The 56320-nt window shown below is 64.8% G+C and carries 52 protein-coding genes (1 of these 52 cut by a window edge); 29 read left to right on the top strand and 23 right to left on the bottom strand.

Features of this window, described 5'->3' with window-relative positions; translation table 11 throughout:
• Together AABA84_RS27025 and AABA84_RS27020 are read right to left on the bottom strand one after the other, a co-directional pair.
• Nucleotides 1–2750, bottom strand: the 5' portion of a protein-coding gene (locus AABA84_RS27025) for an efflux RND transporter permease subunit (RefSeq protein WP_338313690.1). 418 nt of this gene lie to the left of the window's left edge; the window shows 2750 of its 3168 coding nt (coding positions 1–2750); it begins with the start codon at nucleotides 2748–2750; its stop codon lies off the left edge, out of view.
• Nucleotides 2751–2761: 11 nt separating this feature from the next.
• A complete protein-coding gene (locus AABA84_RS27020; protein WP_338313689.1) occupies nucleotides 2762–3955 on the bottom strand; it encodes an efflux RND transporter periplasmic adaptor subunit in 1194 nt (397 codons plus the stop codon).
• A gap of 257 nt (nucleotides 3956–4212) precedes the next feature.
• Here AABA84_RS27020 and AABA84_RS27015 point away from each other — a divergent pair, with 257 nt between their 5' ends.
• A complete protein-coding gene (locus AABA84_RS27015) occupies nucleotides 4213–5004 on the top strand; it encodes a transporter substrate-binding domain-containing protein (protein ID WP_338305364.1) in 792 nt (263 codons plus the stop codon).
• 30 nt (nucleotides 5005–5034) lie between these two features.
• Here the strand turns inward: AABA84_RS27015 and AABA84_RS27010 are convergent, their stop codons facing one another.
• From AABA84_RS27010 to AABA84_RS26995, 4 genes are all read right to left on the bottom strand, one after another.
• Complete coding sequence (locus tag AABA84_RS27010) at nucleotides 5035–6030, bottom strand: NAD-dependent epimerase/dehydratase family protein (protein WP_338313688.1); 996 nt, start codon at nucleotides 6028–6030, stop codon at nucleotides 5035–5037.
• A gap of 66 nt (nucleotides 6031–6096) precedes the next feature.
• A complete protein-coding gene (locus AABA84_RS27005) occupies nucleotides 6097–7161 on the bottom strand; it encodes a hypothetical protein (RefSeq protein ID WP_338313687.1) in 1065 nt (354 codons plus the stop codon).
• Nucleotides 7162–7254: 93 nt separating this feature from the next.
• On the bottom strand, nucleotides 7255–8745 hold the full coding sequence (locus tag AABA84_RS27000) for a flavin-containing monooxygenase (protein WP_338313686.1): 1491 nt from the start codon (nucleotides 8743–8745) through the stop codon (nucleotides 7255–7257).
• 105 nt (nucleotides 8746–8850) lie between these two features.
• Entirely contained in the window at nucleotides 8851–9300 is a 450-nt protein-coding gene (locus AABA84_RS26995; RefSeq protein ID WP_338313685.1) for a cupin domain-containing protein, read from the bottom strand.
• Nucleotides 9301–9488: 188 nt separating this feature from the next.
• Here AABA84_RS26995 and AABA84_RS26990 point away from each other — a divergent pair, with 188 nt between their 5' ends.
• Nucleotides 9489–10514: an AraC family transcriptional regulator gene (locus AABA84_RS26990; protein WP_338313684.1), complete on the top strand. Its 1026-nt coding sequence runs from the start codon at nucleotides 9489–9491 to the stop codon at nucleotides 10512–10514.
• 10 nt (nucleotides 10515–10524) lie between these two features.
• On the opposite strand, the gene AABA84_RS26985 is transcribed toward AABA84_RS26990, so the two are convergent.
• Entirely contained in the window at nucleotides 10525–12390 is a 1866-nt protein-coding gene (locus AABA84_RS26985) for an ATP-binding protein (RefSeq protein ID WP_338313683.1), read from the bottom strand.
• Between the two features lie 234 nt (nucleotides 12391–12624).
• On the opposite strand from AABA84_RS26985, the gene AABA84_RS26980 reads away from it, so the two are divergent.
• From AABA84_RS26980 to AABA84_RS26950, 7 genes are all read left to right on the top strand, one after another.
• Nucleotides 12625–13953: an NAD(P)/FAD-dependent oxidoreductase gene (locus AABA84_RS26980; protein ID WP_338313682.1), complete on the top strand. Its 1329-nt coding sequence runs from the start codon at nucleotides 12625–12627 to the stop codon at nucleotides 13951–13953.
• An 8-nt stretch (nucleotides 13954–13961) separates the two neighbouring features.
• Complete coding sequence (locus AABA84_RS26975; RefSeq protein WP_338313681.1) at nucleotides 13962–14888, top strand: 2-hydroxyacid dehydrogenase; 927 nt, start codon at nucleotides 13962–13964, stop codon at nucleotides 14886–14888.
• A gap of 433 nt (nucleotides 14889–15321) precedes the next feature.
• Nucleotides 15322–15840, top strand: a complete 519-nt coding sequence (locus AABA84_RS26970) for a hypothetical protein (RefSeq protein ID WP_338313680.1) — start codon at nucleotides 15322–15324, stop codon at nucleotides 15838–15840.
• 321 nt (nucleotides 15841–16161) lie between these two features.
• On the top strand, nucleotides 16162–19491 hold the full coding sequence (locus tag AABA84_RS26965) for an adenylate/guanylate cyclase domain-containing protein (RefSeq protein WP_338313679.1): 3330 nt from the start codon (nucleotides 16162–16164) through the stop codon (nucleotides 19489–19491).
• A 317-nt stretch (nucleotides 19492–19808) separates the two neighbouring features.
• A complete protein-coding gene (locus tag AABA84_RS26960) occupies nucleotides 19809–21089 on the top strand; it encodes an HlyD family efflux transporter periplasmic adaptor subunit (protein WP_338305353.1) in 1281 nt (426 codons plus the stop codon).
• A 12-nt stretch (nucleotides 21090–21101) separates the two neighbouring features.
• Nucleotides 21102–23258 carry a glycosyltransferase gene (locus AABA84_RS26955; protein ID WP_338313678.1) on the top strand — a complete coding sequence of 719 codons (2157 nt, stop codon included), beginning with the start codon at nucleotides 21102–21104 and terminating at the stop codon, nucleotides 23256–23258.
• The gene (locus AABA84_RS26950) at nucleotides 23255–25159 is read left to right on the top strand and encodes a diguanylate cyclase domain-containing protein (RefSeq protein ID WP_338313677.1); all 1905 of its coding nucleotides are present in this window, start codon (nucleotides 23255–23257) and stop codon (nucleotides 25157–25159) included. Before AABA84_RS26955 ends, AABA84_RS26950 begins: the two co-directional genes overlap by 4 nt.
• Before the next feature lie 31 nt (nucleotides 25160–25190).
• Here the strand turns inward: AABA84_RS26950 and AABA84_RS26945 are convergent, their stop codons facing one another.
• Nucleotides 25191–26414 (bottom strand): polyhydroxyalkanoate depolymerase, encoded by a 1224-nt coding sequence (locus AABA84_RS26945; RefSeq protein WP_338313676.1) that lies wholly within the window; start codon nucleotides 26412–26414, stop codon nucleotides 25191–25193.
• Between the two features lie 157 nt (nucleotides 26415–26571).
• On the opposite strand from AABA84_RS26945, the gene AABA84_RS26940 reads away from it, so the two are divergent.
• Nucleotides 26572–27228, top strand: a complete 657-nt coding sequence (locus tag AABA84_RS26940) for a glutathione S-transferase family protein (protein ID WP_338313675.1) — start codon at nucleotides 26572–26574, stop codon at nucleotides 27226–27228.
• Nucleotides 27229–27508: 280 nt separating this feature from the next.
• Here the strand turns inward: AABA84_RS26940 and AABA84_RS26935 are convergent, their stop codons facing one another.
• Nucleotides 27509–27733, bottom strand: a complete 225-nt coding sequence (locus AABA84_RS26935; protein WP_091966320.1) for a hypothetical protein — start codon at nucleotides 27731–27733, stop codon at nucleotides 27509–27511.
• Nucleotides 27734–27914: 181 nt separating this feature from the next.
• On the opposite strand from AABA84_RS26935, the gene AABA84_RS26930 reads away from it, so the two are divergent.
• Nucleotides 27915–28271, top strand: a complete 357-nt coding sequence (locus AABA84_RS26930; protein ID WP_338313674.1) for a hypothetical protein — start codon at nucleotides 27915–27917, stop codon at nucleotides 28269–28271.
• A 9-nt stretch (nucleotides 28272–28280) separates the two neighbouring features.
• On the opposite strand, the gene AABA84_RS26925 is transcribed toward AABA84_RS26930, so the two are convergent.
• Nucleotides 28281–29384: a mandelate racemase/muconate lactonizing enzyme family protein gene (locus AABA84_RS26925; RefSeq protein ID WP_338313673.1), complete on the bottom strand. Its 1104-nt coding sequence runs from the start codon at nucleotides 29382–29384 to the stop codon at nucleotides 28281–28283.
• Between the two features lie 171 nt (nucleotides 29385–29555).
• Here AABA84_RS26925 and AABA84_RS26920 point away from each other — a divergent pair, with 171 nt between their 5' ends.
• The 4 genes from AABA84_RS26920 to AABA84_RS26905 all read left to right on the top strand — a co-directional run bounded on the left by AABA84_RS26920 (nucleotide 29556) and on the right by AABA84_RS26905 (nucleotide 33842).
• Nucleotides 29556–30389: an AraC family transcriptional regulator gene (locus tag AABA84_RS26920; RefSeq protein ID WP_338313672.1), complete on the top strand. Its 834-nt coding sequence runs from the start codon at nucleotides 29556–29558 to the stop codon at nucleotides 30387–30389.
• A gap of 139 nt (nucleotides 30390–30528) precedes the next feature.
• Nucleotides 30529–31467 (top strand): SMP-30/gluconolactonase/LRE family protein, encoded by a 939-nt coding sequence (locus AABA84_RS26915; RefSeq protein WP_212246954.1) that lies wholly within the window; start codon nucleotides 30529–30531, stop codon nucleotides 31465–31467.
• Between the two features lie 118 nt (nucleotides 31468–31585).
• On the top strand, nucleotides 31586–32179 hold the full coding sequence (locus tag AABA84_RS26910; RefSeq protein ID WP_212247569.1) for a GNAT family N-acetyltransferase: 594 nt from the start codon (nucleotides 31586–31588) through the stop codon (nucleotides 32177–32179).
• Nucleotides 32180–32195: 16 nt separating this feature from the next.
• The gene (locus AABA84_RS26905; protein WP_338313671.1) at nucleotides 32196–33842 is read left to right on the top strand and encodes a GMC family oxidoreductase; all 1647 of its coding nucleotides are present in this window, start codon (nucleotides 32196–32198) and stop codon (nucleotides 33840–33842) included.
• 910 nt (nucleotides 33843–34752) lie between these two features.
• On the opposite strand, the gene AABA84_RS26900 is transcribed toward AABA84_RS26905, so the two are convergent.
• Nucleotides 34753–35595, bottom strand: coding sequence for an AAA family ATPase (locus AABA84_RS26900; protein ID WP_028145612.1), 843 nt, complete (start codon nucleotides 35593–35595; stop codon nucleotides 34753–34755).
• Between the two features lie 96 nt (nucleotides 35596–35691).
• Nucleotides 35692–35937 carry a GlsB/YeaQ/YmgE family stress response membrane protein gene (locus AABA84_RS26895; protein ID WP_018318587.1) on the bottom strand — a complete coding sequence of 82 codons (246 nt, stop codon included), beginning with the start codon at nucleotides 35935–35937 and terminating at the stop codon, nucleotides 35692–35694.
• A gap of 123 nt (nucleotides 35938–36060) precedes the next feature.
• Between AABA84_RS26895 and AABA84_RS26890 the strand changes: the two genes are divergently transcribed.
• The 3 genes from AABA84_RS26890 (at nucleotide 36061) to sseA (ending at nucleotide 38838) form a co-directional block, all read left to right on the top strand.
• A complete protein-coding gene (locus tag AABA84_RS26890) occupies nucleotides 36061–37236 on the top strand; it encodes a vWA domain-containing protein (RefSeq protein WP_212246957.1) in 1176 nt (391 codons plus the stop codon).
• Between the two features lie 131 nt (nucleotides 37237–37367).
• On the top strand, nucleotides 37368–37781 hold the full coding sequence (locus tag AABA84_RS26885; RefSeq protein WP_028145610.1) for a rhodanese-like domain-containing protein: 414 nt from the start codon (nucleotides 37368–37370) through the stop codon (nucleotides 37779–37781).
• A gap of 199 nt (nucleotides 37782–37980) precedes the next feature.
• Nucleotides 37981–38838 (top strand): 3-mercaptopyruvate sulfurtransferase, encoded by an 858-nt coding sequence (sseA, locus tag AABA84_RS26880; protein WP_338313670.1) that lies wholly within the window; start codon nucleotides 37981–37983, stop codon nucleotides 38836–38838.
• A gap of 61 nt (nucleotides 38839–38899) precedes the next feature.
• On the opposite strand, the gene AABA84_RS26875 is transcribed toward sseA, so the two are convergent.
• Complete coding sequence (locus AABA84_RS26875; RefSeq protein ID WP_338313669.1) at nucleotides 38900–39715, bottom strand: hypothetical protein; 816 nt, start codon at nucleotides 39713–39715, stop codon at nucleotides 38900–38902.
• 321 nt (nucleotides 39716–40036) lie between these two features.
• Here AABA84_RS26875 and AABA84_RS26870 point away from each other — a divergent pair, with 321 nt between their 5' ends.
• Nucleotides 40037–41239, top strand: a complete 1203-nt coding sequence (locus AABA84_RS26870; RefSeq protein WP_212246963.1) for a L,D-transpeptidase family protein — start codon at nucleotides 40037–40039, stop codon at nucleotides 41237–41239.
• 57 nt (nucleotides 41240–41296) lie between these two features.
• Here the strand turns inward: AABA84_RS26870 and AABA84_RS26865 are convergent, their stop codons facing one another.
• Both AABA84_RS26865 and AABA84_RS26860 read right to left on the bottom strand, forming a co-directional pair.
• Nucleotides 41297–42259, bottom strand: coding sequence for a D-2-hydroxyacid dehydrogenase family protein (locus AABA84_RS26865; protein WP_212246964.1), 963 nt, complete (start codon nucleotides 42257–42259; stop codon nucleotides 41297–41299).
• 143 nt (nucleotides 42260–42402) lie between these two features.
• Nucleotides 42403–42618 carry a hypothetical protein gene (locus AABA84_RS26860; RefSeq protein ID WP_028145605.1) on the bottom strand — a complete coding sequence of 72 codons (216 nt, stop codon included), beginning with the start codon at nucleotides 42616–42618 and terminating at the stop codon, nucleotides 42403–42405.
• 234 nt (nucleotides 42619–42852) lie between these two features.
• Between AABA84_RS26860 and ettA the strand changes: the two genes are divergently transcribed.
• Both ettA and AABA84_RS26850 read left to right on the top strand, forming a co-directional pair.
• Nucleotides 42853–44502 carry an energy-dependent translational throttle protein EttA gene (ettA, locus tag AABA84_RS26855; RefSeq protein ID WP_212246965.1) on the top strand — a complete coding sequence of 550 codons (1650 nt, stop codon included), beginning with the start codon at nucleotides 42853–42855 and terminating at the stop codon, nucleotides 44500–44502.
• 7 nt (nucleotides 44503–44509) lie between these two features.
• Complete coding sequence (locus AABA84_RS26850) at nucleotides 44510–45736, top strand: lytic murein transglycosylase (protein WP_212246966.1); 1227 nt, start codon at nucleotides 44510–44512, stop codon at nucleotides 45734–45736.
• 80 nt (nucleotides 45737–45816) lie between these two features.
• Here AABA84_RS26850 and AABA84_RS26845 read toward each other — a convergent pair whose 3' ends face one another.
• Both AABA84_RS26845 and AABA84_RS26840 read right to left on the bottom strand, forming a co-directional pair.
• Nucleotides 45817–46101, bottom strand: a complete 285-nt coding sequence (locus tag AABA84_RS26845) for a hypothetical protein (protein ID WP_091966137.1) — start codon at nucleotides 46099–46101, stop codon at nucleotides 45817–45819.
• A gap of 238 nt (nucleotides 46102–46339) precedes the next feature.
• Complete coding sequence (locus AABA84_RS26840) at nucleotides 46340–46663, bottom strand: hypothetical protein (RefSeq protein ID WP_212246967.1); 324 nt, start codon at nucleotides 46661–46663, stop codon at nucleotides 46340–46342.
• 135 nt (nucleotides 46664–46798) lie between these two features.
• On the opposite strand from AABA84_RS26840, the gene AABA84_RS26835 reads away from it, so the two are divergent.
• The 3 genes from AABA84_RS26835 (at nucleotide 46799) to bfr (ending at nucleotide 48134) form a co-directional block, all read left to right on the top strand.
• Nucleotides 46799–47080, top strand: coding sequence for a hypothetical protein (locus AABA84_RS26835; RefSeq protein WP_212246968.1), 282 nt, complete (start codon nucleotides 46799–46801; stop codon nucleotides 47078–47080).
• Between the two features lie 161 nt (nucleotides 47081–47241).
• Entirely contained in the window at nucleotides 47242–47514 is a 273-nt protein-coding gene (locus AABA84_RS26830; protein ID WP_212246987.1) for a (2Fe-2S)-binding protein, read from the top strand.
• A 131-nt stretch (nucleotides 47515–47645) separates the two neighbouring features.
• On the top strand, nucleotides 47646–48134 hold the full coding sequence (gene bfr / locus AABA84_RS26825) for a bacterioferritin (protein WP_011089420.1): 489 nt from the start codon (nucleotides 47646–47648) through the stop codon (nucleotides 48132–48134).
• Between the two features lie 211 nt (nucleotides 48135–48345).
• On the opposite strand, the gene AABA84_RS26820 is transcribed toward bfr, so the two are convergent.
• From AABA84_RS26820 to AABA84_RS26810, 3 genes are all read right to left on the bottom strand, one after another.
• A complete protein-coding gene (locus AABA84_RS26820) occupies nucleotides 48346–48948 on the bottom strand; it encodes an MSMEG_1061 family FMN-dependent PPOX-type flavoprotein (protein WP_212246989.1) in 603 nt (200 codons plus the stop codon).
• A gap of 77 nt (nucleotides 48949–49025) precedes the next feature.
• Complete coding sequence (locus tag AABA84_RS26815; protein ID WP_212246991.1) at nucleotides 49026–49379, bottom strand: hypothetical protein; 354 nt, start codon at nucleotides 49377–49379, stop codon at nucleotides 49026–49028.
• A gap of 147 nt (nucleotides 49380–49526) precedes the next feature.
• A complete protein-coding gene (locus AABA84_RS26810) occupies nucleotides 49527–50603 on the bottom strand; it encodes an alpha/beta fold hydrolase (protein ID WP_212246993.1) in 1077 nt (358 codons plus the stop codon).
• Nucleotides 50604–50733: 130 nt separating this feature from the next.
• Here AABA84_RS26810 and AABA84_RS26805 point away from each other — a divergent pair, with 130 nt between their 5' ends.
• Entirely contained in the window at nucleotides 50734–51000 is a 267-nt protein-coding gene (locus tag AABA84_RS26805) for a DUF2277 domain-containing protein (protein WP_212246994.1), read from the top strand.
• 96 nt (nucleotides 51001–51096) lie between these two features.
• Nucleotides 51097–51318 (top strand): hypothetical protein, encoded by a 222-nt coding sequence (locus tag AABA84_RS26800; protein ID WP_212246995.1) that lies wholly within the window; start codon nucleotides 51097–51099, stop codon nucleotides 51316–51318.
• Nucleotides 51319–51500: 182 nt separating this feature from the next.
• Here the strand turns inward: AABA84_RS26800 and AABA84_RS26795 are convergent, their stop codons facing one another.
• The gene (locus AABA84_RS26795) at nucleotides 51501–52019 is read right to left on the bottom strand and encodes a collagen-like protein (protein ID WP_212246996.1); all 519 of its coding nucleotides are present in this window, start codon (nucleotides 52017–52019) and stop codon (nucleotides 51501–51503) included.
• A gap of 155 nt (nucleotides 52020–52174) precedes the next feature.
• On the opposite strand from AABA84_RS26795, the gene AABA84_RS26790 reads away from it, so the two are divergent.
• Nucleotides 52175–52417, top strand: a complete 243-nt coding sequence (locus tag AABA84_RS26790; RefSeq protein ID WP_212246997.1) for a hypothetical protein — start codon at nucleotides 52175–52177, stop codon at nucleotides 52415–52417.
• On the opposite strand, the gene AABA84_RS26785 is transcribed toward AABA84_RS26790, so the two are convergent.
• A complete protein-coding gene (locus AABA84_RS26785) occupies nucleotides 52414–52662 on the bottom strand; it encodes a helix-turn-helix domain-containing protein (protein WP_063201937.1) in 249 nt (82 codons plus the stop codon). The two genes, AABA84_RS26790 and AABA84_RS26785, sit on opposite strands and share 4 nt — an antisense overlap.
• Before the next feature lie 359 nt (nucleotides 52663–53021).
• Nucleotides 53022–53789 (bottom strand): SDR family NAD(P)-dependent oxidoreductase, encoded by a 768-nt coding sequence (locus tag AABA84_RS26780; RefSeq protein ID WP_212246998.1) that lies wholly within the window; start codon nucleotides 53787–53789, stop codon nucleotides 53022–53024.
• 272 nt (nucleotides 53790–54061) lie between these two features.
• On the opposite strand from AABA84_RS26780, the gene AABA84_RS26775 reads away from it, so the two are divergent.
• Complete coding sequence (locus AABA84_RS26775; protein ID WP_212246999.1) at nucleotides 54062–55627, top strand: outer membrane protein; 1566 nt, start codon at nucleotides 54062–54064, stop codon at nucleotides 55625–55627.
• A gap of 155 nt (nucleotides 55628–55782) precedes the next feature.
• Nucleotides 55783–56268 (top strand): J domain-containing protein, encoded by a 486-nt coding sequence (locus tag AABA84_RS26770; RefSeq protein ID WP_212247000.1) that lies wholly within the window; start codon nucleotides 55783–55785, stop codon nucleotides 56266–56268.
• The last annotated feature ends 52 nt before the right edge of the window (nucleotides 56269–56320 follow it).

The following is a 56320-nucleotide window of genomic DNA, read 5'->3' as shown; positions in this document are numbered from 1 at the left end:
GACAGGATCAGCATCGGCCCGAGCAGCGACAGCGGCACCGCGAGGATCACCGAGATCGGCGCGTACCAGCTCTCATACTGACCGGCGAGCACGAGATAGACCAGCAGCATGGCGAGGCCGAACACCCAGTAGATCTGGTTGGAGACCGCCTTCTCCTGATAGGACATCGCCGTCCATTCATAGCCGGTGCCGGGCGGCAGCGTCTTGTCGGCGATCTCCTCCATCAGCTTCAGCGACTGGCCCGATGAGTAGCCCTGCGCCGGCAGGCCGATCACGGTCGAGGATGGATAGAGGTTGTAGAGGCTGATCAGCGACGGTCCCGTGGCCGGCGTGATCTTGGCGACAGTGCCGATCGGGATCATGTCGCCGTTCGAGTTGCGCACCTGCATGTTGGCGATGTCGCTCTCGGTGACGCGGAAGGCGGGATCGGCCTGGGTGTAGACCTGGAACACACGGCCGAACTTGTTGAACTGGTTGACATAGGACGAGCCGAGATAGGTCGACAGCGCCGAGAACACCTGGTCCGTCGTGACGTGCAGCGTCTGGGTCTTGACCCGGTCGATCTCGATGTTGAATTGCGGCACCGACGAGCGGAACGAGGACTGCACGCGCTGCAGTGCGCTCTGGCTCTGGCCATTGCTGACCATCGCGCCGGTGATCGCCTGCAGCTTGGCGAAATCGCTGTTGCCGTCGCGCAGCTCGACCTGCATCGAGAAGCCCGCGGCGTTGCCGATGCCCTGGATTGGCGGCGGCGGCAGCACCAGCGTGCGCGCCTCCATGATGGTCGCGAGCTTGTCATTGAGCCCGTACACCAGCGAGCGCAGATCCTCGCCGGGTCCTTTGCGTGCGTCCCAATCCTTCAGGATGATGTAGGCGACGCCGGCATTGGCAAGGCTGGCGCTGTTGTCGAGCGCGGAGATGCCGGCGATGGTGATGACCTGCGCCACGCCCGGCGTCTCCTTGATCAGCCCGCTCGCTTTGTCGAGCACGGCTTGGGTCCGCTCCAGCGCGGCGCCGTCGGGCAGCTGCACGGCGGCGATCAGATAGCCCTGGTCCTCGATCGGCAGGAAGCCGGTCGGCACCCGCGACAGGCCGTAGCCGCTGGCTGCGATGACCAGCAGCGCGAACGCAACCGAGACGGTGGCGTGCCGGCACAGGAAGGTGATCAGCCTTGTATAGCCGCGCTCGACCCGGTCATAGACCGCGTTGAAACCGCGATAGAAGAGGTTTCGCTGCTCCGGCGGCACCGTCGGTCGCAGCCACAGCGCGCATTGCGTCGGCTTCAACGTCGCCGCGTTGATGGCGGATAGCAGCGCGGTCGCGGCGATCACCAGGGCGAACTGCGAATAGATGCGCCCCGTCAGCCCCGCGAGGAACGAGGCCGGCAAGAACACCGAGATCAGCACCAGCGTGATGCCGACGATCGGCGCGAACAGCTGGTCCATCGCCTTGATCGCGGCGTCGTGGCCGTTCATGCCCTGCTCGATGTTGTGCGCGGCGCCTTCGACCACGACGATGGCGTCGTCGACCACGATGCCGATCGCGAGCACGATCGCGAACAGCGTCGACATGTTGATGGTGAAGCCGAGCGCCGCCATCGCGGCAAAGGCGCCGATGATGGTGACAGGCACGGTCGTCGCCGGCACCAGCATCGCGCGCCAGTCCTGCAGGAACACCAGGATCACGACCAGCACCAAAAGGCCGGCCTCGATCAGGGTCATGTAGACCTCGTGCACCGAGGCCTCGACGAATTTGGTGGTGTCGAACGGCGTGTCGTATTTGATGCCTTCGGGAAACCGCTTGGCGAGGTCCGCCATCTTCTTCTCGACGGCCTGCTCGACCTGGAGCGCGTTGGCGCCGGGCGACTGGAACACGCCGATGCCGACGGCCGGCTGCTTGTTGAGCGAGAAGATCTGGCTGTAGGTCTGCGCGCCCAATTCGACCCAGCCGACATCGCGCACCCGCGTGACGTCGCCGCTGGTGCCTGACTTGACGATGATGTTCTCGAACTGGCTGGTGTCGTCGAGCCGTCCGTTGACGTTGAGCGTGTACTGGAACGCCTGGCCCGGCGGCGTCGGCGGCGCGCCGACCTGGCCGGCGGAGACCTGCTGGCTCTGTTGCTGGATCGCGTTGATGACGTCCTGCGGCACGAGACCACGGACCTGCAGCTTGTTGGGATCGAGCCAGACCCGCATCGAATACTGGCCGGCGCCGAACACGGTGACGTTGCCGACGCCGGGCAGGCGGGAGAGCTCGTCGCGGATGTTGATGGTGGCGTAGTTGCTCAGGTAAAGGCTGTCGTATCTGGAGTCCGGCGAGGTCAGCGTCACGAACAAGAGGATCGAGGTCGACCGCTTCTGCACGGTGACGCCCTGGTTCTGCACCGCGCTCGGCAATTGCGACAATGCGCTGGAGACGCGGTTCTGCACCAGCACCTGTGCGAAGTTGAGGTCGGTGCCGATCTTGAAGGTCACGGTCAGGGTATAGGTGCCGTCGGAGCCGCTGTAGGACTGCATGTAGAGCATGTCCTCGACGCCGTTGACCTGCTGCTCGATCGGCAAGGCAACGGTGTCGATCACGGTCTTGGCGCTGGCGCCGGGATAGCGCGTGGTGACCTGCACGGTCGGCGGCACCACATCAGGGTATTGCGCGATGGCGAGATTGAACAGTGCGACGCCGCCGATCAGGATCATCAACAGCGCGATGACGTTCGACAGGACCGGCCGCTCGATGAAGAACTTTGAGATCATGGCGGCGGCTCCTACTTGGCAGACGCCTGCGGCTGCTCGATCTTCGTTGTTTGCGGATCGATCTTCTGGCCCGGGATCACCCGCAGCAGCCCCGCGATGACGACGCGGTCGTCCGGCTTCAAGCCGCTTTCGATGACGCGCAGCCCATTGTCGACGGGGCCGATCTGCACCTTGCGCTGCTCGACGACGTTGTCGCCGTTGACCACCAGCAGATAGCGGCCGCCCTGGTCGCTGCCGAGCGCGGTGTCGGGGACGAGGAGGGCGCTCTTCTCCTGGTCGAAGGGCACGCGCACCCGGACGAAATATCCGGGCAGCAGCACCCGCTTGTCGTTGGGCACGACGCCGCGCACCGCGAGCGTGCCGGTTGATGTATTGAGGGTCGGCGAGACGTAGTCGAGCTTGCCCTCATGCGGATAGCCGGTCTCGGTCTGCAGTCCCACCTGAATCGGGAATTGCTTCATGTCGGCGGGGGTCAGTCCGCGGCGGGCCGCTTCGGCGCGGATGCGCAGCACGTCCTGCTCGTTGACCGTGAAGTTCACCCAGATCGGATCCATCGCGACGATGGTCGCGAGCTGGGTCGGCGAGGAGACGCCGACGAGCTCGCCGATCGAGACCAGGTGGGCGCTGACGATGCCGTCGAACGGCGCTGTCACCCTGGTGTAGCCGTAATTGACCTCGGCCAGCCTCGTATTGACCTGGGCCTGCTGGAGGTTGGCCTGGGCGTTGTCGCGGGTCGATGTCGAGGTGTCCAGGGTGGACTGCGAGACCGCCTGGCGCTGCACGAGCTCGACCTGCCGCTTGAAATCGGCTTCGGCCTGCTTGACCGTGGCTTGCGCACCAACCTCGGCCGCCTTTGCCTGCTCGACCTTGAGCTTGTAGGTCTCGGGCTCGATCGTGAACAGCTGGGTGCCCTGCTTGACGAAGGTGCCGTCCTGATAGTCGATCGACTGCAGGAAACCCTGCACCCGCGCCACGAGATCGACGCTCTTGATCGGCGCGGTGTTGCCGGTGGCCTCGATGTAGCGCGTCACCGGACGCTGCACCGGCGTTGCCACGTCCACCTTGGGCGGCGGCGGTGCGACGAACGTGTTCTTGTCCTCGCAACCCGCCAGTGCGACCACGGCCGCAGCGGCGGCCAGTGCCCGCCCGGCCTGTCTCCACGCTTCATTGCGCCGTGAACGAGATGCGGGATTCGATGAGGTCATTCGGTAGCCCCCGAGTATCGTCTGTCGGTGCGGCAGGCTACCAACAAATGTCCGGCCGTGGAACACCATAGCCATGGCAGTCGCCGGCCTTGCGCTGCACAGGGCGGTGTGGCCTTTGACAGATTTGTCACGACAAACCGCTTTTCACCGAGCGCACGATCGACCAGAATTGTGCCAAAGACCGTGTGACGGTGCGCGAGCCAGCCGGGAAGAAGCCAAGAGAAGAAGCCAAGAAGAAAAGGTGAGGAGAACATGACATGCCCACATCCCTCCGCTCGGGCCTTGCCGGCCTCGTTCTCGCAGCGATGGTCGCCATGCCGGCGCTAGCAGACGGTCTGAAGGACGAGATCGCGCCGACCGGCAAGCTGCGCGTCGCGATCGCAATCAGCCCCGCAGGCGGCGCATTCTGGTCGACCAAGATCGAAGCCGGCTATGCCGGCGTTCCCGTCGATCTCGGCAAGGCGATGGCCGCCAAGCTCGACGTCCCCGTCGAATATGTCGTCCACCAGAACTCCGGACAGATCACCGACGCGGCGTCAAAAGGAACGTGGGATGTCACCTGGCTCCCCAGGGATCCCGAGCGCGAGACCAAGATGATGTTCGGCCCGATCTACGAAGTCGCCGACGCCACCTACATCGTCAAGCCCGGCTCCGCCGTCACCAATTTTGCGACGCTCGACCAACCCGGAATCAAGGTCGCCGCCGTCAACGCCACTACCACCATGCGCGGCGCGATCGCGCATCTGAAGCATGCAAAGGTCACCGGCTATCAGACCTATGACGAGATCTTCGGCTTGCTGAAGAGCGGCGAGATCGACGCCTTCGCACTGTCGCGCGACCAGCTCAACAAGATGGCGCAGAAGATCCCGGGCACCAAGGTGCTGGACGAGACGTTCAAGAAGACAGTGACCGCCGTCGCCGTGCCGCTCGGCCACCAGCAGGCGCTGGCGTTCGTCACCACATTCATGACGGAGGCGACAACCAACGGCACGCTACGCAAGGCCTATGACGATAATGGTTTGAAGGATTCGCCGATCCGGACGGAGTAGGTCTGCCAGCCTGGTTTGGCCACGATCCGGCTAGATCCCGGTCGCAGTTGACTCGCGCGCGTGCCACGCTGAAAGCACCGCGCGTTCTTCATCGCCAGTGAGCCCGATGACCGGGCCGCCGCTGACGCGAAGCCAATGCATCGTGTCGCGCGCGGTGTCTCCCGCTGGTCGCGAGATCAGTCCGGCCTCGCGTGCCGGCGAGGTGTCGCGCGTCAGGAAGCCCGCGAAGTCGGGCAGGGGCAGCCACATCGGCAATGACCGCGGACCCGCCCAGCGCTGCACGCCATGTGCCTCGAGGAAGGCGCGGTCGATCCAGGTGAACGTGCAGGACGCGTTCAGCGCCGATGCGCATTCGGCCAGGAATTCGCCGCGCGTGCGTATTGGTCCAATCCCGTCATAGATGCCGGTGAGACGAATCTCCGCCGCATGCACGATCCATTGCGCGAGGTCGCGGACATCGATGAACTGGACGGCATCATCCGGCGATCCCGGCGCCAGCACCTCGCCGCCGCGTGCAAGCCGTGTCGGCCAATAGGCGAAGCGCCCGGTCGGGTCCTCCGGCCCGGCGATCAGGCCGGCACGGCAGATGAAGGCATCGTTGCCGACCGCCTGCTCGCAGGCGACCTTGGCCGCGCCGTAAATGGCGTCGGTGCTGTGCTCCAAATCCTCAGCCGCGGGCTCGCGCAATGGCGCCGTGTCGGCGCGTTGTCCCGGTATCCGATGGTCCGCATACACGCTGATGGTCGAGACAAAGGTCCAATGCACATTTGGTCGCTTCAGCGCCGTGACGGCGCGGTGGACCTGGCCGGGATGACGCGAGACGTCGACGACAGCGTCGAACGTTTCGCCGGTCAGTGGCGCAAGACCATCAGCAACGTCGCGATCGATCCGCACAAAGTGAACGCCCGGCGCAATCGGCCCCGCAAGACCGCGGGCGGCGCAGGTTACATCGTGGCCGGCGGCACAGGCATGGGCCGCAATCGCTCGCCCGAGAAACTGGCTCCCGCCGAGAATTAGAATGCGCATGCGATCGCCCTTCTGCCGATCCGGCGCCGGCAGCCTACGACGTCCGGTAGCATTTGCAACCGATCGTCAGCGCGGCTTGATCTCCGCGTACTTCGCCATCGCTTTCTCGAACTTCCGGTTGAACAGCCACATTGCCGCGAGGATCTCGCGGAAGCTGGCCGAGCTGCGCGCCCGGTCGGCCTGTCCGAACGCGAAGATGCTATTGTTGCGCAGGTGCTTCATGATCGTGGGGCTGGAGACCCTGTAGTTAAGGAGGTCGCCCGACTTGAGCGCCGATCTCGTCGGCGTGGGAACGATCTGGATCAGCTCGAACAGCTTCATCTGGTCGATCGGGTCGGGCAGCGTCTTCACGATTCCAGGGATTTCCCGGAACACATCGGCATGCGCGTTCATCAGGCCGTCGCGCACATTGGTCCAGTGATTGAAGCGGAGATCGGTGCCGCGGGCCCGCGCCTCCTCCTTGTCGTCGCGCGCGCTCAGCCCGGGATCGATCGCGGCGATCTCGCCCTTGATGGCCTCCCACTTCCTGCGGCCGTTGCGGTCCTCGGACGGGCCGGTCTGGAAGCTGCCCATATAGGTGTTCGAGCGTCCGTTGCGGACGTTCTGCTTGCCGTTGGTCTCGGCAAAGAACAGCCCGAGGCTGATGCGCCCCGCAGCGGCTGCGTGGTCAGGCGCAAGCCCCTTGGCGCGCGCGATCACTGTCGCGAGATCGACGACGTCCTTGAACGGCGTCGGCGAGTTCTGCGCATTGGCCGGCGGCGCCTCCATCACGTCGAACAGCTTTGAATATTCGTCGATGAAGGGCTCGATCTCGGCGTCGAAATAGGCCGGAGGAATCTCGAACTTGTTGGGCCTGCCGATCCGCGACGGCATGGCATCGGTGAGATCCTTGTAAGAGCTGATGACGGCGACGCGGGCGAGGTAGAGCGCCTGTCCCGGCAGGTTCGGCAGCGGCTGCTTCGCCTCGATCTGGCGCCGCCGCTCGGCGAGGATCGATTTGAACTCGGCGAGCGCCTTGTCATAGGCGGCGAGCGCTTCAGATTGCCTCGGCGTGAGCGTGCGCTGTCCGACGGCGGGCGCCGCGACGAAGAAGGCAACAGCCGCAAGGGCGGCAAGACGTTTGAATCCCATGGCCGGTTCCCGTCGATTCGAGGCCAGGAGATCGTAAGCATCAGATGCAAGGGCTGGCGAGACGCAAATCCCGCTCAGCCGCAATTCGTCCGCTCAAGCCGCCCGGTAGTCCGGCGCCGTCGCCAGGAATTTCGCATAGGCATCCGCGTCCGGTGGCTGGAAGCGCCCTTTGAGCCCGCCGCGCTTCTGCTCCTTCGCGCCGATGTCGGCCATCAGCTCGTCGAAATGGCGGTAGTGATAGGGCGCAACGCAGAGACCGCCATAGACGCCGGCGGCCGGCCGCTCGACGCGCTTGAAGTGCAGCATCATCTCGATGTTGTCGTGCATCGCCTGCGCCGTCGGCTGGTTGGCGAGCTGGCCGTCGGCATAGCGCACCAGCCAGTTCGCGGCGAGGTCGGCGCAGAGCACGGTGCAGAACGAGGAGTTGAAGCCGACGAAGCCGAGCTCGGGCAGATCAGGGTTGGCGATCAGGCGGTAGAGCCGGTACTGCCCGTCGGCATCGACCAGCTTCTGCTTGTAGGCCTCGGGCAGGAACGGCACGCCGAGCTTGTAGCCGATCGCGAGCACCGCGACGTCTGCATTGATGCGCTCGCCGCCGCTCATCACGATGCTGTCGCCGTCATAACGATCGAACGTGCCGAACACGGCCTTGATGCGGCCGTCGGCGACCATCGGGTAGAAGCCGGGCGTTGCGATCGGCACCGAGCAATTGACGCCGTCCTCGATCCGCTCCTTCGGCACCATCTTGCACCGGCCAAGCTTGAGCTGCGCTTTCAACAGGCTCTCCAGCCCACGCCAGTTCGCCCACACCAGCGGCGCGGCGAGGCGGTGCGCGAGCCGCGCCATGGAGCTCGCGCCCCAGCCCGGAAACATCTCCTCCTGCGCGCGGATGTAGAGGATACGCTTGAAGTTCACGAGTCCGCCGATGAAATAGGGGATGCGCCAGACCGGCTCACGCATCACGATGGTGACCTCGCGCGCGCCCGATTTCACCGCGTTCACCGCGATGTCGGTCGCCGATTTCGAGCCACCGAGCACGACGATTCGGCGTCCCTTCGCCAGCGTGGGATCGCCGTATTTCGACGAATGCAGGATCTGGCCGCCCTGTGCCAGAAAGCCGTCCTCGCCCTTGCAATGCAGCTCGCGCGGCTCGTTGAACTGCCCGGTGCAGACGGCGACGAAATCGAAATCCTCGCTCGTGCTCGCGCCGTCCTTGTCTTTCAGCGCGAGCGTCCAGCCCGGCCTGCCGTCGGCACGCCGCGCCATGCCGGCGACCTCGGTGCCGAGCCGCAGCATGCGGTCGAGACCGAAACTCCTGGCGTAGTCGGCGAGATAGGCGTGGACCTGCGGCCCGGTTGGCCATTCCGGATAGGCCTCCGGCATGGCACGGTCGGTGTAGCGGTAGAGCTCCTTCGGGCTCTGCGTCTGCACCTCGGGGTAGGAGCGCGCCGGCTCCCAGACGCCGCCAAGATCGGCGCTACGCTCGACGATGGTGACGCGGTGGCCGCGGCTGGAGAACGCCTTGGAGGCGGCAAGGCCGGAGACGCCGGCGCCGATCACGCAGACATGCTTGGGGCTGACCATGGGATTGCTCGCAATCGATGTGTTTCGCGCGCAAGCGGTCTCGTTCGGCCGCAAGGCGCGGCCGGCGGACCTGCAAGCAGATGAAAGTGGACGAGGGGGCCGCGCCTAGTCGTTGGCCTCGGGCGGCAGGAAGTCGACCTCATGCAGCGCCGAGATCCGCACGACCTCGGCAGGGTCGGTCAGATTGTGCAGCTGGTTGAACAGCGCCTCCAGCTTCTGCATCGGCGAGACCCAGAACAGAGCGCGGCACGGCTTGTCGGATTTGTTGAAATAACCGTGCGGGATGCCGCGCGGCATGCGCACGAGGTCGCCGGCGTGAGCCTTGACCCATTTGCCATCGAGCTTGAGGTCGAGCGTGCCCTCCTGCACCAGGATGAACTCGTCCTGGGTCGGATGGATGTGCACCGGCACGAACTGGCCGGGATCGCTGTTGGTCTCGAACGCGAAGGTGGAGTCGGTGACGGCCTTGGGGAAATAGACCTGGCCCAGGATGTTCCAGCTCTTGCCGCCGTAGCCTGTGCCAGCGGTGGTAATGCCTTTTTCGAGTGCAGTCATGTCGCGCTCCCATGGATTCCGGCGAGGATGGAGCTTCTGTCAGCAATGGGGCGGCTGTCTATCCGCTAAACGAATCCGCGAAGCCCCTGTTGCCCTGCAGCATGACGATTTTGCCGACGCCGCCCTTTCCGCGTCCGCGGAACTATTATAGGCTTAAAGCAATTCCGTGACGCGAAGCGTGGTCGACCATGTCCGCAGCCGTGCTGGAAACGAGCGCAAGGGTGCCCGCAGCCGAACGGCTCGCGGACTTCGCCCGCGTCACCACCGACGATGTCGACGAAGCGGCCGAACAGATCGGGCGCATCTTCTGCCCGCACGACCTCAAGCCGGCACGGCTGCGCGCCTCCGGCTTCTCCGCCCGGCACAATTGCGCCGGCTTCGACGGCTTTTCCATCAATTACGTCGCCTATGGCGGATCGGTCGGCATCGACCCCGGCTGCCTCGAGCGCTTCTTCCTGGTGCAGGTCCCGCTCACGGGCACGGCCTACATTCGCGCCGGCACGAGCGAGCTCGACGCCGCGCCGGGGCGGACGGCGTCGCTGCTGTCGCCGACGATCCCGACCCGGATGATGTGGCGCGACTGCGCGCAGGCGATCCTGCTGTTTGACCGCCGCATGGTCGAGCAGCGCGCCGCGGCGCTGTCGGGCAGGGTCTCCGGCACGGTCGAGTTCGATCCCGTGATCGATTTGGACGCGCCGTCCGGGCGGGCGTTGCGGACCAGCCTGGCCGAGCTGATGACGCTTGCCGAACGTCTCGGTCCCTGCGGCCGGCTGTCGCCGGTCGCGATCGCCGATTGGCGCGAGCTGCTGCTCGATCACCTGCTCAACGGCCAGCGCCACGGCCTGTCGGATGCGATTCAAACGTTCTCGGGACAGGCCGAGCGGCTGCCGCGCGCGCTGCGCACGGCGCGCGACCATCTGGCGGACAATGCCGGCGAGCCGCTCGACCTCGCACAGCTCGCCTGCGCGTCCGGCATCGGCATCCGCGCGCTCCAGCTCGGCTTCCGCCGTCACTTCGGCCTGTCGATCTCGCAGATGCTGCTCGACATGCGCCTCGCCGGTCTGCACGCCCGCCTCGCGCAGGCCGCGCCCGATGCCTCCATCACCGACATCGCCTTCGATCTCGGCTTCACCCATCTCAGCCGCATGGCCGGCGCCTATCGCGATAAATTCGGCGAGACGCCCTCGGCGACGCTGCGGCGAAGGATGAGCTAGCGCGAGAGAGCTATTTCCATGGCCGCGTTCTGCCGTTGTCTTCCGCCGCTTGTTTGCGCAGGAACGCCTCGACATCCGCCTGCACCGAATAGGGCGTCGGGATCGCGTCACCGGCGGAATCGACGGCGGTGTCGAGGCAGCGGCGCAGCATACGGGCGAGCTCGGCCTTGCGGTACGGCTTTCTCAAGAGCGGTGCGCCCATCGTCGCGCGTCCCTGCGCATGCAGCGAATCGTAGGCATAGCCCGACGTGAACAGAACCCGCAGGGAAGGGCGCGCCGCCACCATCTGCTCGGCGAGCTCGCGTCCATTCATGCCGCCGGCCATCACGATATCGGTGAAGAGCAGGTCGAATGGCCTGCCTTCGGCCGCAATCGCAAGCGCCTCGGTCGCATTGGCGGCCGGGATGACCTTGTAGCCGAGGCTTTCGAGCTGGACCGTGACGTAGTGGCGGACGTCGCGGTCGTCTTCGACGCAGAGCACGGTTTCCTTGCCCCCCACGATCTTGCGGTCGTCATAGCCGGTCGGGCGCAGCGCGCTCGCCTCCGCCTTCGGCAGGTAAATCGTGAAGATCGTGCCGCGGCCTTCTTCGGAGGCGACCTTGATCCCGCCGCCGGACTGCTTGACGAAACCGAACACCATGCTGAGCCCGAGCCCCGTGCCCTTGCCGACCTCCTTGGTGGAGAAGAACGGATCGAAAATCCGCTCGAGAATGGCCTGCGGAATGCCGGTGCCGCTGTCGGCGATCTCGATCTCGACATAGTCGCCGGCATAGCCGGCACCGACCGCGACCGCCTCGCGCACGCCGAACACGACGTTGCGCGTCGTCAGCGTCAGCCTGCCGCCATCCAGCATGGCGTCGCGGGCGTTGATCGCGAGGTTGAGCAGTGCCGAGCTCAGCTGGCCGCGATCGGCGTAAGCGAGCCAGACGTTGGCGTCGAGCCTGGTGACGATCTCGATCTTCTTGTCGAAGGTCGCCAGCAGCAGCTTGGCCAGCTCTTCGAGCAGCCCGTTGACGTCGATCTCGGCCGGCTGCAGCGCCTGCTTGCGGGCAAAGGACAACAGGCTCGACGTCAGCGCGGCGCCGCGGTCGGCGGCCTCGCTGATCAGCTTGGTGATGGTCGCAAGCGGCGGATTGTCCCTGACGGCGTCGGCGAGGATCTCGATCGTGCCTGTGATCACCGTGAGCATGTTGTTGAATTCGTGCGCGATGCCGCCGGTGAGCTGCCCGACTGCCTCCATCTTCTGGGACTGGACCAGCTGCTCCTCGGCCGCGCGCTTCTGGGTGATGTCCCTGACGAAGGTGTTGACGATGGTGCGCTCGCCCAGCCGCAGCACCGTGCTGGACGCCTCGGCCAGGATCTGGTCGCCGTTCCTGTGAATCAGGGTGAGCTCGAAGCGCAGGCCGGCCGGTGCATCCGACAATTCCGGAACGAGCCGCGCCATGCGCTGCCTGAAGGCGGCGCGCAGCGGCTCGGCGACGATGAGATCGACGACGTCGGCGCCGAGCGCCTCCTTGCGCGTCCATCCGGTCAGGGCCTCCGCCTGAAAGCTCCACTCCAGAACGGCACCGCTGCCGTCAATCTGAATGAAGGCATCGAGCGCGGTCTTGATGACGGCTTGCATCATCTGCGCAGCGTCGCTGCGGGCCCGCGCGTCTTCCGCCGATCGTCCGGCGGCGCGCTTGTCCTCCAAGGTCTCGATCGCGCGCGTGCAGAGGCGTACCATCAGCGCCGCAACGGCAGCGCTTGCCATTAGGGCAACAAGCTGGGGAATGCCGAAGCCGGCTCCGGCCATGGCATAGGAGGCGAGGAGGGCCACCGCGGTCACCACGACCTGTGCGGCCATCGCGAGTGTCAGACGCCCCCTGAGTTTCATGGTCTCCCACCAAAGGACTACCGCATCGGCCGCCCGGTCCCGGGTGCCGCTTTGATGTGAGCTACAGACTCCGCGCGGCGGCGTCGAGGGGCAATTTGCGGTGGTGTCGGCCACCAGCCTTTCCTCGGCCTCAACCTGCGGGCGAATCGCGTGGCAAGGAGGCGCGCATACAAGCAATGCGATTGACAGCTGTATTGAGTCATGTTCGGTCGAACTGAACTCCAGGAGTGCCCAATGTCCCCGCCACTCACCCGTATCAACAGCGACGAGCGCCTGCCTCAGCAGGTCGATGTCGTCGTCATCGGCGGCGGCGTCATCGGCGTCTCCGCGGCCTATCATCTGGCGAAGAAGGGCCTCTCGGTCGCTCTGGTCGAGAAGGGCCATGTCGGCGGCGAGCAGTCGAGCCGCAATTGGGGCTGGTGCCGCCAGCAGGGGCGCGCGCGCGAAGAAATACCGCTCGCCCGCGAGGCACTGCGGCTGTGGGAGGACATGCAGAACGACGCCGGCGTCGATGCCGGTTTCCGCCGCACCGGCGTGCTGTTCCTGACCAAGAGCAAGGACGAGCTTGCGAGCTGGGAGCGCTGGGCCGCGGTCGCGCGCGAGATGCAGGTCCACTCCACCGTCCTGACGCCGGCGGAGGTCGCCGAGCGCATGCCCGGGAATACCGACACATGGGTCGGCGGCCTGCACACGCCGAGCGATGGCCGCGCCGAACCGTCGATGGCGGTGCCCGCGCTCGCCACCGCCGCGCGAAAGCATGGCGTCACCATCCATCAGGGCTGCGCCGCGCGCGGACTTGAGACGACCGGTGGGCGGGTCAACGCCGTCGTCACCGAGAAGGGGACCATTCGCACGCAAGCGGTGCTGCTGTCGGGCGGCGCGTGGTCGTCGCTGTTCTGCCGCCGTCACGGCATCGAGTTGCCGATCGGTCTCGTCAACGCGACGGCCTGCCGGACCACGCCGGGACCGGAGATCACCTCGGGCGCGCTGGGCACCGATCTCTACTGCATCCGCCGCCGCCTCGACGGCGGTTTCACGCTGGCGCTGCGCAACCGCGGCACGGTCGAGCTGTCGCCCGATTTGTTCCGTTACGCGCGCACCTTCTGGCCGACCTATCTGCATCGCAAGAACGGGCTGAAGCTGTCGTTCGGCAAGTCGTTCTTCGACCAGCTCATGCGCGGCACCAGCTGGAGCTTCGACAAGCCGTCGCCATTCGAGACCGAGCGCGTGCGCGATCCCGAGCCCGACATGTCGCTGGTCAATGCTGCGCTGGCGTCGCTGATCAAGGCCAATCCTGAACTCAAGGACATCGAGATTGCGGAAGCCTGGGGCGGCACCATCGACTGCACGCCTGATACGATCCCGGTGATCTCGCCGGTCGACGCGCTGCCGGGCTTCTTCCTCGCGACCGGTTTCTCCGGCCACGGCTTTGGCATCGGACCCGCCGCCGGCAAGCTCGCCGCCGACATCGTGACCGGTGCCACGCCGCTGGTCGATCCCGCCGCCTACAGCCACAAGCGCATGATCGACGGCCGCCGGCTCGCGCCGGTCAGCCCGTTCTGAGAGCTCGCATGACGGTTCTCTACAAGGCCAACATGGTTCGCGGCGCCGAGTGGGCGCGCTTCTTCGCGGAGCGCGCGCCCAACGTCCCGTTCCGGCTCTGGCCTGACATCGGCGATCCCGCCGAAATCCGCTACCTCGTGGCGTGGGTGCCGCCTGACGATATCGCGACGACGTTTCCCAATCTCGAGCTGGTCTTCTCGGTCGGGGCCGGCGTCGATCAGTTCGATGCCACCAAGGTTCCGGCCCACATTCCGCTGGTCCGCATGTTGGAGCCCGGCATCGCCGAGACCATGGTCGAATATGTCACCATGGCCGTGCTCGGTCTGCATCGCGACCTCCTGCACTTCATCAATCAGCAGAAGCAGCAGGTCTGGCGCGAGATCCGCATCACGCCGGCCAAGCGGCGGCGTGTCGGCGTGATGGGGCTTGGCCAGCTCGGCCAGGCCGTGCTCGAACGCCTCAAGGTGTTCGGCTTTCCGCTGTCGGGGTGGAATCGTTCGGCGCGGGAGATCGAGGGCGTGACCTGCTATGCGGGTGCGGATGCGCTGCCAGATTTCCTCGCACAGAGCGACATCCTCATTTGCCTGCTGCCATTGACCGACGAGACGCGCGGCATCCTCAACGCCGATTTGTTCGCGCGCCTGCCGCGCGGTGCGTCCCTCGTCAACGTCGGACGTGGCCCGCATCTCGTCGAAGCCGATGTCCTTGCGGCCCTCGACAGCGGTGCGTTGTCAGGCGCGGTGCTCGATGTCACCGAACCCGAACCGCTGCCTGAGGGACATCCGTTCTGGCGCCATCCCCGCATCCTGCTGACGCCGCACAATGCCGGCATGACGACGCCGGACACGGCCGTCGATTTCGTGCTCGATGTCATTGACCGTCACCGTCGCGGTGAGGAGTTGCCGGGACGGGTCGATCGTGCGCGCGGTTACTGAGGTGAATGGGAACACCAGCAGCCCCGGGCTCCTCTTACCTCTCATGCTCGAGGGATGATGGATTCCCGTCGTCTCCTTCGACGTCGCTTGAGGCGCGACGATGAGGACCTGTCCTCCTGAAATTGTGACTGGATGGAGCGACAGGGAACTGCGGTATGTGAACCGCCTCATATTCCATCACTCTCTTTTCGAGCTATCACTCCCGCAAGAAATTGTCGCACCCGGAGCCAACTGACAGACACGGGTGAGAGGCAATGCCTGCGAAGCCGCGTGCTCGCAGCTTTGGATTGGCTCTCGTCTTGGTCACGAGCAAGCCAACCCCATCACTCAGCAAAGATCTTTCAGAAATTGGAAGCAAGGACATCGCGAAACGCGTCCACGCAGCTCCTATTCGGGGTCGGCCGGTAGGCTGCTACTTAGTAAGGAGTACCCAATGAAGACGAGCAACGCAGCACCCAGCGCATTTTCCCTGACAAGGTACGCCGGCAATCTTCGGATCGCCCGTTCCAGTCTGATCAGGTCGGCCCATCTTCTTGAAAGAATTGGGCTTGCAGCCGTCGGGGCCTCCTGCGGCCTCTATGTGGGTGCGGCCCTATTGCGTCAGAAGGGCGGACTTTTTGAAAGCGGCTGGATCGTGCTGCTGACGGTGCTCTACGGCGCTCTCAGCTATTATGTCGGAATTGATTTGTCCCGGACGATCGCTCGGAGGTCGATTTCGAGTACCTCCGAAGCATACGATGGCTCCGAGATGGTTGAGATCATGAGTGCGGCCGGAACGTTCGGCGCAGCGATTGCAGCAGCCCTGTCCGTCAGCATCCTTGTCCTTGATCAAAACCTCCCCAACGGCCTGGTAGCCTTCGTCGCCGGCTGCTGGGTGGTTGGCTCTTCGCTTCAAGTTGCGGCGGGAGCGATGGCGCGTAACTGCGAAGTGCCCGACAACAACAAGGACTAAAGATAATTGTGCTCACGGAAAAACGTCTGCTTGGCGTCGTGACGTGGGCACAAGCCCGGTACCGGGATTAGGCTTAAGGCCTGAAAGCGAGTGACTGACGACTCATCGCAACTTCTGTCGTCCAATGCGGCGTGCGGACGATTTTTGGTAGCGCAGCCGCTCGCATCAAACAATGTCCCAGCGTGGAAGCGGTATCGGTACCGAGCAACCTAAATTATCGCGCAACAAACAAGACGTGCCATCATGGTGGGGTTGGGATATTGTCCCTGCGCACCGTGGTCCAAAATTCTGCTCACCGCCAACCACACATCGGTGGAGCCAATGCAGATTGCGGAGTGGCTCGAGAAGCTGGGGCTTGGGCAATACGCAGAGCGTTTTGTCCAAAATGGGATCGACATGGGCGTCCTTCCCGAGTTGATGGTCGAGGACTTCGACAAGCTCGGAGTCCTGCTCGGGCATCGCCGTAAAATGCTGCGTGCGATTGCCGACCTTGATCCAGCCGCGTTGATCGCATCGCCGGCGCCTCCTCACGACGCTGAGCGGCGCCACCTCACTGTCATGTTTTGCGATCTGGTCGGCTCGACTGCGCTCTCGGCGCGTCTCGATCCCGAGGATATGTGGGAAGTGATCCGGGCCTATCGCGCCGCCTGCGCGAACGTCGTTGCTGCTTATGACGGCAGGATAGCCAGGTTCGTCGGTGACGGAATACTCGTCTATTTCGGCTATCCGCGCGCCCACGAAGATGATGCGGAGCGCGCAGTGCGGGCAGGCCTTGACACTATCTCCGCGGTTCGCCAGCTCAAGATGGGCGCCGACGAACGGGTTGAACTGCGGATCGCAATTGCGACCGGGCTTGTGGTGGTCGGCGACCTCATCAGCGGAGATGCGTCGGAGGAGCGCGCAACCGTCGGCGATACACCAAACCTCGCTGCCCGGCTCCAGAGCCTGGCGGAGCCGGGAGCGGTCGTCGTTGCCTCGTCGACGCGCCGGCTGCTCGGTGATCTCTTCACGTTTCGCAACCTCGGCCGCCGCGAGGTCAAGGGGATATCCGAACCCGTCGCGGTCTGGGCGGTCGAGGGAGCGCCCGCATCGGAAAGTCGCTTCGAGGCGGTCCACGCGGCGCGCTCGATCGGCTTTGTCGGCCGCAAGGAGGAAATCGAACTCACGCTCTCGCGCCAGCGGTTGGCATGGCAGGGGCACGGGCAGATGGTGCTGATTTCCGGCGAAGCCGGCATCGGCAAGTCGCGCATGGTCGCAATGCTGTCCGAAAGCCCCGTGTTGGGGGCGCACCGCCGGGTGCGATATCAGTGCTCGCCGTACCACACCAACAGCGCGCTTCATCCCTTTGTCGCGCAACTCGAGCGCGCTGCTGGCATTTGCTCGCACGACACGCCCGGGCAGAAGCTCGACAAGCTCGAGGCGATGCTGGCGCTTGGAACGCAGCAGGTTGCCCGGGCGACAGCGCTCATTGCGGCACTGCTTTCGATCCCAACCGGCGACCGTTATCCGCCGCTCGGTCTGAGCCCGGCGCAGCTGCGGCGACAGACCTTTGCCACCCTTCTCGATCAGCTCGAGGGATTGGCGCGAGAGCAGCCCCTGCTGATTGTCTGCGAGGATATGCACTGGGCCGATGCCACGACACTTGAACTGTTCGATCTCGGGGTCGACCGGATCAGGGGGCTGCCGATACTCGTGCTCATGACATCGCGGCCGGAATTCGAGCCGTCCTGGTCGGGCCTTGCCAACGTCAGTCTGTTGCGGCTCGACCGGCTCGACCGGCAGGACACGCGGGCGCTGGTCGAGCAGGTGACTGTCGGTCGCCAGCTGCCACGCGAGATGCTGAAGCAAATCATCGACAGGACGGATGGCGTCCCGCTCTTCGTCGAGGAATTGACCAAGATGGTGCTGGAGTCCGGATGGCTCGTCGAAGGTGCCGGGCGCTATCGCCTCGAAAGTCCGCTCCCGCCGCTGGCTATTCCCGCGACGCTGCAGGATTCGCTGATGGCGCGGCTCGACCGGCTGGCTCCGGTCAAGGAGGTGGCGCAGATAGGCGCCGCCATCGGCCGCGATTTCTCGTACGCGCTGCTGAGATATGTGGCGGGACGCGATGATCTGACGCTGAGCGCTGCGCTGGGGCAACTCGAAGAGGCCGAACTGCTGGTGTGTCGCGGGGCTCCGCCCGAAGCAAACTATAGTTTCAAGCACGCCCTCGTTCAGGAGGCGGCCTACGAGAGCCTGCTCAAGAGCAAACGGCAGGTGCTTCACACGCGCATCGGTGATGTCCTGCGCGAAAAGTTTCCAGCCGTGGCCGAGACTGAGCCGGAAGTTCTGGCGCACCACTTCACCGAAGCTGGGCTGAACGAGGTCGCCCTCGAGTGGTGGCGCAAGGCGGGCGAGCAGGCGCTGAAACGCTCGGCCTATTCCGAGGCGATTGCGCATCTCGGCAAGGCGATTGCCATTGCCGATGAGTTGCCTGACGAGCCTCGCCGGATGATGAGCAGGCTGCATCTTCAAATCGCCTATGGCCGCGCATTACGGGGCAGCCTCGGCCACAGTGCTCCGGAAACGGTCGCGGCATGGACGCGTGCGCGCCAGTTCGCAGCCGACATCAATGATCCCGTTGAACTTGCGCCGATCCATTCGGGCCTCTTCAATGCCTGCCTGACACACGGCGAACTCGCTCCGATGCGGGAGCTGGCGGATGCCATCAAGAGCGCGGCTGACCGACGACCGGACTCGCCGGTGGCCGCCGTCGTTGCACATTGGACCGGCGGGGTGACCTGTTGGTTCGGGGGCGACTATTTGAACGCGAGGGTGCATCTCGAGCAGGCACTGGACATCTATGGTGCCGAGCCGGATCCAGCGACGTTCAGAGCCTCGGCGCTGGATCTTCCGTTCGTGATCATGAGGTTTCTCGCCTTGGTGCTTTGGCCGCTTGGCAGGATCGCCCGGGCACGCCGCCTCGCCGCCGAAGCGGTGAGTGCTTCCGGAGAAAAACGGGCGCTCTCCCAGGCCAATGCGCTTGTGCATCGAGCCGTGTTCGACGGAGTATGCGGCGGCATGTTGCAGCAAACAGAGACGATCCTGGCGCTCGGTCTCGCGCGCGACCACACGATGCCGCTGTATGTGGCCGCCGGCACCTACCTGAACGGCCTGGCCAAGTGGCGCGACGGCGACCGAGCCACTGGACTTACGGAAATGCGCCGCGGCTGGACCTTGCTACACGAAAATGACTGCTACCTCTGTGAACCGTTTTGGGGGATGCATGTCGCCATGGCGGACGCAGAGTCGGGCCAAGTTGAAACCGGGCTGGAAATCCTGAGCGAATCGATCGCATGGGCGGGGCAATCCGGCCAGCATTGGCTCGATGCCGAGCTGCACCGCGTCCATGGCGAGCTGTTGTTGCGTCAGGACCCTCCAGACGAATCCGGGGCCGAAGATGCCTTCGAGCGAGCGCTGCAAATCGCGCGACACCAGCAGACGAAGACGTTCGAGTTGCGCAGCGCCCTTGGACTTGCTCGCCTGCACAAGACAAGGGACCGAGCGGGCGCGGTCTCGGAAGTGCTTGCTCCCTTGCTCGCCGAGTTCGATGCGGAGCGAAACCTTCCCGAAGTCGTAGAAGCGAAAGAGTTGCTCGGGAATGGGCGTTAGCCGCGCCGCCATTCGATCGGCGCAAACGCCGCGCCGACTTCAAGCCGGAATGGGTCGATATCTTGATCCTCGGCTCGGCAGCCGTAGTTATCCGGTTTTGACACAGCTTAACCTGTTGTGGTGAATGCTAGATATGCTTCTCGTGGTTGCGAAGGCGAGTCTGCCGCGGCGGCGAATCTTGATTTCGGCTGGCGGCAATGTTGTCGGATTGCTCCTTGCCTCAAGGCGCAGACTTCATCCCAACGCCGGGCCATGCGGCGATTGGCTTGCCTTCGCTGCGGCAGGCGCAGCGCCCAAAGCCCATTGGAGGTCCAGTCGTGGTTCGTTTGCACGTCGAACGTTTCATTCGTAGCCGGGTTGTTCGTCGAGCCCTGGCGCTCGGGATCATCGCGCTGAGCGGATGGGCCCTGTTGCCGTATGTGACCTACCGAATCGCTCCCTCCGCATTCGTCAATGCCGAGCTCATGCGGGTGACTGCACCCTTCGCGGGTCAGCTCTCGCCTGATCTTCCACGCAAGGGTGAATATTTCCAGCAGAGCCGGGTGGTGCCGATGGTCGGGGCGCGGTCGCCGGATCGCCGGCACCTCATGGACCTCGATCAGCAGCTTGCCATGTCCACCAAACGCGCCGAGCTCGCACGTCGGCAACTCGAGGAAATCGCCGGGCTCGATCGCAAGCTCGGCGAGCGCAGCGAGGACTATCGTTTGGGGATGGTCGCGCGCCTGAGCCACGAGATCGGCGAGACGGAAGTTGAAAAAGGCGGCTGTCTCGCCGAGGCGCGGCAGCGGAACGATGTCGCGGGCCGGATGGAGAGGCTCGTGAAGCTCGGCATCAGTTCGCAAATCCGCTCCGGTGAGGCCCAGGCCTCGCAGGAGGCAACCGCAACGCGGTGCCAGATGGCCGATGAACGCCTGCAGCGCCTCAAGACCGAGGTGGGGGCGGCCGAGAAGGGCATTTACCTTCGTGGCGACGCCAATGACGTGCCGTATTCTCAGCAGCAGCGCGAGCGGCTTGTCCTCCGCCGCCAGGAGCTCGAGACAGACCTGTTGCAGAACAGCTCACGTGCCACGCAGCTGGCCGCGGAAATCGCAGAGGAACGCACTCGGCTCGATCGTCTCGATCACTACGATCTGTCCTTGCCCGCAGCCCATGTGGTCTGGTCGGTCGCGGCCAGCCCGGGCTCGATGGTCACGGAAGGGCAATCGGTCTTCGATTTTGCGGATTGCGAACGCCGATTTATCGTTGTTGAACTCCCCGAACGCGATTTCGAGAAGATCAAGGCCGGAGATGCGGCTACCGTGCGCCTGATTGGGAGCCGCGAATGGAAGACCGGCCAGATCCGGCAAGTCCGCGGATCGGCAGCGTACGGCGATGATCGGCTGCTTGCGGCTCGGGTGCCGCGGCCTGATCCGGGCAACATTACCGTTGAGATATCGCTTCCGCCCAATGAGACGTCGGCCGACCATAACGGCTCCTGCGATATCGGACGGTTGGCTGAGGTGCGCTTCGAGCGTAGCGCCGACGGCCTGCTGCGATTGGTCAGCTCGAAGTTGAAATGGCTGACCGCGCGCCTGGAGCTCGATCATTCGTCCCTGTGAGCGAGATGTTCCATGCAGGCCATGACTCTGCCTCTCTCTCAGCTGTTCGCGCCGATGCTGGGCATCTTTGCGGCGATGTACCTGTTGGCGCCGACCTTTCCAGTCGCGCGCCTTTGGGCGCGTGTCGCGGTCTTTATCGTGGTTTGGCTTGTGGTCGCCCGCTATCTCGAATGGCGTATTTTCACAACCGTGCTGCCGGCAAGCGGGACTTGGTATCAGGTCGGCTGGATCTGGTTCTGTCTCTTCGTCGAGCTTCTGACCTTCACAGATCAGTTCATTCTCTATCTGACTTTCCTTCGCAGGACCGATCGCAGCAGCGAAGCAGATCAGCACGAGCATCGGCTTCGCAGCCTGCCGGATGACGAACTGCCCTCGGTCGACGTCTTTATTCCGACCTATGACGAGCCATTCGAGGTGCTGGAAAAGACGATCACTGGCGCGCTGTGTCTGGACTATCCAAACTTCCACGTCTGGGTCCTGGATGATGGTCGCAGACCCTGGCTCAAGGAACTCTGCGAACACAAGGGCGCCGGGTATCTCACGCGCGCCGACAATTTGAATGCCAAGGCCGGCAATATCAATCATGCGCTGACGAAGACGAGCGGCGAGTTCTTCGCGATCTTTGACGCGGACTTCGTGCCGCAGCGCAATTTCCTGATGCGGTCGATGGGCTTCTTCGCTGATCCAAAGATCGGAATCGTTCAGATCCCGCACACCTTCTACAATGAGGACCCGATGCAGGCGAATCTTGGCCTGCACAAGGGGCTGCCGGACGAGCAACGGTTCTTCTTCGATTCCATCATGCCAGCGCGCGACGGCTGGGATGGTGCCTTTTGTTGTGGTTCCAACTCCGTCACGCGTCGCGCAGCACTCCGCGCGGTGGGCGATGCCTTGCCGACCCAGTCCATTACGGAAGACATCCTGCTGACGCTGGTCCTGCTGCGCAAGGGGTACATCACTCGCTATCTACGCGAGCCGCTGGCGATTGGACTGGCGCCGGAGAGCCTTGACGCCTTTTTCGTGCAGCGGCAACGCTGGGCGCGTGGCGCGATCCAGACGCTGTATCTCGCCGACGGCCCGCTCGGCCCCGGACTGGGCTTGATGCATCGGCTCCTGTTCTTTCCGACCCATTGGCTCTCATTGGGCCTGCGGGCGCTCATGGTCGTGGCGGTTCCGATCGTGTTCATGTGGACCGGTCTAGCGCCTGTCGTCGACGTCACCCCCGAGTCGGTCTTCTTTTACTTGTTCCCCGCGATCCTGGCGCTCAACGGCGGCATCTCGTGGTTTGCGCCGCACGCGCATTTTCCGCTCGCCGCTCAGGTGTCGGCGACGATCCAGAGCTTCAAGATTCTGCCGACGGTGCTTGGGACTCTCGTCAAGCCGACGGGACATGCGTTCAGGGTGACGCCCAAGGGAGCTGCCGCGCGGTGCGCAAGCTACGCCGCGGAGATATTCTGGCCGTCAGCGGCCTTGATGGCGTTGACGGTTGTTGGCCTGGTTCTGAACACCATCCCGGAATGGCGGATGATCGATCATCCGGCCGCTTTACCGATGGTCGCCTTCTGGTCGGTGGTGAACATCGTCGTGCTCTTCTTCGTCTGCATGACCTCGCTGCAGGCGCGGATGGGACGCGCCGAGGAGCGTTTCGACTTCGATGAATCAGTCTTGATCGAGACTGGCACCGGCGAGGTGCTCTCCGGGCGCGTGAGCAACATCTCCCTCTCTGGCGCCGGCGTTCTGCTCGGCGCCGGCATTGACTGTCCTCGCGCCGGAGAACCGCTGCGCGTACACATCATGCAGGTGGGCTGGATCGACGCGATGATCGTGCAACAAAGAAGCCGGCTCGTCGGGATGCAGTTCCATTTGCCGCAATCGCTTGAACGAGACCTGCTGATCCGCAAGCTCTTTACCGTCGCCCGTCTGAAAGGGAACGGTGTCATCGCATGCTCCGTGAACAGGGCTATGCTCAAGAACATCTGGTCAATGGCCGCGCCGTTGCCTCACATTGTTACAACTGGCGCGAAGCCCGCATCGCTCTCGCCGACGGTGCGTCTGCCGGCAGAGAGCCTGGTCATTCGGCCTCAACCGCGGATCGACGATTTGGCACATCTTGCCGGAGTTCGAAGCCTGCATCCGACGAGTTTTACTGAACCTGGCTGCGTCTCTTGATCGATCACCGTAGTGATGTTCGCCAGGGGCGTCTGACGCTCTGGGCCTCGGCATTCGTGGCGGTCGCCTGCTTGGCGATCGTCGCACTCAGCGGTTGGCGGGAGTGGTCTTCGCGACAGACGGTGCTGAAGGGCTCCGAAACAGACATGGCCAATCTGGCCCGGTCGGTGACGCAGCACGCGGACGATACGTTCGAACTCGCGGACACCGTTCTCAATGTGTTGGTTGGCCAACTCGAACTCGAGGGAACCAGCCCGGCGGCAATCGCCAAGATTCAGACCTTTCTTTCCCGGCGCAAAGCCGCGAACCGGATCCGCGCCGTGTTCGTCTATGACGAGACCGGCCGCTGGCTCGCGACCAGCGAGCCTGTGGATTTCGCCGGCCTCAACAACAGCGACCGAGGGTATTTCCAGCATCATCGTGCCGTGGCTGACCGGGGCACCTTCATTGGGTCTCCAGTGAGGAGCAGGTCGGGCGGGCAATGGATCATCACCGCGTCGAGGCGCTTCAATCATCCTGACGGCAGTTTTGCCGGAGTTGCCCTTACCACGATCGACGTCGACTATTTTCTGCAGTTTTATCGTGGTTTCGACGTCGGCCACAGCGGTTCAATTGCATTGGCGACCGCGAACGGCATTATCCTCGCGCGTAGCCCGGACAACGGATATACGGGCCGCGATCTGTCGAGTGCTACGCTCTTCAGGATTATCCGTGAGCGGCCGGCCGCGGACGTCTACTACTTCACGTCGCCTCTCGACGGCGTCCGGCGTCTGAGCTTTTATCAACTCAGCAGTCGCTACCCCGTTCTCGTGGTTGCGACAGAATCGGAAGATGACGTCTTGGCCCCCTGGCGCCGAGCCGCGCTGACACGCATGGCTGCGGTGCTCGGGCTGATAGGAGGACTCGCTGTTGCGGGGCTCTTGCTGGTGCACCAGCTGCACCAGCGGCAAAAGATGGCCGCTGCTCTGGTCGCCAAGGAGGCGGATTTTCGCCTCCTTGCAGAGCAGTCGGGAGACATGGTCATGCGCATAGCGGTCGATGGACGGATCCTCTATGCGTCGCCATCCAGCGCTCGGATTCTTGGCTGGGCTCCAAACCAGTTGGTGGATACGTCAGCCCTCGCCGGCATAAATCCCGCGGACCTGGCCCGGGTTGGGCAGACGATCTCCGCGTTGGGGAACGGCGAAGCCGAAGAGGCTAGAATCACGTATCGCACCCGGCATCGCGAGAAAGGCGAGGTCTGGATCGAAACCGCACTGCGCGTCGCCAGGAGTGCGCAGAGTGGAGACATCAACGGCGTGGTGGCGATCTCGCGCGACATGTCCGAACGTAAGGATCTGGAGGATAGACTGGCGGCTCTCGCCAGTTCGGATGGCCTGACGGCCTTGGCAAACCGCAGACACTTCGACGAACGGCTAGAGGCGGAATGGGACCGAGCCAGGCGCGAAGGAACGCCCCTGTCATTGTTGATGATGGACGTCGATCATTTCAAGAGTTTCAACGATCAGTACGGGCATCAGGCTGGCGATGCATGTCTTCGCTCGGTCGCCGGGGTCCTGGCGGAGCAGGCCAGACGGCCGGCAGACGTAGCCGCTCGGTATGGTGGTGAGGAATTCATCTTGCTGCTACCAAATACCGGCATGGAAGGGTGCGAGCAGGTCGGAGAGCGAATCCGGCAAGCGATTCAGGACCTCGGCATCCTCCACGCGCTCAACCCGCCATCCAGGCAGGTCACCCTCAGCATTGGTGGCGCCACACATATGTCGTTCGGCGACAAGGCGGATTGCACGTCGCTGATAGCGGCTGCGGATAAGGCGCTTTACGCCGCCAAGGAGGGCGGACGCAACCGCCTTGTAATGTCTGGGCAAGTCGTCGCGTGGCCCGGCTCGATACGGGCTTGAAGAGCAGCTCTCGCGCGTCGCGGCGTGCGCCTCACGAATTGACGTGCACGAAATCCCGTAACAGCGGATAGATCTCGTTATTCCAGCGCCGGCCTGAGAACACGCCGTAATGGCCGACGCCGGCCTGCATGTGGTGGACGCGCCGATAGGCACGCACGCCGGTGCAGAGGTCTTGGGCTGCAAGGGTCTGGCCGATCGAGCAGATGTCGTCCTTCTCGCCCTCGACCGTCATCAGCCCCATGCGGCTGACGGCCTTGGTGTTCACGGGGCGGCCGCGATGCATCAGTTTGCCTTGCGGCAACAGGTGTTCCTGGAAGACGTCGCGCACGGTCTCGATGTAGAACTCGGCCGGAAGATCCATCACCGCGAAATATTCGTCGTAGAAGGTCTTGATGGTCGCCGCCTTGTCCTTCTCGCCCTTGGCGATGTGGTTGGCGAGGTCCATGTGCTGCTTGATGTGGCGCTCGAGATTCATCGAGACGAAGGCGGTGAGCTGCACGAAGCCGGGATAGACTTTCCGCAGGGCGCCGCGGCACTGCATTGGTACGTAATTGATCAGGTTCTGCTCGAACCATTCGATCGGCTTGCTCTTGGCGAAGTCGTTGACCCTGGTCGGCTGGATGCGGGTGTCGATCGGCCCCGCCATCAGCGTCAGCGTCGCCGGGCGCGAGGGATGGTTGTCCTCGCACATGATCGCGGCGGCCGCGAGCGCCGACACCGACGGCTGGCAGATCGCCACCATGTGCGGGCGCGGACCGAGCTGTCCGAGGAAATCGATCAGATGTTCGGTGTAGTCGTCGAGCCCGAAGCGGCCCTCGCTGCGCGGAATGTCGCGCGGATTGTGCCAGTCGGTGATGTAGACGTCGTGGTCCTGTAGCAGCGTCTGCACGGTGCCGCGCAGCAGCGTTGCGAAATGGCCGGACATCGGCGCCACCAGCAGCATGCGCGGCTGCTCCGTCACGCCGTCCTTCCTGAAATGCAGCAGCGAGCCGAACGGCGTCGCGTAGGCGATCTCCTCGGTGACGGCGACTTCGCGATTGCCCACCCTGACGCTGTCGATGCCGTAGGCCGGGCGATGATAGGTGAGGGTCGAGCGCGAGATCAGCTCCAGCGCCGCCGACAGCCGTCCGACGACCTGATCCGACATGCCCTGCGGCACCAGATTGAGGAATCTGAGCGCGGACGAAGCCCCCGCGCGCCACGGCGCAGTCAGGTCCATCTGGTTCTGAAAGGCCTGATAATACATCGACATCATACTGAAGTGCCCACCTGTCCCCCGTCTTGATGCAATATCGAAGCCAGATGGGGGCCGGGCCGCCGGGAAAATTGGCACGTCGCTTGCTGCTCTTTGGGCGGGAAGGACGGGGCACGCACGCCCGGCAGTGCGCTCCCAGGCGTGAGGGAAGGGCCATATGGCGAAGGCGACACTGACCATCAGCAGCAAGAACTACTCGTCCTGGTCGCTGCGCGGCTGGCTGCTGACGAGATTCTCCGGGCTCGATTTCGAGGAAATCGTCACCGCGCCGGACGATCCGTCGGCGCGCGCCGAAATCCTCTTGCTGTCGTCGTCGATCCTGGTGCCGTGCCTGCGGCACGACGGTGCGGTGGTCTGGGATACGCTGGCGATCGCCGAATACCTCAACGAGGCGATGCCGTCAGCCGGCCTGCTGCCTGATGACCGCGTGCAGCGCGCCCATTGCCGCTCGATCTGCGGCGAAATCCATTCCGGCTTCACCACCTTGCGCGCCTCGCTGCCCGTCAATCTGAAAGGACATTTTCCCGGCTTCAAGATCTGGTCGCGCGCGCAGGCCGACATCGACCGGGTCTGGTCGATCTGGCGCGACTGCCTGGAGAAATCGGGCGGCCCGTTCCTGTTCGGCGAGCGGCGCACCATGGCGGATGCGATGTACGCGCCCGTGGTGACGCGCTTCGTCACCTACGACGTCAAGCTCGAACCGCAGCTGAAGGCCTACGCCGACACCATCATGGCGATGGATGAGATGAAGGAATGGATCGCGGCGGCGAGGGAAGAGCCGGCCGAGATCGAGGAGCTCGAGGTCGAATATTAGGCAGGCCTTGCCTGGTCCTGCCTGTTTCGGGGGCGGGTGCCGGCCCGGGTGGCCTTGCGCGCTATGCCCTTGTCGCGATTAACCTTTGGCGCCCGTGCCCGGCCTGGGCCATCCGCCGTGCTGCGCAGATATTGTACGCGCCGGTAGAGCCGCATCGACATCTAGCCGTGAACAGCTGCGTACACGGCCGTTCGGCTGATTCGGACGTGATTCGTTCGGGCCGCGTTCCGAAGGTTAAGGCGGAGCGCGGCGCCGTTGCATTTTGGAACAGATGCAGGCGTCAGGCGGCCCCGCGCTGCCTCACGCGCGGCAGGCGCCAGCCGATGACGGTCGCTTCCACCGCGATGCCGGCCTCGTTGTTCTGCCAGCGTCCCTCGACATAGCGGCAGGCGAACGGCAGCTGGTACGTTCCGCTGTGGTCCTCGCACAGCACCTCGAGCGCAAGCCCCGGCGGTGGTTCTCCGGCGCCGTCGAATTCCGCCAGTCGTCTATCGCGCGTTGCCATTCCAAAAATCTCCCCTAACCAAAGCCGCGGAACAGCGCCCACTTCTTCCGCGTGCGGATCATCGTTCCCCGTCCAAGGGAACGATGCAAGCTCAACGCGAGAATGCGGTACGAGTGTGGTAGCCTTGGGTGGCTGTGCGCAAAAAGCGCACATTGCCGTGATCGCGGACGAGGAACCTCTCATGCTGCTTCGAAGCGCCGGCATCTGTTTCGCAATATTGCTGCTCGCAACGCTGGCGAATGCGCAGGTGCACGCGCAGGACGTGCCCGGCATCGAGATCTGCACGGTCGAGAAGACCATGGAGCGGCGCACCAGCTGCCTGCAGAGCAATGTCGATTTCCTGCAGAAGACGATCACCAAGCTCACGCTCGACCACCAGCAGAAGCTGGATGCCGCGGGTCGCCAGATCGACGCGCTGAAGACGAACCTCGCCGGCCTGCAGAAGACGCTTCTCGATCTCCAGGCCGCCCAGGCGAAGACGGCCGAGGATCTGAAGAAGAAGCAGGACGCGCCGCCAGCGAAGGACGCTGCGAAATAGGCCTGCCGATCACGCCACGCGATAGCGCTCCATCACGCCCCGATCAGGCTCATAGCCGAGCCCGACGCCCGAGGGCACCGCGACATGGCCGGTGGCATCGCTGTCCGCTCGGCCGCCCCAGAGGCAGGCTTCGCGCTTGAGATAGAACATCTCGACCAGCCCGTCGTCGCGTGTCGCGAGGAGATGCAGCGTCGCGAGCAGGCCCGGACCGAAATACGGGGAGTGCGGAACGATCTTGACGCCGAGCCGGTCGGCGAGCGCCGCGATCTTCAGAAATTCCGTGATGCCGCCGACCTTGGTCACCGACGGCTGGGCGTGGCTCACCGCGCCCGCTTCCATCATCTGGCGGAATTGATATTCGGTGCAGGCATTCTCCCCGGCGGCAATCCCGAGCCCGCCTTTGCCGCGGACCTCCGCGAGCGCGGCGAAATCCTCGGGCGGCCAGACCGGCTCCTCCAGAAACATCGGCCGCGCATCGCGGCACGACGTCGCGAATGCGATCGCCTGCTCGGCCGTGAGCGGACAGTTCATGTCGACCATCAGCGGAATGGCCGGCCCGATCGCCTCGCGCGCGGCGAACACCGCGGGTGCCGTGGTCTCGTGCAGCTTGATCGCGCCATAGCCGAGCGCGAGCGCCTTCCGGCATTCGGCCGCGATGTTGTCGGGCGAGCCGATCCGCAGCAGGCTCGCATAAGCCGGAATGGCCGTGCGTCTGGTCTCGCCGAGCAGGCGATGCAGGGGCACGCCCTCGACCTTCGCCGCCAGATCCCACAGCGCGATGTCGAGCCCCGAGATCGCGAACATGGTGATGCCGTAGCGGCCGAACAGATGCAGATTGCGCTGGATCTGCTCCATCGCGGCGGGGATGCCGGCGGCATCGGGCACCTTCAGCCCGCGGGCCTGCGGCGCGATCATCTCCTCCACCGCGCTGCGCGTGGTGCGCGGGCAGACATAGGCGAAGGCATCGCCCCAACCGGTCAGCCCGGCATCAGTCGTGACCTCGACCAGCACCATGTCGAGCGCGGTGATCGCGGACGCGCCCTGGCGAAAGCTCGCAACGCCGGCGTCATAGGGGATGCGGATATGGTGCGCCCGCACATCGGTGATTTCCATGACGCGGGTTCCTCTTTCTCGTGAGCGGTTTCGAAACAGTCTAGCCGCGAACGCCGGGGCGTTGCCAGCGGCCATTCCCGGACTATCCTTGCGCGCGGACAGCAATGCCGATCAAGCGAAGCCGGCGCTGACGGCCCATCATCGCCACGCTTCGAACGAGGGTTGAGCCGCATGAACCCAGCGCAGCGCGCGCTCTGGTATATCGAGAGCCATCTGGCCGAGCCGATGACGCTCGACGAGATCGCTGTGGTTTCGGGCGTGTCACGGTTCCACATCGTGCGCGCGTTTGCCGCAGCCACCGGCCTTCCGGTGATGCGCTACGTCCGCGCGCGGCGGCTGACGGAGGCGGCGCGTCTTCTTGCGAAAGGCGCGCCTGATATCCTCAGCGTCGCGCTGGAGGCCGATTACGGCTCGCACGAAGCTTTCACCCGCGCGTTCCGCGACCAATTCGGCACCACGCCCGAAGCGGTCAGGGCGGTGATGTGCGCCAATGACCTCAAGCTTCAGGAGCCGATCCTCATGGACTCCACCATGCTCGACCATCTCGCGCCGCCGCGTTTCGAGACCGCGCGGGCTCTGCTCGTCGCCGGTCCCGGTGAGCGCATTTCTTGCGACAACGGCGCCGTCATCCCCGGCCTGTGGCACCGCTTTCATCAGGAGGTCGCCGATATTCCCTCGAGGGTCGGACAGGTCGCCTACGGCGTCTGCTGCAACGGCGACGATTCCGGCAATTTCGACTACATCGCTGGCGTCGAGGTCGCCGAGTTCTCGGACCTGCCGCGACGCTTCGCCCGCATCCGCATCCCCGAGCAGCGCTATGCGGTGTTCGCGCATACCGAGCACGTCGCCTCGATCCGCCGCACCGTCAACACGATCTGGAATCGATGGCTGCCCGGCTCGGGATTGACGGCTGCGGACGCGCCGAGTTTCGAGCGCTACGACGAAGCGTTCGATCCCTCAACCGGCAATGGCGGCTTCGAGATCTGGCTGCCGGTGAAGCAGTAGAGCTTCCGCAACGCTGGCATACCATCCCGCTTGCTTGGCAAGCCGGGGTGTCTTTGTCATAACCGCAGGCAAATCTTGCGTGTGGGGCCCGTGCCGGACATCCCGTGCAAGTCATAACAATCAGCCGGGAGGGGCCCCAATGTCCACTGCCACGTCCAATGTCCGCGTTCTCGCCACCGACCTCGAATTTCCCGAAGGGCCGGTCGTGATGCCGGATGGTTCGGTGGTGCTGGTGGAGATCCGCGGCCAGCGCCTGACCCGCATCTATCCCGACGGCCGCAAGGAGATCGTCGCGAAAATTCCGGGCGGGCCGAACGGCGCCGCGCTCGGCCCCGATGGCAAGATCTACATCTGCAACAATGGCGGCTTCTCCTGGATCCCGACCCGCAACATGATCATGCCGGGCCCTCAGCCCGACGATTATCTCGGCGGCTCGATCCAGCGCGTCGATTTGCAGACCGGCAAGGTCGAGACCGTCGTCACCAAATGCGGCGCGCACGATCTGCGCGGGCCGAACGATCTGGTGTTCGACAAGCAGGGCGGGCTCTGGTTCTCCGATCTCGGCAAGCGCCGCGCCCGCGAGATGGACGTCGGCGGCATGTACTACCTCAAGCCTGGGATGACCGAGCTCGTCGAGGTCGTGCACGGCATCTTGCCGGCGAACGGCATTGGGCTGTCGCCGGATGAGAATACCGTCTACATCGCGGAGACGCCGACCGGCCGGCTCTGGGCCTACGAGCTCTCCGCGCCCGGCACGCTGAAGCCGCGCGACGTGATCTATCGCGGCGAGCGCGGCAAGCCGATCTGCGGCCTCGGCGGCTACCAGATGTTCGACTCGCTCGCGGTGGAAGCAGGCGGCAATGTCTGCGTCGCCACCCTCGTTTCCGGCTGTATCTCGGTGATCGCGCCCGACGGCACGCTGGTCGAGCAGGTCCCGACCGGCGACCGCGTCACCACCAACATCGCCTTCGGCGGCCCCGAGCTGAAGACCGCCTACATCACGCTGTCGGGCAAGGGCGAACTGGTCGCCATGGACTGGCCGCGGGGCGGATTGCCGTTGAACTTTTTGAATAAGTGACGATGGCGTAGTACGCCATCGTCATCCCGGGGCGGCTCGGAGAGCCGAACCCGGGATCTCGAAATTGAGGGTCCGGTCCTGCGGACCGCCCGGAATGACATTCATGAGGAACGATACAATGCCCTGGCCCGATCCCGTCACCCTGCGTGGACAGCACGCCCGTCTCGAGCCGCTGTCACAGCAGCATCTCGACGGGCTGGTGACGGCCGTGAAGGATGGGGAGCTGTCAAAGCTCTGGTACACCGCGATCCCGCTGCCGGACAACATGGCCAAGGAGATCGACCGCCGCCTGGGGCTGCAGGCCGCGGGCTCGATGCTGCCGTTCACCGTGTTCGACGCTGGCGGCAACATCGTCGGCATGACCACCTACATGAACATCGATGCCGCCAACCGCCGCGTCGAGATCGGCTCGACCTGGTACGGCAAGAGCGCGCAGCGCGGCCCGCTCAACACGCAGTGCAAGCTCTTGCTGCTGCGCCACGCCTTCGAGACGCTGAACTGCATCGCGGTCGAATTCCGCACCCATTTCTTCAACCACCAGAGCCGCCGCGCCATCGAGCGCCTCGGCGCCAAGCAGGACGGCATTTTGCGCAGCCACCAGGTGGCGCCGAACGGCAGCTTGCGCGACACTGTGGTCTACAGCATCACCGCCGCCGAATGGCCGACGGTGCGGACCCATCTGGAATTTCAACTCAACGACAAGCCGCGCTAGGAGCGGCCGAGGCACCATGGACAGATTTGATTATGTGATCGTCGGCGCGGGCTCTGCGGGTTGCGTGCTCACCAGCCGGCTGAGCGAAGACCCCAGCACCAGCGTCTGCGTGCTGGAGGCGGGGCCAAGCGACTGGCATCCCTACATCCATCTGCCGGCGGGCTTCATCAAGACCTTCCACATGAAGAGCATCAACTGGGCCTACCAGCAGGAGCCGGGGCCCTGGACCGGCGGGCGCAGCATCTACGCGCCGCGTGGCAAGACGCTCGGCGGCTCGTCCTCGATCAACGGCCACATCTACAACCGCGGCCAGCGCATGGATTTCGACACCTGGGCGCAGATGGGCAATCGCGGCTGGGGCTATGCCGACGTGCTGCCTTACTTCAAGCGGCTGGAGAAGCGGGTCGGCGAGGGCGACAACAATTTTCGCGGGCGCGACGGCAAGCTCACCGTCACCACCATGGAGTGGCGCGATCCGCTCTGCGAAGCCTTCATGGAAGGCGCGGTCTCGCTCGGCATCCCGCGCAACCCCGACTACAACGGTGCGAAGCAGGAAGGCGTCTCCTACTGCCAGCGCACCATCGACAAGGGCCTGCGCGTCTCCGGCTCGACCGCCTTCCTCAAGCCGGCGATGAAGCGGCCGAACGTGCATGTGCACACCCATGCGCACGCGACCGAGATCATCTTCGAGGGCAAGCGCGCCGTCGGCGTGCGTTACATGAAAGGTGGCCGTGGCGGCACGCCGGTGGAGGTGCGCGCCAACAAGGAAGTGATCCTCTCCGGCGGCACCTATAATTCGCCGCAGCTCTTGCAGCTCTCCGGCATCGGCTCGCCCGGTCTGTTGCAGCAACACGGCATCGCCGTGCGTCACGCGCTGCCCGTCGGCGAGGGCCTCCAGGACCACTACGCGCCACGTACGGTGGCGCGCGTCAAGGACATCAAGACCATCAACGAACTCCGCCGCGGCGTCTCGCTGTGGATCGAGGCGTTGAAATGGGCGACCGCGCGCCGCGGCCTGCTCTCGCTGTCGCCGACCATGGTGTATTGCTTCTGGCATTCGGGCGAGAGCGCCGACTCTTCCGACCTCCAGCTCACCTTCACGCCGGCAAGCTACAAGGAGGGCGTGCAGGGCCAGCTCGAAGACGAGCCCGGCATGACGGTCGCTTCCTGGCAGCAGCGCCCGGAAAGCCGCGGCTATGTCCGCATTCGCTCCAATGATCCGTTCGCGCCGCCGATCATCCAGACCAACTATCTCGACGCCGAGCTCGATCGCCGCGTCATCGTCGGCGGCATGAAGCTCGCGCGGCGGCTTTTGAAGTCGGCGCCGCTCTCGCCCTATTACGCCTACGAGGATTTCCCCGGGCCGAACATCAACACCGACGACGAGTTTTTGGCGGCCGCCACCGAGCGCGGCACCACCACCTTCCACCCCGGCTGCACCTGCCGCATGGGCCCGGCGGATTCGACCTGGGCGGTGGTCGACGACCAGCTCCGCGTGCATGGGCTCGAAGGCCTCCGCGTCATCGACGCCTCGGTCATGCCGCGCATGATCTCGGCCAACCTCAACGCCTCCACCATGATGATCGCCGACCGCGCCTCCGACCTGATCCGCGGCAAGCAGCCGATGGAGGCCGCGCGCATCCCGGATGCGGCGGTGGCGTGAGGATCTGCGTAGGGTGGGTTAGCTAGCGGGCAGCGCGAAGCGCAGTCCGCTGGCGTAACCCACCACTTCTGCCGCTGCGGAAGCAAAAGAGGTGGGTTACGCTAACGCTAACCCACCCTACCAGATTTGCTGTGTCGCGGGCTGGTCAACCCCTTTCCGCAAAAATATTCCACTTTACCGAAATTCGGAATTGCGGCATACATCGACACAGCCCGGCCCGACGAAGAGGGGCGGTTCGCGAGTCGTTCGAAACGCGGGCCGGGTTGCGGTGGACGCGGCAGCGTCGTGCGCGAGAGGCGCGGGCAGGGCGGGTAGTCCCTGTGAGCCCGAGGCTTCGCGCGGACGAGCGGCGCCGAAGTCCGGCGAAGCCTCTTGGCGAAGCCGGATGAGCTGCGTACGGCAAAACCGTGTGGTCCTGGCCGTCGTTGCTACGGTCAAGCCTTTCGCGGAGATGTGCGCGAGCCCAACCGAGCAGACGGCATCATCCAATTCGCGGGGCGAGGGAGGCCAAAGGAAAGTTCGGCTCCCGGGAGAGCACGGCATAAGCCGTCCGACCATCGCGCAGGGAAGGCCGTGTGTTCGGCCGCACCTGTATGCCGCTGTGCAGTCCTTTTGCGCTATCTGCGCACAGCGGACCGCGGGTGCCAAGCCGGCACCCGGCCTTCCCTGCGCCCTCTTTCCTTGGGGGCGACGGAGAGAGCAAAGCTCGGGCGAAATGCGTCGCGAGGCTGCGAAGGTGTGTCTGCGATTCAAAATGCGAGTCTACTCTCGTGCCCCGGACGCAGCGCAGCGTCTCTTGATGGTGCGCTGCAGAGCCGGGGCCCATGTCGCCGCATTGTACCGTGTCGTCTACTGTCCCGGCTCTGCGCAGCAGCGTTGCACGCTGCAGCGCGTCCGGGACACGGGAAGGTCACACTTCCCGTCGGCTCAAGAACGCCAGCCGCTCGAACAGATGCACGTCCTGCTCGTTCTTCAGCAGCGCGCCGTGCAGCGGCGGGATCAGTTTTCGCGGGTCGCGCTCGCGCAGCTGCTCGACGCTCATGTCCTCGTTGAGCAGCAGCTTGAGCCAGTCCAAAAGCTCCGACGTCGACGGCTTCTTCTTCAGGCCGGGCACCTCGCGCACCTCGAAGAAGATGCGCAGCGCCTCTTCGACCAGGCGCTTCTTGATGCCGGGGAAGTGGACGTCGACGATGCGGCCCATCGTGTCGGCGTCGGGGAATTTGATGTAGTGGAAGAAGCAGCGGCGCAGGAACGCGTCGGGCAGCTCCTTCTCGTTGTTGGAGGTGATCATCATGATCGGGCGCTGCTTGGCCTTGATCGTCTCGCCGGTCTCGTAGACATGGAATTCCATGCGGTCGAGCTCGAGCAGCAAATCGTTCGGGAATTCGATGTCGGCCTTGTCGATCTCGTCGATCAAGAGCACCGGGCGCTGCTCGGCGGTGAAGGCGTCCCACAGCTTGCCGCGCTTGATGTAGTTCTTGATGTCGGACACCCTGCTATCACCGAGCTGGCTGTCGCGCAGGCGCGACACCGCGTCGTATTCGTAGAGACCCTGCTGCGCCTTGGTGGTGGACTTGATGTGCCAGGTCAGCAGCGGCGCGTTCAGAGCCTTCGCGACTTCCTCGGCCAGCACCGTCTTGCCGGTGCCGGGCTCGCCCTTGATGAGGAGCGGGCGCTCGAGCACGATCGAGGCATTGACGGCGACCTTGAGATCGTCGGTCGCAACATAGTCCTTGGTGCCGGTAAATTTCATCGCGTGTCCTTGGGTCATCGTCGGCGAGAGGCGTCAAGCCCCGTCGCGACAAGCGAACGGCCGCTCGCGGCGGCCGTTCCTGGTTCGGTCAGGCTTTCAGACCCGTTTTATCAGCGAAAGGATGACGAGCACAATCACCGCGCCGATCGTGGCGTCCACGATGGCGCCGACCGTGCCCGTTGCCAGCTGGATGTGCAGCTGGGGCAACACCCAGCTTGCGACCAGCGCGCCGATGATGCCGACGACGATGTTGCCGATCAGTCCAAATCCCGCCCCGTGGACAATCTTGCCCGCAAGCCAGCCCGCGATCGCACCGATGATGAGTGCTGCGACAATTCCCATTGCAAACGTCCCAAAAACAACCCCGTGAGGGCCCCAATTCTAGAGCAAAAAGCTTCCCGGTCCAGCACCCCGCGGCGGTCTCCGCCCCTTGACGTCAGCCACCCGACGGGCAATCTGTCACCCATGTTCCTGCAATTCTTCACTTCTCTGCGCGACGCGCAGGTCCCCGTGACGCTGCGCGAATACCTCACGCTGATGGAGGCGCTCGACGCTGACCTGTCGGATTATTCGGTCGAGAATTTCTATTACCTGTCGCGCACCTCGCTGGTGAAGGACGAGCGCAACCTCGACAAGTTCGACCGCGTCTTCGGCACGGTGTTCAAGGGGCTGGAAAACCTGCTCGACGCCATGGAGAAGGCGGAGATCCCCGAGGAGTGGCTGAAGAAGCTCGCCGAAAAGTATCTCAGCGAGGAAGAGAAGAAGCAGATCGAGGCCATGGGCTGGGACAAGCTCATGGAGACCCTGAAGAAGCGCCTCGAGGAGCAGAAAGGCCGGCACCAGGGTGGCTCGAAGTGGATCGGCACCGCCGGCACCTCGCCGTTCGGCGCCCACGGCTACAACCCCGAGGGCGTCCGCATCGGCCAGGAGAAGAACCGCAACAACCGCGCCGTGAAGGTGTGGGACAAGCGCGAGTTCAAGGACCTCGACGGCAATGTCGAGCTCGGCATCCGCAACATCAAGGTGGCGCTGCGCCGCCTGCGCAAGTTCGCGCGCACCGGCGCGCCCGACGAGCTCGATCTCGACACCACCATCCGCGAGACCGCCAATCACGGCTATCTCGACGTCCACATGCGTCCCGAGCGGCGCAACGCGGTGAAGCTTTTGGTGTTCTTCGACATCGGCGGCTCCATGGACGCGCATATCGAGCAGGTCGAGGAGCTGTTCTCGGCGGCGAAGAGCGAGTTCAAGCACATGGAGTATTTCTACTTCCACAACTGCCTCTATGAAGGCGTGTGGAAGCAGAACAAGCGCCGCTTCACCGACCGCACGCCGACCTGGGACGTGCTGCACAAATATCCGCACGACTACAAGATCGTGTTCGTCGGCGACGCCTCGATGTCGCCTTACGAGATCATGGTGCCCGGCGGCTCGGTCGAGCATGTCAACGAGGAGCCCGGCTCGGTCTGGCTCGACCGCATCATCCGCACCTATCCGCATTCGGTGTGGCTCAACCCGGTCGCTCAGAAGCACTGGGACTATTCGGAATCCACCACCATCATCAAACGCATCTTCGCCAACCGGATGTATCCGATCACGATCGAAGGGCTGGAAGGTGCGATGAAGGAATTGACGCACTAGCTTCTCGTCATTCCGGGGCGCGCGTAGCGTGAACCCGGAATCCATCGGGCCGCAATGTTCGTCGATGAATGGATTCCGGGTTCGATGCTGCGCATCGCCCCGGAATGACGAGAGAAGAGAAGGGAAGACCCATGCCCCAAAACATCACCCGCGGCATCAAGGCGCTGATCGACGAGGCCAATGCCGAGATCGAGACGCTGAACGCCAAGGACGCCATCGAGATCTCCAAGAACGGCGACGTCGTCATCGTCGACATCCGCGACCCTCGCGAGATCGAGCGCGACGGTCGCATCCCCGGCGCGTTCGCCTGCACCCGCGGCATGCTGGAATTCTGGATCGATCCGCAGAGCCCGTATGCCAAGCCGGTCTTCCAGGAAGACAAGAAGTTCGTCTTCCACTGCGCCGGCGGCCTGCGCTCCGCGCTCGCCGCCAAGACCGCGCAGGATATGGGCCTCAAGCCCGTCGCCCACATCGCCGGCGGCTACGCCGCCTGGCGCGATGCCGGCGGCCCGACGGAAGCGTGGGAGCCGAAGAAGAAGGGGTGAGGGCCTCGCTCTCTCATCCGTCATTCCCCGCGCAGGCGGGGAATCCAGTACGCCGCGGCCTATCGATTCAATAAAACCCGTCCCGGAGTACTGGATCGCCCGTTCCTGGTGCGCAATTGCGCACTGGCCGGGCGATGACAGCGGAGTTTGATGCGCACCGCTTCAACTTCGCGCGCGCAGGAATGACAAGGAAAAGCCAATGACCACCGCCATCGACCCTCTCGTCTCCACCGAATGGCTCGCCGCCCATATCAACGACGCCAACGTCAAAGTGATCGACGCCAGCTTCAAGCTGCCGGGCGTGCTGCCGCTGCCCAAGGACGACTATCTCGCGGCGCACCTGCCGGGCGCTGCGTTCTTCGACGTCGACGCGGTGTCGGACCATTCCAACCCGCTGCCGCACATGTATCCGAGCGCCGAGCAGTTCGGCCGCGACATCGGCAATCTCGGCATCTCCAACGCCGACACCGTCGTGCTCTACGATGCCGGCGGCTGGGTCGCAGCGCCGCGCGCGTGGTGGATGTTCCTGGCCTTCGGCCATAGCAACGTGCGCATCCTCAATGGCGGCCTGAAGAAGTGGCGCGCCGAAGGGCGGGCGGTCGAGAGCGGCGAGGTGAAGCCGAAGCCCGCAAGCTTCAAGGCGAGCTATGATTCAAAGCGCGTGCGCAGCATGCAGCAGCTGATCGCCAATGTCGAAAGCCGTGCCGAGCAGGTGATCGACGCGCGCGCCGCCGACCGCTTCGAGGGCCGCGCCCCCGAGCCGCGGGCGGGCATCCGCTCCGGCCACATCCCCGGCGCCCGCAACGTGCCCTACAATCAGCTGTTCGATGCCGCGACCGGAACGATGAAGCCGCTCGAGGATCTCCGCGCTGCCTTCACCAATGCCGGCGTCAAGCTCGATGCGCCGATCGTGACGAGCTGCGGCTCCGGCGTCTCAGCCGGGGTGCTGACGCTCGCGCTCTATCGCCTTGGGATCAGCGACACCGCGCTCTATGACGGCTCGTGGTCGGAATGGGGCCAGGAGGGCGGCCCGGCCATCGCGACCGGGCCGGCGTGAGCGTCACGATGACGGTGCGCGCCCTCGCCCCGCGCTTGCGGGGAGAGGTGAAGAAAACACGTCACCGCGTGCGCGTGGTGGTCGTCGCGAAGGTCTGCTGGCCGAACGGATCGAGCTGCTGCTGCAACTGCTGAGGCGGCGGACGACGCACCACGCGATGCCGCTTCTTGGCCTTCGCCTTGCGCTTGGTCGCCTTGTCGTCGGCCTTGCTCTCAGCCTTGGCCTTCGCCGGCGCATCCTTCACGGCCGTCGTCGCCGGCTCGTTCAGAGCCGCCACCTTGGCCGAGGCGGCGTCGAGTGCAGAGGAGGCGAGAGCGGCACTGTCCGCTGGTGCCGGCTCGCCGGCGGTCGCGGCAGGCTTGGCCGCGGGGATCGACGCCGTGGTGTCGGCAGGGGTGAGCGTATCGGCGGGTGCCGGCGCTGCGGCCTCTGTCGTCGTCTCGGCCTTCGTTGTCTCGGCCTTGGCCGGTTCGGCGCCCGGGACGTCAGCCGGAGGTGCCGTGACCTGGGACTGAGCCTCGGTCTCGGTCGTCAGCACGGCGATCTGGTCGGGCTCGCTTTCGGGCAGTCCAATGGTCGGCACCTTGTCGCGCAGCGACGGCTCGGGCTCGGCCGTTGGCTCCGGCTCGGCGCGGAGGACCGCGAGCACCGGCTGGGCCGGCTCGGGGGCCTGCGCAAACACCTGCTCCTGCGGGCCGTTCCGCCAGGAGGGGTTGCTGACATACTGCTCATGGCTCGCCCGCAGCAGTGCGGCGGCGCCCAGGCCGAACACCAGGATGGAGGTTGAGAGCAGGATCGCGGCAAACAGGAAGCGAAAGCCGGGAAGCATCGAGGGATTGCGAATTTCCGCCCCGGCGGCGAAGAGGCCAGGGCCCATGAGCCATCTGAACGCGGTGACGGTACTGTTTGCCGCGTTCGCCACGCGGGGATCGGGAGCTCAAATGGGCGGCGAATCAGGCTGATTCGAACATACCGCAACGATTCCGACCCGTTCCGCAAAAAACGGGGCCGAAGACTCCGGCGATTGAGGCCATGAGTTGATTTCCGCCCCGTGATGCAACGGGGCAACGGTAGTCTTGCGGATCACAAATCGGCAGGTCCGGCGCAAATAAGCCTGATATGTCTTGAATGTGCCGCTATCTTCGGCCATCTGGCCGTTAACGGTCCTGATGGGCCCGGGGACTATACAAGAGCGATGATGATCAAACATTTTCTGACGATATGCGCTGCCGCAACAGTCGCTGCGGCGGGAACCTCGCTCGCGCAGGCTCAGAGCTATCCGGTTCAGCAGGCGCCCGGCTACGGCGCCCCGGCCGAGTATCGGCCCGGCGACCGCACGCCGAATTTCGACGCGCTGGAAGATGACGACGACGCGATGCCGCAGGCTTCGCTGCCGCCGCCGGGCCCGGCCGACGATCCGCGCTATGGCCGCCCCGTGGGCGCGCCTCCGGTCTACTCGGCCGCGCCACCGCAAGGGCCGGTGATGTCGCCGGATGATCCGCGTTATGGCCGCCCCGCTGGCGCTCCGGTCTATTCGGCCGCGCCGCCGCAGGGCCCCGTGATGTCGCCCGACGATCCCCGCTACGGCCGCCCCGCCGGTCCGCCGCCGGTGATCTATGCCAATCGTCCGGGCCAGCAGGGACAGGCTCCCGCCGGTGACGGCATGCGTCCGCCGGAGGCCGTTGGTGGTCCCGCCGCGACCGGAACGGTCCAGGCCGGGCAGCCGCCGGTCGGCGCTGACGGAAGGCCGATGACGATGGCCGCGCTGCCGCCTGAGGAGCAGCCCGATGCTGCGCCGGTGCAGCTGCCGCAGAACCTGCGCCGCCAGGAGGTCTCGTTCCAGACCAAGGAGCCCGCGGGCACCCTCGTGGTCGATACACCCAACACCTACCTCTATTACGTGCTCGGTGGCGGCCGTGCGATCCGCTACGGCGTCCGCGTCGGCCGCGACGGCTTCACCTGGACCGGCGTGCAGAAGATCACCCGCAAGGCCGAGTGGCCGGATTGGCATCCGCCGACCGAGATGATCGAGCGCCAGCCTTATCTGCCGCGCTTCATGGCCGGCGGTCCCGGCAATCCGCTCGGCGCCCGCGCGATGTATCTCGGCTCGACCGTCTACCGCATCCACGGCACCAACCAGCCCTCGACCATCGGCAAGTTCGTCTCGTCCGGCTGCATCGGCATGCTGAACGAGGACGTCTCCGACCTGTTCGACCGCGTCAAGGTCGGCACCCGCGTGGTGGTGATGCCCGGTGGTCCGCCGCCGGGAACGGCGACTGCATCCGCAGCGCCCGCGCCCGTTGCTGCCGGTCCGGCTCCGATGGCCGCCCAGGCCGGTCCGGTCCCAGGCACGCAGCCGACCGTGGTGCCGCCGCTGCCCGCGCCGGTCACCGTGCGCTAAGCGCCGCCAGGCAATTCAGATTGCGAAGGGCGTGCCATCGGCACGCCCTTCATCGTTTCAGGTCAGCTTGCGCGGCAGTTCGCGGCCCCCAGTGAAGGCGTCGATCGCCTCGACCATCTGGCCGTAATGGATGCGCAGTCCGTCCGCGGTGGCGTAGCCGAGATGCGGCGTCAGCACGAGGTTGTCGAGCTTGCGGAAGGGATGGTCGACCGGCAGCGGCTCGACCGCGAACACGTCGATGCCGGCGCCTGCGATCTTGCGCTGCTGCAAGGCCTCGAGCAGTGCCGCCTCATCGACAATCGGCCCGCGCGCGGTGTTGACGAGGAAGGCCGTCGGCTTCATCCGCGCGAGATCGTCGCGGCTCACCAGCCCGCGCGAGCGCTCGCTCAGCACCACATGGATGGTGACGATATCGGCCTTGGCGAACAGCTCCTCCTTGGTGGCGTAGCCGACGCCGGCCGCCGCGCATTTCTCCGGCGTCAGGTTCGGGCTCCAGGCGATCACGTTCATGCCGAACGCCTTGGCGATCCCGGCCATCCTGCTGCCGAGCTTGCCGAGCCCGACGATGCCGAGTGTCATGCCCTCGATCTCGACGCCGGCAAAGGTCTGCCAGGGCTCGCCCGCATGCATGCGCGCATTCTCGCGGCCGATGCCGCGGGTCAGCTCCAGGATCAGGCCCATGGTCAGCGGTGCGGTGGGATCGCGCGAATATTGCGTGCCTGCGACGGTGACGCCGCGCGCCTTCGCTGCTTCCATGTCGATCGCGGCGTTGCGCATGCCTGACGTGAGCAGCAGCTTCAGCTTCGGCAAGCTCTCGAACAGGCTCTTCGGGAAGGCCGTGCGCTCGCGCATCGCGCAGATGATCTCGAAATCCGCCAGCGCGCTGGCCGCAGCCTGCTCGGAGGCGAAGGGATGGCTGAACACGGTGACGTCGAGGCGGTCGGACAGTTTCTGCCAGTCGGCGACGTCGAGCGCGAGATTGAAATAGTCGTCGAGAATTGCACAGCGCAGCCGGCTCATCAGCGTTCATCCAGGGCCAGAGTTGATGGCGAGAGGTGAGGGCGCTGGGCGCGCGCCATCGTCGGAACCGGGCCATGGTTGCGCGCAATCAGGACGGCGCGCAAGCCGCTTGCGTCTTCAAAAGTCCGATAGGAAGGAGGCGCTCAGAGGTCGCGGGGCTTCAGGCGGAACGGCGCATCCATGCCGTGCTTGGCGCGCCATGCCGGACCGGGGCCGCGCATGTAGTGCAGTTCGGGCCGGTAGGGATTGAAGGCGGTGGCGAAGAAGCGCTTCCAGAATCCCTTGATCTCCGAGACGAAGCCGGAGACGTGGCCGGCTTCTGCCGGAACAGGAAGAGAATGGGTCTCGATCAGAGCCATGATGCGGCCTCGCTGTGCTCCCGATCGTTCTGAGCGGGTGGCGCTGTTTCCGCGCGAAACCGAGCTTTCGGCCTGATTTATTAAAAGATGGTTTCAATTGTCCGGATCGGTGACCGGATGGTGTCCGTCCCGTATTCATCCGTGGTGAACGGACGGAAAACATTGCCCTTTGGGGGCGGGATCGTTACATCGCAGGCTAAGCAAATTTCCTCAAATCGAAGGTTTTCGGGACCGATGGCGCGCCAGTTCATCTATTTCATGCAGGGCCTGACCAAGAGCTACCCGACCCGGAAGGTGCTCGATAACATCCATCTGTCGTTCTACCCGGACGCCAAGATCGGCGTGCTCGGCGTCAACGGCTCGGGCAAGTCGACGCTGCTCAAGATCATGGCTGGCCTCGACAAGGAGTATAACGGCGAGGCCTGGGTCGCGCAGGGCGCCCGCGTCGGCTATCTCGAGCAGGAGCCTCATCTCGATCCCGCACTCAGCGTGCGCGAGAACGTCATGCTGGGCGTCGCCAAGCAGAAGGCCATCCTCGATCGCTACAACGAGCTGGCGATGAACTACTCCGAGGAAACCGCCGACGAGATGACCAAGCTGCAGGACGAGATCGAGGCCCAGGGCCTCTGGGATCTCGACAGCAAGGTCGATCAGGCCATGGACGCGCTGCGCTGCCCGCCCGACGATGCCGACGTGACCAAGCTCTCGGGCGGCGAGCGCCGCCGCGTCGCGCTGTGCAAGCTGCTGCTCGACCAGCCCGAGCTGCTGCTGCTGGACGAGCCGACCAACCATCTCGACGCAGAATCCGTGTCCTGGCTGGAAGGCCACTTACGCAACTATCCCGGTGCGATCCTGATCGTGACCCATGACCGCTACTTCCTCGACAACGTCACGGGCTGGATTCTCGAGCTCGATCGCGGCAAGGGCATTCCCTACGAGGGCAACTACTCGTCCTGGCTGGTGCAGAAGCAGAAGCGGCTGGAGCAGGAGGGACGCGAGGACGCCGCGCACCAGAAGACGCTCGCGCGCGAGCAGGAATGGGTCGCCTCGTCACCGAAGGCACGTCAGGCCAAGTCCAAGGCGCGCTATCAGCGTTACGAGGATCTGCTCAAGCAGGCGAGCGAGAAGCAGACCCAGACCGCGCAGATCATCATTCCCGTCGCCGAGCGGCTCGGCGCCAACGTCGTCGACTTCGAAGGCCTCAGCAAAGGCTTCGGCGACCGTCTCCTGATCGACGATCTCACCTTCAAGCTGCCGCCCGGCGGCATCGTCGGCGTGATCGGCCCCAACGGCGCCGGCAAGACCACGCTGTTCAAGATGATCACCAAGCAGGAACAGCCCGACAAGGGCACCATCACGGTCGGCGAGACCGTGCATCTCGGTTATGTCGACCAGTCGCGCGACGCGCTCGACGGCAACAAGAACGTGTGGGAGGAGATTTCCGGCGGCAACGAGCTGATCCTGCTCGGCAAGAAGGAAGTCAATTCGCGCGGCTATTGCTCGGCGTTCAACTTCAAGGGCGCCGACCAGCAGAAGAAGGTCGGCGCGCTCTCCGGCGGTGAGCGCAACCGCGTCCATCTGGCAAAGATGCTGAAGTCCGGCGCCAACGTGCTGCTGCTCGACGAACCGACCAACGACCTCGACGTCGACACGCTGCGCGCGCTCGAAGAGGCGCTGGAAGATTTCGCCGGCTGCGCCGTCATCATCAGCCATGATCGCTGGTTCCTCGACCGTATCGCGACCCACATCCTGGCCTTCGAAGGCGAAAGCCATGTCGAATGGTTCGAAGGCAACTTCCAGGATTACGAGAAGGACAAGATGCGCCGGCTCGGCCAGGACAGCATCATTCCGCACCGCGTGAAGTACAAGAAGCTGACGCGGTGATGGCGGCATGATGCGGCGGGCGCTCATCGCTGCGGTGATCGTCGTCACCTGCGGCTGGACGTCCGCCCGCGCCGCCGACGCCGCCTTCACGCAGTTCATCGCCTCGCTGTGGCCGGAGGCGCAGGCCGCCGGCGTGTCGCGCGCGACGTTCGACGAGCAGACGCGCGGGCTCGAGCCTGATTACAAGCTGCCGGATCTGATCCTGCCGGGACGGCCCGCGCTAGGTGCGCCGTCGCAGGCCGAGTTCGTGCAGGTGCCGGCCGACTACGTCAAGGAAGCCTCGATCGCGCGGCTTGCCGGCGAGGGACAGCGGCTGCTGCAGAAATATCGCGCCTCGCTGAGCGAGATCGAGAACAAGTCCGGCGTGCCCGCGACCGTGATGCTCGCGATCTGGGGCCGCGAGACCGATTACGGCCGCTACACGCTGCCTTACGATCTCGTTCGCGTGCTGGCGACGCAGGCCTATGTCGGCCGCCGCAAGGATCAATACCGCAACGAGTTCGTCCTCTCGCTGAAGATCCTCAGTGAGGGCGTGGTGACGCGCAAGGACATGCGCTCGTCCTGGGCCGGCGCCACCGGGCTGACGCAGTTCCTGCCGTCCGAATATTACAAGCATGGCGTCGATTTCGACGGCGACGGCCGCATCGACATCTGGCGTTCGGTGCCGGATGCGCTGGCCTCCGCCGCGCAGCAACTCGTCAACAAGGGCTGGCAGAGCGGCGTGCGCTGGGCCTACGAGGTGCAGGCGCCGGCCAAGGTCGATTGCACCACCGGCGTGCCCGAGGTGACGAAGCCGATCAGCCAGTGGCTGCGCGAAGGTTTTGTGCCGGTGCGTGGGCAGAAGCTGAGTGCCACCGAACAGGCGCAGCCGGCCTCGCTGTTGCAGCCGGAAGGCATCTATGGCCCGTCATTCCTGACCACGAAGAACTACTTCGTCATCAAGGAATACAATTTCTCCGACCTCTATGTGCTGTTCGTCGGTCATCTGGCCGACCGCATGACGAGCCCGCTTCCGTTCGCAACGCCATGGGCGGCCTCGAAGCAGCTGCGCACCAGGGATGTCGAGACGATGCAGCGTGGGCTTACGCGCGCCGGGCTCTACAAGGACAAGATCGATGGCAAGGCCGGCATGCAGACGCGCGCCGCGCTCGGTGCCTATCAGAAGTCGGCGGGCCTCAAGGTCGATTGCTGGCCGAGCGAAGAGGTGCTGCGCTCGATCCAGGCGACGCGATAGCGCGCGACCAAAGAAAAAGCCCGGCCGATGGTCTCGGCCGGGCTTCGATCGCGGCGCTCACGAGCGCCGGTGCGATCAGATCAATAGCAGACGCGAACCGGACGAACGACCCAACCGTAACCGTCCCAATAGCGCTGACGCTGCCAGTAGCAGGGCGGGGGCGGCGGGCCGGGCTCGGCCACGTAAACGGGGCCGCCATAGGCCGGGCGGCTCGACGCAATGGCGCCACCGACGATCGCGCCGCCGATCAGGCCGGCCGCGAGCCCAGCGCCGATACCGTCATGCGCCTTCGCGGACGGAGTGGCAGTCACCAGCGAACCGGCGACCGTCGCAACCGTGAGGGCGGCAACTAAAGTCTTCTTCATGCTCTTGGCTCTCCTGGGAGATGGGTTCCTCTTGTTAGAGGCGCCCGGGTTTCAAAGGTTCACGCACACGCTGATGGAATTGGCCGTGCAGCTAGGAAGCGCGCAATTGGTCAACCCACGGTAAACGCACACGGAGCTGTGACGAGAAAAAGCGGTCTTTTTCAGGCCCGGAGATGAACGGCGCGCCCGTAGTGAACCGGTCAATCGAACTGGTCGCGATGGGCCGGTTCGAGTCGCCTCAGCCGCAGACTCTGACGCGGCGGACGCGCCAGGCATAGCCGTCCCAGAAGCGCTGCTTCTGCCAGACGCAGCCGCCGCCGTAATAGTCGTCAGAGACATAGCCGGGACCCGGCGCATAGTAGCGGGGCGGGTAGTAGCCGGGTTCGTAATAGCCGGGGCCGGGTCCGTAATAATACGGAGAAGCCAGCGCGCCCCCGACAATGGCGCCGCCGATGATGCCGGCCGCCACGCCCGCCGCGACGCCACGCTGCGCATGGGCCGGTGTTCCGGCCGCAAGGGCCAGGCTGGCGACGGCAGCGACCGTCAGGAGCAACTTCTTCATTGGCTTGACCTTTCGTGCAGACACGCGGGAACTCATTTGGGATCAGAGTTCCATACTTCGTTTGAATGATCAATGAACGGCCCCTTTGCCGGCCACGACCAATTGATATGAACCGCAGGCTCGGCCAGAGAGGCGATGATGGGCAACGCGATGATCAATGCACTGATTGTTGCTGGGGTCGTGTCCGCAATCGGCTACGGCTGGATCGCGCATCTCCAGAACCGCGGCCAGCGGCGCTCCCGCGCCGGGGCGGGCGGCGATGGCAGCAGCGGCGGCACCTATTCGAGCAGCAATGACGGCGTCTCGCTGGGAAGCTGGTTTTCCAGCGACAGCTCGAGCAGCTCGACCGACGGCGGCAGCTGTTCCAGCAGCGATAGTGGCAGCAGTGGCGGCGATTGCGGAGGCGGCGGCGATTAGATCCCCTCAAATCTTGATCCAGCGCAACGCTGACATTTAGGGCCGTTCTAGGCTGCTTTCGGGCCAGTTTGGAATAGCTTCAAATACCGGTTTTTCCTTTTGCATCCGGCCGGCCCGTTAAATATCGATGATGACGCATCACCGAAGGGCCTGCCGCTTCCATGATCGTTTGTTCCTGTAACGTGCTGAGCGATGACGACATCCGCGCCGCCGTCGCCGAGTCTGACGACGCCGTGCGCCATGCCAAGCAGGTCTATGGTTGCCTCGGCTGTAGCGCCGAATGCGGCCGCTGCGCCCGGACGATCAAGACCATCATCGACGAAGCCCTTGGCCCCTGCGCCCAGTCCTGCTGCTCGGGCTGCCCGCACAGCCACACCGTGGCGGCCAACGACGAGACGGCCGAGCCCGCCCAGTTCGCCCTCGCGGCCTGCTGAATCTTCCGCCGGCTTCGCTGAGCTTTTCCCCGGCTGCGTCCGTGTAGCCAGTTGCCCTCATACGTAAACTGACTTAGAAGCATTCTAAACTCGGTTAGGGCCGATTTGGACTGCGAGAGCTGGAGTGAACCATGCAGGGCGACGCAAAAGTCATCGACTATCTCAACAAGGCGCTGCGTCACGAACTGACTGCGATCAACCAGTACTGGCTGCACTACCGCTTCCTCGACAATTGGGGCCTCCTCGACATGGCCAAGGTCTGGCGCAAGGAGTCCATCGAGGAGATGGAGCACGCCGACAAGCTCACCGCGCGCATCCTGTTCTTCGACGGCTTTCCGAACATGCAGGTGCTCGATCCCCTGCGCATCGGCCAGAACGTCAAGGAGATCATCGAGTGCGACCTCGCTGCAGAGATGAGCGCGCGTGCGCTCTACCAGGAGGCGGCGACCTACTGCCACGGCGTGAAGGACTACGTCACGCGTGACCTGTTCGAGAAGCTGATGAGCGACGAGGAGCATCACATCGACTTCCTCGAAACCCAGCTCGACCTGATCGGCCGCATCGGCCTCGAGCTCTACACCCAGAAGCACGTCGGCGGGCTCGAGGGCGAGGGGCACTAAGCTCCGGCGTCAGCCCCACACTCCGCTGTCGTCCCTGCGCAAGCAGGGACCCATAACCACGGGGAGGAGTGTGGCGCGTGATGGTAACTCCGAGTCTTCGTCAAACCACGCCCTGTGATTATGGGTCCCGGATCTACGCTTCGCTCCCGACAACGCTGCGCGTTGTCGGGAGCTGCGCTTGTCCGGGACGACACAGTGATTATCGCCCCACCTACAACTGCGTCTTGTAGATCTCTTCCACAGTCTCCTGGCTCGCGGGTTCGCCGAGGCCGGTCTGGTCGTGAATGACCGTGACGATGCTGGGCATCACCGAGCGCTGCACTTTTTCGGGCGACCACAGCTTCGAGCGCATCAGCGCCTTGCCGCAATGGAAATAGACTTCGCTGACGGCGACGTTCAGTACCGCGCGCGGCGGCTTGCCGAATTCGACCAACGCTGCGAGCAGATCCGGGTCGGCCGACAGCGTGCCGCGTCCGCCGACGCGCAGCGTCTCGTCGATGCCGGGGACGAAGAACAACAGATGCACGAAGCCCGAGCCTTCGACGACGTTGCGGAAACTGTCGATCCGGTTGTTGCCGGAGCGGTCGGGCATCAAGAGCTGGTTCGGACCGGCGACGTGGACGAAGCCGATGCCGCCGCCGCGTGGCGAGGCATCGACGCTGCCGTCCGCGCCCGACGTCGCGAGCACGCAGAACGGCGACATCTCGATGAACTTCCTCGCATGCGCGTCGATCGCGGGACGCGCTTTCGCGATCACGCGTGGGCTCGGCTTGGCGTAGATGGTGGCGAGGTCTTCGGCGCAAAGATCGGTCAACGGCGTGCCTCCGCTTCAGCTTGGCGGCAAGCTATCCGATCGGGTCGCCTCCAGCCAATGGAATCGATCAAGACGCGTTACACGGCATCGGCCGGCACGAAGCAGCTGATGATGATCGCGCCGCGGTGGCGGACGTACCACACCACGGCCTGCCCGACCGGATTGCCGCGATCGCGAATGATGGCGCGCTCAGGCACCTCCATCCATTGCCCTTCGATCGGTACCCAATAGGTGCCGCCGCGCACATCGTAGTCGGTGCGATGGCCGTCGGAGACGTCGCAGCAGGGCACGCCGTTCGGCGCGATCACGCTCTTGAACCAGGCGCGGATGTCGGGCGGGACGTGGTCGTATTGACCGTTGTCGAACGCGAGTGCGGCGCTGGTCAGCGCCGTCATCGCGACCAGCCAAACGCACAGTGCGAGCCTGTGCATGCGATCCCTCCTCGTCGCGTCCTGCTATTCGCGCGCGAGTCTTGCGCTGTCGATTCCATCGTTGACGCGATTAAGCCCGAGCTGTCGGCGCAATGCATGCTCAAATTATATGCGGCACCGACGCGCCCCGCATGATGCGATGCAAAATCAGCGACGCGCGGATTCAACGGCTTGCTGTGGCACGGTCTGCAAGAATTGCCGCACCTGCTCGCTGTAGAATTTCGCGTTGCCGGTGGTGCCGTGGCCGCGCGTCTCGGTGCTCGCCGGGATCAGGAACAGGCGCCCGTTCCTGACCCGTTTCATGGCCGCGTCGGTGATGCCGGTCTCGGGCGGATTGCGCTCGTCGTCGGCGGAATTGATCAGCAGCAGCGATGCTTCGATGGCCTCCAGCTTCTCGCCGGCATTGTAGTCGTGCGAGGACTCCCACTGGTAGACGAAGTCGTTGGCATCCGCCGTGATCGGCGCCGCCAGCCGGTCGTCGACGATCTTGTCGGCCTTGGCCGCGGTCGGCGCCTGCGATTGATAGGCCAGGGTGCCGCCGATGCTGGCGATGCCGTAGGCGGTGATGGCATATTTCATCATGCGCGGCTGGCTGGCGTAGCTGCCGCCGTTGTAGTCGGGGTCGTTGCGGATGGTGTCGAGCATGATCCGCCGCAGCATCCAGTTGCGCGACGCCATCTCGGTCGGCTGCGAGGCCATCGGGATCAGCGCGTCCATCGCGTTCGGATATTTCTCGCCCCACAGCCAGGTGTGCATGCCGCCCATCGAATTGCCTATGACGAGCCGCAAATGCTTGACGCCCAGGCCCTCCGTCACCAGGCGATGCTGGGCCTCGACCATGTCGTCGTAATCGTATTTCGGGAAGCTCGTCTTCATGCTGTCGGAGGGTTTTGACGATTTGCCATGACCGATGCCGTCGGGAAGGATGATGTAATATTTGGCGGCGTCGAGCGGCTGCCCCGGGCCGAACAGTTCGCCTGCAAATGAGGGGCCCAGCATGCTAGCGCCCGAGCCGCCGGTGCCATGCAGCACCAGCACCGGTTGACCCGAGGGCTCGCCGATTGTGGTGTAGTGCAGCTTCAGCTCCGGCATGGTCTCGCCGGTGTGGAACTTGAAGTCCCTGGCGATCCAGTCGCCCTGCTTGGGTGCCGGATAATCGGCGGCCAGGACCGGCATTGAAAAGGACAGCAGGACAGCCGACAGCGCGGCGCAGGAAGCCTTCATGTTTCTCTCCCCATTGCGGCTCATGGTCGGCGGCCGCGTTGGAGCGGAACTTAGCAGAAGCGCGCGGAAGGATGTAGGATTTCGGCTCCGCCGATCGTCTTCAAGGAAACATCCGGAAGAGGCCCCCTGCATGTGCCGCAACATCAAGACGCTGTTCAACTTCGAGCCACCGGCGACGGAAGATGAGATCCACGCCAGCGCGCTCCAGTTCGTGCGAAAACTGTCCGGCTTCAACAAGCCGTCGCAGGCCAACGAGGCGGCGTTCGACCGCGCGGTGGCCGAGGTCTCGGAAGCCGCGCGAAATCTCCTGACCTCGCTGCACACCCATGCGCCGGCGCGCGACCGCGAGATCGAGGCGGAAAGGGCCAAGGAGCGCTCGCGGCTGCGCTTCGGTTAGAGGGCTGCAGCTTCGCGTTCCGTGATCTGGCTCACGGTATGGGGCGCCGCATCCTGCAATGATGTCTGCCGGGGTTTTGACAGCCCGGAGCACACCATGACCCGCCCCCTTCTTCCCTTGAAAGCAGGTGCCATCGTCTTCACGCTGCTATGGACCGCGTGGATGATGTGGTGGAGCGGCTCGTTCTCGAGCGCGAACGTGATGATCCTGGCGCTGTGCGGCGCAGCGGTCGGCTATCTCTGGTATCGCGCCATGCGCTGGCAATTCGAGCGCATGGGCATGCTGCCGCACAAGGATGATTCTTCCGGCGCGTCTTGATTTGGCTCGTGTCCCGGACGCGGTGCGGCGCGAAGTGCCGCTCCGCAGAGCCGGGACCCAAAGGTCGCGACCTAAGTTCTTGGTCAGATAGGCCCCGGCTCAGCAGCGCTGCACCATAGCGCGTCGAAGACGCGCGTGAACGCGCTTTTGTGCCGCGCTGCGTCCGGGGCGCGGGCGCGCCACTAATCCTTGTGACCGTGCTTCTTCTTTTTCTTCTTCTTCCTGTGCTCGTCGCCTTCGCTGTCGTCGCTCTCGTCGTCGACGATGGCCTCATCGGGCTCCTGCACGGCAGCTTGCAGCGCTTCGCGCTCGGCGGCGTCGCGCTCGCGCTGGCGGCGGCGCTCGTCCCAGGCGTCGAACAGCTGCTCGAGCCACGGCAGCACCTGCTCGATCGAGGGCAATTGACCGGCCGGCCCAGCCTCGCCGCGGGGGCCTTGCGGCCCCGCCGGCCCCTGCGGTCCGGCAAGCCCCTGTGCCCCGGCGGCCCCGCGCGGACCAGCCTCGCCCTGCTTGCCTTGCGGACCGGGCTTGCCCTGAGGTCCCGCCTTTCCGATCGGCCCCGGCTTGCCCTGCGGACCCGGCTTGCCGCGCGCGCCGTCCGGCCCCCGCTTGCCCGGATGACCCTGCGGCCCCGGCCGTCCCGGCTCGCCCTGCCGCCCGCGCGGACCCTGAGCTCCCTGCCGTCTCTGTTCGTCTGCCACGCCACTGCTCCTTGTGCGGAAGCAAGCTACTTAGCGGCGTTTGACGACAGCAGCAATTCCGCCGGGACAGCCCTCCACGCTTGATCAACATCAATCGGCGGCACGCGCCGCTGTGTCATCGATCGTGCGGCCACAACTCTTGCGAGGAGCGACCGATGCGCGCAGCGTGGAAGATCTTTTGGCTGTTCGCTGTCGTCCTTGCAGCAGCGCTTGGCCTCGCTCACCAGCTGGTACCCGACGTCGTGCCGGTCGCATTCGCCGAGGAGCCGCAGCCGTCATGGGCGGTCCTGACGGCCTTCTTCCTCCGCGCGATCGAGATGATCGCCGCATCGGTCGCGATGATCGCGCTTGCGGTCATCATCGGCGGACTTGTTCAGCGGCGCGTCCTCGGACGCTAATCCTGATAGGCGGGCACGTCGATGCCGGACGCCGCGTAGATCCTGATCTTGTTGCGCAGCGTGCGCACCGACAGGCCGAGCACGCGCGATGCGCGGGTGCGGTTGCCGTCGCAGCGCGCGAGCGTCTGCAGCACGAGCTCGCGCTCGACCTCGTCGACGGTGGCACCGATCAGAAGCGGAACGATCTGGTTGGGGGCAAGAAACTGTGCGCCCGGTTCGGACGCGGCGACATGAACAGTGGTCATCAACATACTCCCCGATCAACGCCCGCTTCCATCGTTGGAAGCGGATCGAGAACAAACGACCCCCAAGCCGTAGATCCACGGTGGGCGGGTTTGGTTAATGAAAGGTTAATCGCGGACGATCGCACCAATTGACCTCAGGAATGCCGCTAAGCCGCCGCGATTGGCGTCAGATGCATGGTGATGCGGACCTTTCTCGGGCGGCACACACAGTGTCATCGTCCGCGGAGGCGGACGATCCAGTATTCCAGAGGCAGCGAGGCTAGAGCGGTGGAGCCGCGGCGTACTGGATGCCCCGCCCCCGTGCGCAATTGCGCACTAGGCGGGGCATGACACCGAGTGCGTCGAGCGAGCCTCGCGCCTCACACCGTCCGGTAGCCGCCGTCCACCATCACGATCGTTCCGGTGACATAGGCCGACAGATCCGATGCGAGGAAGATCGCGGGCCCGACGATATCCTCGGGCTTGCCGGTGCGCGCCAGCGGGGTGTGGTCGACGAAGGCCTGCACCAGCGCCGGATTGGTCGCGCGCACATTGGCGTTGATGTTGGTCTCGATGAAGCCGGGCCCGATCGCGTTGACGCGGACGCCTTCCTTGCCGAGCTCGACCGCGAGCGCCTTGGTGAAGCCGAGCACGCCGTGTTTCGACGTCGTATAAGCCGCCGAGCTCGGCGTGCGCAGATGCACGAAGGACTGGATCGAGCCGATATTGACGATGCGGCCTTTGCTCGCGCGCAGGGGGGCGAGGAAGGCCTGCGTCATGTTGAAGACACCGTTGAGGTTGAGCGAGATGATGTCGTTCCAGTCCTTCGCCACCGTCTCGGTGTCCGCGGTGAAGGCGTTGCGTCGGGTGATGCCGGCATTGTTGACGAGGATCGAGACCTGCCCGACTTTGTCGGCGACCTGCTTTGCCAGCGCAAAGCAGTCCTCGCGACGGGTCACGTCGAGCGCAAAACTCTCGGCCCTGCCGCCCGCTTTGCGGATCTCCTGGGCGGCTTCCGCGACGGTGTCGGCGTTGACGTCGAGCAGCACCACTTGCGCGCCCTCGCGGGCGTAGCCCGCCGCGATGGCCCGACCGATGCCGGAGCCGGCGCCGGTGACGACGGCGATGTGGTTCTGGAGAAGGGGCATAGGGTTTCCTCGGCTGCTTGTTTTTGAGTGTTGGCCAGGAGTCTATTTGAAAACGGACGCGACGGAAACGTCGCGCGGCGCTCGCCGCTCATGCAATCGCGGGGCTCTGCCCCGCTGTATGTGGCAAAGTTGCCACGGCATCAGCAGGAAGCTCGCCGGTTCGTTTTTGTCCAAGCCGCGGTCGCTTGCATCCAAGAAGTCTGGAGCCGTTCGCCTCACATCTTCTCGACAAAAGGGGCAGCGGCGATTCCGCCGACGGAGATATTGGGCGCATGAAGAACGTCACCTGCGGAAGTGCGGTGCTGATGGCGTTCGCGGTGGTGGGGCCTGCCTTGGCGGCGGATATCGGCGCCACGCCCGCCTACAAGGTCCCGCCGGCGGCCGCGTCGCCCTGGAGCGGATCTTATGCTGGTCTCGGGCTTGGATCCCGTGCGTCTCGCGCCGACGCCGACACGACATCGGAGACGATTACCGGCGCTCCGCAAAATCTGGCGGACGGGCGGCCGACCGGCGCGTCCTTCGACGGGCTGGGCTTCCGCACCAGTGCCTTTGCCGGATTCAACTGGCAATTTGCCCCGCAATGGGTTGCGGGCGTCGAAGGCGATGTCGGCTTCGCCAACCAATCCACCAAACGCCCATCGCTGGCTTTCTCGCCCGGCTTCGCCGGCTTTGCCCGGCCGAACGACAGCCTGACCGTGGAGACCGATTGGGACATCGGCTTGCGCGCCCGTCTCGGGTTCCTGCTGACACCCGCGACGCTGGCATACGCGACCGGTGGCATCGCCTGGCAGCACAACGAGATCAGTTCGGCCTGCGTCAGCGGCGCCTGTAACTTCTTTTTCCTTTCGCCCGCCGTGATCTCCGCTTCGCGTATTCAGGCCGGTTGGACCATCGGCGGAGGCATCGAGACTGCGCTCGGCGGCAACTGGTTTGCACGCGCCGAATATCGCTACGCCGATTTCGGCACGACACCGTTCACCATTGCCCGAGGCGGCTCTGCTGCTTCGCCCCTCAATCCGACCTCGGACAATGTCGATCTGAAGATGCAGACTCACAACGCCTCGTTCGGTGTGGCCTACAAATTTGGCGATCCGATCATGGCAGGAGCGCAGGCGGTGTGGATCGCCAAGGCGGCGCCGATCGCGATGTCGTGGACCGGCCCCTATCTCGGTCTTGGCCTCGGCGCCCGCGCGCTGCAGGCGAACGCGGCGGCGAAGTCGGAATTGTTTGGTGGTGCACCGCTCGCGGTCGCGGAGCATGTCGTGCCGTTCAACGGCACGGCGTTCCGCGCCAGCCCCTATGTTGGCATCAACTGGCAATTCGCCTCGCGCTGGGTCGCCGGTATCGAGGGCGACGCCGGCTTTGCCGACCGGACCACCACGCTTGCCGGATTTCCCGTGTCACCCGCCTTCGGCACCTTCCACGAGGCCGCAGATTCACTCAAGCTGAAGACGACGTGGGATGCGAGCCTGCGCGCACGTGTCGGCTTCCTGGTGACGCCGGCAACGCTTCTGTTCTTGACCGGCGGCGCGGCGTGGCAGCATGACGAGGTGATCTCGACCTGCGGGAGCGCACCCTGCCGGCGTACGTTCAACCTCTCGCCGTCCGGGATCGCGACCGCTGCAACGAGGGTCGGCTGGACCATTGGCGGCGGCCTGGAGACGGCGCTCGGCCATCACTGGCTGGCGCGCGCCGAATACCGCTTCGCCGATTTCGGCACGTCGACCCAATCGATCAGCCGAACCTCGACTTTCGCGCCGCAGAACACCGTCGACACTTTCGACGTCACGCTACGCAGTCACGTTGCGACATTCGGCCTCGCGTATCAGTTCAACTGACCGGCGCCGGGTCTGGCCACGCATCTGCGCGAGGCCTGGTTTGCGACATTTTTCTCCCGATTTCGTTTCGAAGTTTCACGAAACGCTAACTCGAAATTAAGGGGACGGAAACGGCAGCCTTGGCATACTGATCTTCATTGCTAAACGTTGCGCGCATGATGGAACGGCTCGATTCCTGGAAACTCGCCCTTGAACGCCTGCGGTCGGCGCAATCGGCTGATTGGGCCGAGGCGGGCCGGCTGGTGGCCGAGATCGCGCGGACGAGCGTCGATGCCACGCTGCGTCAGGCCGCCGAGCAGGCGCTTCCGGTGCTGCGCCAGGCGGTCGACAATGACGATCACGGCGTCACGCTGGCGGCCCAGCGCCGCATCGGCGTCGTTCTCGAAGTCGTTCATGATCTGACCGCGCCGCGCTTCGGCCGCCGCAACGCCACGCCGAAACAGCTGTCCAGCGAGGATCGCGCCCGCAAGATGCTCGGCCTGCCGCTCGCGGTGCAGCTCACCTGCGAGGACATCAACCAGGCCTATCGCCGCGCCGCCAAGGGCATGCATCCCGACCACGGCGGCAGCACGCAAGCCTTCATCGACCTCGCCGCCGCGCGCGACGTCCTGATCCATCCCGGCGCGCACAAGGACGCGTGAGGGCGCGCCAGCCTCTGCTCACGCAAAAGGTCTCGTAGCAACCATTAAAGCA

Source organism: Bradyrhizobium sp. TM239 (assembly GCF_036247985.1).
Lineage (GTDB): Bacteria > Pseudomonadota > Alphaproteobacteria > Rhizobiales > Xanthobacteraceae > Bradyrhizobium > Bradyrhizobium ottawaense.
Note: the sequence above shows the minus strand (reverse complement) of the source record. Positions and strands in the feature narration are given on the sequence as shown.

Coding starts and splice junctions, on each gene's coding strand:
- AABA84_RS26915 (WP_212246954.1), top strand. CDS start 30,529: ATGTCCACTGCCACGTCCAATGTCCGCGTTCTCGCCACCGACCTCGAA.
- AABA84_RS26980 (WP_338313682.1), top strand. CDS start 12,625: ATGTCCCCGCCACTCACCCGTATCAACAGCGACGAGCGCCTGCCTCAG.
- bfr (WP_011089420.1), top strand. CDS start 47,646: ATGCAGGGCGACGCAAAAGTCATCGACTATCTCAACAAGGCGCTGCGT.
- AABA84_RS26945 (WP_338313676.1), bottom strand. CDS start 26,414: ATGATGTCGATGTATTATCAGGCCTTTCAGAACCAGATGGACCTGACT.
- AABA84_RS26985 (WP_338313683.1), bottom strand. CDS start 12,390: ATGAAACTCAGGGGGCGTCTGACACTCGCGATGGCCGCACAGGTCGTG.
- AABA84_RS26900 (WP_028145612.1), bottom strand. CDS start 35,595: ATGAAATTTACCGGCACCAAGGACTATGTTGCGACCGACGATCTCAAG.
- AABA84_RS26995 (WP_338313685.1), bottom strand. CDS start 9,300: ATGACTGCACTCGAAAAAGGCATTACCACCGCTGGCACAGGCTACGGC.
- AABA84_RS26835 (WP_212246968.1), top strand. CDS start 46,799: ATGATGGGCAACGCGATGATCAATGCACTGATTGTTGCTGGGGTCGTG.
- AABA84_RS26910 (WP_212247569.1), top strand. CDS start 31,586: ATGCCCTGGCCCGATCCCGTCACCCTGCGTGGACAGCACGCCCGTCTC.
- AABA84_RS26940 (WP_338313675.1), top strand. CDS start 26,572: ATGGCGAAGGCGACACTGACCATCAGCAGCAAGAACTACTCGTCCTGG.
- AABA84_RS26830 (WP_212246987.1), top strand. CDS start 47,242: ATGATCGTTTGTTCCTGTAACGTGCTGAGCGATGACGACATCCGCGCC.
- AABA84_RS26955 (WP_338313678.1), top strand. CDS start 21,102: ATGCAGGCCATGACTCTGCCTCTCTCTCAGCTGTTCGCGCCGATGCTG.
- AABA84_RS27010 (WP_338313688.1), bottom strand. CDS start 6,030: ATGCGCATTCTAATTCTCGGCGGGAGCCAGTTTCTCGGGCGAGCGATT.
- AABA84_RS26965 (WP_338313679.1), top strand. CDS start 16,162: ATGCAGATTGCGGAGTGGCTCGAGAAGCTGGGGCTTGGGCAATACGCA.
- AABA84_RS27000 (WP_338313686.1), bottom strand. CDS start 8,745: ATGGTCAGCCCCAAGCATGTCTGCGTGATCGGCGCCGGCGTCTCCGGC.
- AABA84_RS26865 (WP_212246964.1), bottom strand. CDS start 42,259: ATGAGCCGGCTGCGCTGTGCAATTCTCGACGACTATTTCAATCTCGCG.
- AABA84_RS26845 (WP_091966137.1), bottom strand. CDS start 46,101: ATGAAGAAGACTTTAGTTGCCGCCCTCACGGTTGCGACGGTCGCCGGT.
- sseA (WP_338313670.1), top strand. CDS start 37,981: ATGACCACCGCCATCGACCCTCTCGTCTCCACCGAATGGCTCGCCGCC.
- AABA84_RS26905 (WP_338313671.1), top strand. CDS start 32,196: ATGGACAGATTTGATTATGTGATCGTCGGCGCGGGCTCTGCGGGTTGC.
- AABA84_RS26785 (WP_063201937.1), bottom strand. CDS start 52,662: ATGACCACTGTTCATGTCGCCGCGTCCGAACCGGGCGCACAGTTTCTT.
- AABA84_RS26815 (WP_212246991.1), bottom strand. CDS start 49,379: ATGCACAGGCTCGCACTGTGCGTTTGGCTGGTCGCGATGACGGCGCTG.
- AABA84_RS26895 (WP_018318587.1), bottom strand. CDS start 35,937: ATGGGAATTGTCGCAGCACTCATCATCGGTGCGATCGCGGGCTGGCTT.
- AABA84_RS26990 (WP_338313684.1), top strand. CDS start 9,489: ATGTCCGCAGCCGTGCTGGAAACGAGCGCAAGGGTGCCCGCAGCCGAA.
- AABA84_RS26890 (WP_212246957.1), top strand. CDS start 36,061: ATGTTCCTGCAATTCTTCACTTCTCTGCGCGACGCGCAGGTCCCCGTG.
- AABA84_RS26800 (WP_212246995.1), top strand. CDS start 51,097: ATGACCCGCCCCCTTCTTCCCTTGAAAGCAGGTGCCATCGTCTTCACG.
- AABA84_RS26925 (WP_338313673.1), bottom strand. CDS start 29,384: ATGGAAATCACCGATGTGCGGGCGCACCATATCCGCATCCCCTATGAC.
- AABA84_RS26930 (WP_338313674.1), top strand. CDS start 27,915: ATGCTGCTTCGAAGCGCCGGCATCTGTTTCGCAATATTGCTGCTCGCA.
- AABA84_RS26810 (WP_212246993.1), bottom strand. CDS start 50,603: ATGAAGGCTTCCTGCGCCGCGCTGTCGGCTGTCCTGCTGTCCTTTTCA.
- AABA84_RS26970 (WP_338313680.1), top strand. CDS start 15,322: ATGAAGACGAGCAACGCAGCACCCAGCGCATTTTCCCTGACAAGGTAC.
- ettA (WP_212246965.1), top strand. CDS start 42,853: ATGGCGCGCCAGTTCATCTATTTCATGCAGGGCCTGACCAAGAGCTAC.
- AABA84_RS26875 (WP_338313669.1), bottom strand. CDS start 39,715: ATGGGCCCTGGCCTCTTCGCCGCCGGGGCGGAAATTCGCAATCCCTCG.
- AABA84_RS27005 (WP_338313687.1), bottom strand. CDS start 7,161: ATGGGATTCAAACGTCTTGCCGCCCTTGCGGCTGTTGCCTTCTTCGTC.
- AABA84_RS26840 (WP_212246967.1), bottom strand. CDS start 46,663: ATGAAGAAGTTGCTCCTGACGGTCGCTGCCGTCGCCAGCCTGGCCCTT.
- AABA84_RS26775 (WP_212246999.1), top strand. CDS start 54,062: ATGAAGAACGTCACCTGCGGAAGTGCGGTGCTGATGGCGTTCGCGGTG.
- AABA84_RS26975 (WP_338313681.1), top strand. CDS start 13,962: ATGACGGTTCTCTACAAGGCCAACATGGTTCGCGGCGCCGAGTGGGCG.
- AABA84_RS26790 (WP_212246997.1), top strand. CDS start 52,175: ATGCGCGCAGCGTGGAAGATCTTTTGGCTGTTCGCTGTCGTCCTTGCA.
- AABA84_RS26850 (WP_212246966.1), top strand. CDS start 44,510: ATGATGCGGCGGGCGCTCATCGCTGCGGTGATCGTCGTCACCTGCGGC.
- AABA84_RS26920 (WP_338313672.1), top strand. CDS start 29,556: ATGAACCCAGCGCAGCGCGCGCTCTGGTATATCGAGAGCCATCTGGCC.
- AABA84_RS27020 (WP_338313689.1), bottom strand. CDS start 3,955: ATGACCTCATCGAATCCCGCATCTCGTTCACGGCGCAATGAAGCGTGG.
- AABA84_RS27015 (WP_338305364.1), top strand. CDS start 4,213: ATGCCCACATCCCTCCGCTCGGGCCTTGCCGGCCTCGTTCTCGCAGCG.
- AABA84_RS26780 (WP_212246998.1), bottom strand. CDS start 53,789: ATGCCCCTTCTCCAGAACCACATCGCCGTCGTCACCGGCGCCGGCTCC.
- AABA84_RS26885 (WP_028145610.1), top strand. CDS start 37,368: ATGCCCCAAAACATCACCCGCGGCATCAAGGCGCTGATCGACGAGGCC.
- AABA84_RS26935 (WP_091966320.1), bottom strand. CDS start 27,733: ATGGCAACGCGCGATAGACGACTGGCGGAATTCGACGGCGCCGGAGAA.
- AABA84_RS26770 (WP_212247000.1), top strand. CDS start 55,783: ATGATGGAACGGCTCGATTCCTGGAAACTCGCCCTTGAACGCCTGCGG.
- AABA84_RS26805 (WP_212246994.1), top strand. CDS start 50,734: ATGTGCCGCAACATCAAGACGCTGTTCAACTTCGAGCCACCGGCGACG.
- AABA84_RS26860 (WP_028145605.1), bottom strand. CDS start 42,618: ATGGCTCTGATCGAGACCCATTCTCTTCCTGTTCCGGCAGAAGCCGGC.
- AABA84_RS26870 (WP_212246963.1), top strand. CDS start 40,037: ATGATCAAACATTTTCTGACGATATGCGCTGCCGCAACAGTCGCTGCG.